The sequence below is a fragment of the Peribacillus sp. NPDC046944 genome, from assembly GCF_050272735.1.
Classification (GTDB): domain Bacteria; phylum Bacillota; class Bacilli; order Bacillales; family DSM-1321; genus Peribacillus.
Genome location: NZ_JBNNML010000002.1, coordinates 219832 through 277502 on the forward strand (window position 1 = coordinate 219832; position 57671 = coordinate 277502).

General features: G+C 42.8%; 52 protein-coding genes, 2 rRNA genes, 1 pseudogene and 1 riboswitch. Of the genes and pseudogenes, 47 read left to right on the forward strand and 8 right to left on the reverse strand.

The features are described 5' to 3' along the window. Window positions 1-77: 77 nt before the first annotated feature. From ACQKIC_RS04060 to purD, 15 genes are all read left to right on the forward strand, one after another. A 23S ribosomal RNA gene (locus tag ACQKIC_RS04060) occupies window positions 78-3011 on the forward strand. A 64-nt stretch (window positions 3012-3075) separates the two neighbouring features. Further along, a 5S ribosomal RNA gene (rrf, locus tag ACQKIC_RS04065) occupies window positions 3076-3191 on the forward strand. Window positions 3192-3452: 261 nt separating this feature from the next. Then, window positions 3453-3653 (forward strand): NETI motif-containing protein, encoded by a 201-nt coding sequence (locus ACQKIC_RS04070; RefSeq protein WP_402958642.1) that lies wholly within the window; start codon window positions 3453-3455, stop codon window positions 3651-3653. A 74-nt stretch (window positions 3654-3727) separates the two neighbouring features. Continuing rightward, window positions 3728-3829, forward strand: a riboswitch (purine riboswitch). Window positions 3830-3962: 133 nt separating this feature from the next. Further along, window positions 3963-4451 (forward strand): 5-(carboxyamino)imidazole ribonucleotide mutase, encoded by a 489-nt coding sequence (purE, locus tag ACQKIC_RS04075; protein ID WP_402989380.1) that lies wholly within the window; start codon window positions 3963-3965, stop codon window positions 4449-4451. Beyond that, entirely contained in the window at window positions 4435-5592 is a 1158-nt protein-coding gene (gene purK, locus ACQKIC_RS04080; protein ID WP_427591658.1) for a 5-(carboxyamino)imidazole ribonucleotide synthase, read from the forward strand. The genes purE and purK overlap by 17 nt, the downstream gene beginning before the upstream one ends. Next, complete coding sequence (purB, locus tag ACQKIC_RS04085; RefSeq protein ID WP_427591657.1) at window positions 5589-6881, forward strand: adenylosuccinate lyase; 1293 nt, start codon at window positions 5589-5591, stop codon at window positions 6879-6881. The genes purK and purB overlap by 4 nt, the downstream gene beginning before the upstream one ends. Before the next feature lie 101 nt (window positions 6882-6982). Continuing rightward, on the forward strand, window positions 6983-7702 hold the full coding sequence (gene purC / locus ACQKIC_RS04090) for a phosphoribosylaminoimidazolesuccinocarboxamide synthase (protein ID WP_402958634.1): 720 nt from the start codon (window positions 6983-6985) through the stop codon (window positions 7700-7702). Then, the gene (gene purS, locus ACQKIC_RS04095) at window positions 7695-7949 is read left to right on the forward strand and encodes a phosphoribosylformylglycinamidine synthase subunit PurS (RefSeq protein WP_402872285.1); all 255 of its coding nucleotides are present in this window, start codon (window positions 7695-7697) and stop codon (window positions 7947-7949) included. Before purC ends, purS begins: the two co-directional genes overlap by 8 nt. Beyond that, window positions 7946-8632, forward strand: a complete 687-nt coding sequence (purQ, locus tag ACQKIC_RS04100) for a phosphoribosylformylglycinamidine synthase subunit PurQ (protein ID WP_402872282.1) — start codon at window positions 7946-7948, stop codon at window positions 8630-8632. The genes purS and purQ overlap by 4 nt, the downstream gene beginning before the upstream one ends. Next, window positions 8616-10838, forward strand: a complete 2223-nt coding sequence (gene purL, locus ACQKIC_RS04105) for a phosphoribosylformylglycinamidine synthase subunit PurL (protein WP_427591656.1) — start codon at window positions 8616-8618, stop codon at window positions 10836-10838. Before purQ ends, purL begins: the two co-directional genes overlap by 17 nt. Next, entirely contained in the window at window positions 10823-12238 is a 1416-nt protein-coding gene (gene purF, locus ACQKIC_RS04110; protein WP_402872278.1) for an amidophosphoribosyltransferase, read from the forward strand. The genes purL and purF overlap by 16 nt, the downstream gene beginning before the upstream one ends. Window positions 12239-12282: 44 nt before the next feature. Beyond that, window positions 12283-13311: a phosphoribosylformylglycinamidine cyclo-ligase gene (gene purM, locus ACQKIC_RS04115; protein ID WP_427591655.1), complete on the forward strand. Its 1029-nt coding sequence runs from the start codon at window positions 12283-12285 to the stop codon at window positions 13309-13311. Further along, complete coding sequence (gene purN / locus ACQKIC_RS04120; RefSeq protein WP_427591654.1) at window positions 13308-13886, forward strand: phosphoribosylglycinamide formyltransferase; 579 nt, start codon at window positions 13308-13310, stop codon at window positions 13884-13886. The genes purM and purN overlap by 4 nt, the downstream gene beginning before the upstream one ends. Window positions 13887-13904: 18 nt before the next feature. Continuing rightward, window positions 13905-15440: a bifunctional phosphoribosylaminoimidazolecarboxamide formyltransferase/IMP cyclohydrolase gene (gene purH, locus ACQKIC_RS04125; RefSeq protein ID WP_402958627.1), complete on the forward strand. Its 1536-nt coding sequence runs from the start codon at window positions 13905-13907 to the stop codon at window positions 15438-15440. Window positions 15441-15459: 19 nt separating this feature from the next. Then, window positions 15460-16719 (forward strand): phosphoribosylamine--glycine ligase, encoded by a 1260-nt coding sequence (gene purD, locus ACQKIC_RS04130; RefSeq protein WP_402958624.1) that lies wholly within the window; start codon window positions 15460-15462, stop codon window positions 16717-16719. Window positions 16720-16779: 60 nt separating this feature from the next. On the opposite strand, the gene ACQKIC_RS04135 is transcribed toward purD, so the two are convergent. Continuing rightward, window positions 16780-17037, reverse strand: a complete 258-nt coding sequence (locus ACQKIC_RS04135) for a YgaP-like transmembrane domain (protein ID WP_402872266.1) — start codon at window positions 17035-17037, stop codon at window positions 16780-16782. 142 nt (window positions 17038-17179) lie between these two features. Here ACQKIC_RS04135 and ACQKIC_RS04140 point away from each other — a divergent pair, with 142 nt between their 5' ends. The 18 genes from ACQKIC_RS04140 to ACQKIC_RS04225 all read left to right on the forward strand — a co-directional run bounded on the left by ACQKIC_RS04140 (window position 17180) and on the right by ACQKIC_RS04225 (window position 37742). Beyond that, window positions 17180-18925, forward strand: coding sequence for an adenine deaminase C-terminal domain-containing protein (locus tag ACQKIC_RS04140; RefSeq protein WP_402989351.1), 1746 nt, complete (start codon window positions 17180-17182; stop codon window positions 18923-18925). Between the two features lie 56 nt (window positions 18926-18981). Continuing rightward, window positions 18982-20010 (forward strand): DUF3048 domain-containing protein, encoded by a 1029-nt coding sequence (locus ACQKIC_RS04145; protein ID WP_402958620.1) that lies wholly within the window; start codon window positions 18982-18984, stop codon window positions 20008-20010. A 12-nt stretch (window positions 20011-20022) separates the two neighbouring features. Then, window positions 20023-20337 carry a YerC/YecD family TrpR-related protein gene (locus ACQKIC_RS04150; protein ID WP_402958616.1) on the forward strand — a complete coding sequence of 105 codons (315 nt, stop codon included), beginning with the start codon at window positions 20023-20025 and terminating at the stop codon, window positions 20335-20337. 232 nt (window positions 20338-20569) lie between these two features. After that, window positions 20570-21253, forward strand: a complete 684-nt coding sequence (locus tag ACQKIC_RS04155) for a heptaprenylglyceryl phosphate synthase (protein ID WP_402872255.1) — start codon at window positions 20570-20572, stop codon at window positions 21251-21253. 66 nt (window positions 21254-21319) lie between these two features. Next, window positions 21320-23569 (forward strand): DNA helicase PcrA, encoded by a 2250-nt coding sequence (pcrA, locus tag ACQKIC_RS04160; protein WP_402872252.1) that lies wholly within the window; start codon window positions 21320-21322, stop codon window positions 23567-23569. Window positions 23570-23669: 100 nt separating this feature from the next. Next, window positions 23670-25676, forward strand: coding sequence for an NAD-dependent DNA ligase LigA (ligA, locus tag ACQKIC_RS04165; protein WP_402958614.1), 2007 nt, complete (start codon window positions 23670-23672; stop codon window positions 25674-25676). A 12-nt stretch (window positions 25677-25688) separates the two neighbouring features. Next, window positions 25689-26858, forward strand: coding sequence for a CamS family sex pheromone protein (locus ACQKIC_RS04170; RefSeq protein WP_402872244.1), 1170 nt, complete (start codon window positions 25689-25691; stop codon window positions 26856-26858). 278 nt (window positions 26859-27136) lie between these two features. Beyond that, complete coding sequence (gatC, locus tag ACQKIC_RS04175) at window positions 27137-27427, forward strand: Asp-tRNA(Asn)/Glu-tRNA(Gln) amidotransferase subunit GatC (RefSeq protein ID WP_402872241.1); 291 nt, start codon at window positions 27137-27139, stop codon at window positions 27425-27427. Between the two features lie 12 nt (window positions 27428-27439). Then, window positions 27440-28900 carry an Asp-tRNA(Asn)/Glu-tRNA(Gln) amidotransferase subunit GatA gene (gene gatA, locus ACQKIC_RS04180; protein WP_402872237.1) on the forward strand — a complete coding sequence of 487 codons (1461 nt, stop codon included), beginning with the start codon at window positions 27440-27442 and terminating at the stop codon, window positions 28898-28900. A 12-nt stretch (window positions 28901-28912) separates the two neighbouring features. Next, window positions 28913-30340: an Asp-tRNA(Asn)/Glu-tRNA(Gln) amidotransferase subunit GatB gene (gene gatB / locus ACQKIC_RS04185; protein ID WP_402872234.1), complete on the forward strand. Its 1428-nt coding sequence runs from the start codon at window positions 28913-28915 to the stop codon at window positions 30338-30340. 146 nt (window positions 30341-30486) lie between these two features. Then, window positions 30487-31029 (forward strand): sigma-70 family RNA polymerase sigma factor, encoded by a 543-nt coding sequence (locus tag ACQKIC_RS04190; RefSeq protein WP_427591653.1) that lies wholly within the window; start codon window positions 30487-30489, stop codon window positions 31027-31029. Further along, window positions 31026-31490, forward strand: a complete 465-nt coding sequence (locus ACQKIC_RS04195) for a hypothetical protein (RefSeq protein WP_403124313.1) — start codon at window positions 31026-31028, stop codon at window positions 31488-31490. Before ACQKIC_RS04190 ends, ACQKIC_RS04195 begins: the two co-directional genes overlap by 4 nt. After that, on the forward strand, window positions 31483-32556 hold the full coding sequence (locus tag ACQKIC_RS04200; protein WP_407407813.1) for an NINE protein: 1074 nt from the start codon (window positions 31483-31485) through the stop codon (window positions 32554-32556). Before ACQKIC_RS04195 ends, ACQKIC_RS04200 begins: the two co-directional genes overlap by 8 nt. Then, entirely contained in the window at window positions 32553-33476 is a 924-nt protein-coding gene (locus ACQKIC_RS04205; RefSeq protein ID WP_402958608.1) for a LiaF transmembrane domain-containing protein, read from the forward strand. The genes ACQKIC_RS04200 and ACQKIC_RS04205 overlap by 4 nt, the downstream gene beginning before the upstream one ends. Window positions 33477-33656: 180 nt before the next feature. Further along, window positions 33657-34571, forward strand: a complete 915-nt coding sequence (locus tag ACQKIC_RS04210; protein ID WP_402872220.1) for a diacylglycerol kinase — start codon at window positions 33657-33659, stop codon at window positions 34569-34571. Window positions 34572-34635: 64 nt separating this feature from the next. Further along, complete coding sequence (locus ACQKIC_RS04215) at window positions 34636-35211, forward strand: GNAT family N-acetyltransferase (protein ID WP_402872217.1); 576 nt, start codon at window positions 34636-34638, stop codon at window positions 35209-35211. Between the two features lie 446 nt (window positions 35212-35657). After that, window positions 35658-37028, forward strand: coding sequence for a 23S rRNA (uracil(1939)-C(5))-methyltransferase RlmD (gene rlmD, locus ACQKIC_RS04220; RefSeq protein WP_427591652.1), 1371 nt, complete (start codon window positions 35658-35660; stop codon window positions 37026-37028). A 165-nt stretch (window positions 37029-37193) separates the two neighbouring features. Further along, window positions 37194-37742 (forward strand): YitT family protein, encoded by a 549-nt coding sequence (locus ACQKIC_RS04225; RefSeq protein ID WP_402872211.1) that lies wholly within the window; start codon window positions 37194-37196, stop codon window positions 37740-37742. A gap of 26 nt (window positions 37743-37768) precedes the next feature. Here ACQKIC_RS04225 and ACQKIC_RS04230 read toward each other — a convergent pair whose 3' ends face one another. From ACQKIC_RS04230 to ACQKIC_RS04245, 4 genes are all read right to left on the reverse strand, one after another. Next, a complete protein-coding gene (locus ACQKIC_RS04230) occupies window positions 37769-38629 on the reverse strand; it encodes a DUF421 domain-containing protein (protein WP_402872208.1) in 861 nt (286 codons plus the stop codon). 29 nt (window positions 38630-38658) lie between these two features. Further along, window positions 38659-38865: a DUF1657 domain-containing protein gene (locus tag ACQKIC_RS04235; protein WP_402872205.1), complete on the reverse strand. Its 207-nt coding sequence runs from the start codon at window positions 38863-38865 to the stop codon at window positions 38659-38661. 66 nt (window positions 38866-38931) lie between these two features. Then, window positions 38932-39951, reverse strand: a complete 1020-nt coding sequence (gene spoVAD / locus ACQKIC_RS04240) for a stage V sporulation protein AD (RefSeq protein WP_402872202.1) — start codon at window positions 39949-39951, stop codon at window positions 38932-38934. Between the two features lie 116 nt (window positions 39952-40067). Continuing rightward, window positions 40068-40271 carry a DUF1657 domain-containing protein gene (locus ACQKIC_RS04245; protein ID WP_402872198.1) on the reverse strand — a complete coding sequence of 68 codons (204 nt, stop codon included), beginning with the start codon at window positions 40269-40271 and terminating at the stop codon, window positions 40068-40070. Between the two features lie 234 nt (window positions 40272-40505). On the opposite strand from ACQKIC_RS04245, the gene ACQKIC_RS04250 reads away from it, so the two are divergent. From ACQKIC_RS04250 to ACQKIC_RS04285, 8 genes and pseudogenes are all read left to right on the forward strand, one after another. Further along, entirely contained in the window at window positions 40506-42197 is a 1692-nt protein-coding gene (locus ACQKIC_RS04250) for a methyl-accepting chemotaxis protein (RefSeq protein ID WP_427591651.1), read from the forward strand. A gap of 140 nt (window positions 42198-42337) precedes the next feature. Then, entirely contained in the window at window positions 42338-43048 is a 711-nt protein-coding gene (locus ACQKIC_RS04255; RefSeq protein WP_427591650.1) for a GDSL-type esterase/lipase family protein, read from the forward strand. 172 nt (window positions 43049-43220) lie between these two features. Then, on the forward strand, window positions 43221-43448 hold the full coding sequence (locus ACQKIC_RS04260; RefSeq protein WP_402989338.1) for a hypothetical protein: 228 nt from the start codon (window positions 43221-43223) through the stop codon (window positions 43446-43448). Between the two features lie 332 nt (window positions 43449-43780). Beyond that, window positions 43781-45658 carry a zinc-ribbon domain-containing protein gene (locus ACQKIC_RS04265; protein ID WP_402958588.1) on the forward strand — a complete coding sequence of 626 codons (1878 nt, stop codon included), beginning with the start codon at window positions 43781-43783 and terminating at the stop codon, window positions 45656-45658. 16 nt (window positions 45659-45674) lie between these two features. Beyond that, a complete protein-coding gene (locus ACQKIC_RS04270) occupies window positions 45675-46892 on the forward strand; it encodes an ABC transporter permease (protein ID WP_427591649.1) in 1218 nt (405 codons plus the stop codon). Beyond that, on the forward strand, window positions 46892-48043 hold the full coding sequence (locus ACQKIC_RS04275) for an ABC transporter permease (RefSeq protein WP_427591648.1): 1152 nt from the start codon (window positions 46892-46894) through the stop codon (window positions 48041-48043). The genes ACQKIC_RS04270 and ACQKIC_RS04275 overlap by 1 nt, the downstream gene beginning before the upstream one ends. Continuing rightward, complete coding sequence (locus ACQKIC_RS04280; protein WP_402872178.1) at window positions 48040-48783, forward strand: ABC transporter ATP-binding protein; 744 nt, start codon at window positions 48040-48042, stop codon at window positions 48781-48783. The genes ACQKIC_RS04275 and ACQKIC_RS04280 overlap by 4 nt, the downstream gene beginning before the upstream one ends. Window positions 48784-48876: 93 nt before the next feature. Next, window positions 48877-49334: pseudogene (locus ACQKIC_RS04285) on the forward strand (DUF6933 domain-containing protein). A 78-nt stretch (window positions 49335-49412) separates the two neighbouring features. Here the strand turns inward: ACQKIC_RS04285 and ACQKIC_RS04290 are convergent. After that, window positions 49413-49730, reverse strand: a complete 318-nt coding sequence (locus tag ACQKIC_RS04290; protein ID WP_427591647.1) for a hypothetical protein — start codon at window positions 49728-49730, stop codon at window positions 49413-49415. Window positions 49731-49960: 230 nt separating this feature from the next. Between ACQKIC_RS04290 and ACQKIC_RS04295 the strand changes: the two genes are divergently transcribed. The 6 genes from ACQKIC_RS04295 (at window position 49961) to ACQKIC_RS04320 (ending at window position 55154) form a co-directional block, all read left to right on the forward strand. Continuing rightward, window positions 49961-50614: a 5-bromo-4-chloroindolyl phosphate hydrolysis family protein gene (locus ACQKIC_RS04295; RefSeq protein ID WP_403124354.1), complete on the forward strand. Its 654-nt coding sequence runs from the start codon at window positions 49961-49963 to the stop codon at window positions 50612-50614. Further along, the gene (locus ACQKIC_RS04300) at window positions 50611-51783 is read left to right on the forward strand and encodes a toxic anion resistance protein (protein WP_402958577.1); all 1173 of its coding nucleotides are present in this window, start codon (window positions 50611-50613) and stop codon (window positions 51781-51783) included. The genes ACQKIC_RS04295 and ACQKIC_RS04300 overlap by 4 nt, the downstream gene beginning before the upstream one ends. Before the next feature lie 13 nt (window positions 51784-51796). Further along, window positions 51797-52366 carry a nitroreductase family protein gene (locus ACQKIC_RS04305; RefSeq protein ID WP_402958575.1) on the forward strand — a complete coding sequence of 190 codons (570 nt, stop codon included), beginning with the start codon at window positions 51797-51799 and terminating at the stop codon, window positions 52364-52366. A gap of 205 nt (window positions 52367-52571) precedes the next feature. Beyond that, on the forward strand, window positions 52572-53192 hold the full coding sequence (locus ACQKIC_RS04310) for an AmiS/UreI family transporter (RefSeq protein WP_427591646.1): 621 nt from the start codon (window positions 52572-52574) through the stop codon (window positions 53190-53192). A 181-nt stretch (window positions 53193-53373) separates the two neighbouring features. Then, the gene (locus tag ACQKIC_RS04315) at window positions 53374-53880 is read left to right on the forward strand and encodes an SEC-C metal-binding domain-containing protein (protein ID WP_402872160.1); all 507 of its coding nucleotides are present in this window, start codon (window positions 53374-53376) and stop codon (window positions 53878-53880) included. 296 nt (window positions 53881-54176) lie between these two features. Continuing rightward, complete coding sequence (locus ACQKIC_RS04320; RefSeq protein ID WP_402958571.1) at window positions 54177-55154, forward strand: S8 family peptidase; 978 nt, start codon at window positions 54177-54179, stop codon at window positions 55152-55154. Window positions 55155-55200: 46 nt separating this feature from the next. Here ACQKIC_RS04320 and ACQKIC_RS04325 read toward each other — a convergent pair whose 3' ends face one another. Both ACQKIC_RS04325 and ACQKIC_RS04330 read right to left on the reverse strand, forming a co-directional pair. Next, complete coding sequence (locus ACQKIC_RS04325) at window positions 55201-55863, reverse strand: YcnI family protein (RefSeq protein ID WP_427591645.1); 663 nt, start codon at window positions 55861-55863, stop codon at window positions 55201-55203. A gap of 20 nt (window positions 55864-55883) precedes the next feature. Next, the gene (locus ACQKIC_RS04330; protein WP_427591644.1) at window positions 55884-57512 is read right to left on the reverse strand and encodes a copper resistance protein CopC; all 1629 of its coding nucleotides are present in this window, start codon (window positions 57510-57512) and stop codon (window positions 55884-55886) included. Window positions 57513-57671: the final 159 nt, after the last annotated feature.

Below are 57671 nucleotides of genomic sequence, written 5' to 3' on the forward strand. Positions count from 1 at the left end.
TACATTGTTCCTTGAAAACTAGATAATAGATAGAAGGCAATTAATTTTTTTCAAAGCATCAGTAAGATCTTTTTAACGGTTAAGTTAGAAAGGGCGCACGGTGGATGCCTTGGCACTAGGAGCCGATGAAGGACGGGACTAACACCGATATGCTTCGGGGAGCTGTAAGTAAGCTTTGATCCGGAGATTTCCGAATGGGGAAACCCACTGTTCGTAATGGAACAGTATCTCTACCTGAATACATAGGGTATTGAAGGCAGACCCGGGGAACTGAAACATCTAAGTACCCGGAGGAAGAGAAAGCAATAGCGATTTCCTGAGTAGCGGCGAGCGAAACGGAATGTAGCCCAAACCAAGAGGCTTGCCTCTTGGGGTTGTAGGACACTCAATATGGAGTTACAAAGGAACGGGGTAAATGAAGTGACCTGGAAAGGTCCGTCAAAGAAGGTAAAAACCCTGTAGTTGAAACTTCGTTCCCTCCTGAGTGGATCCTGAGTACGGCGGGACACGAGAAATCCCGTCGGAAGCAGGGAGGACCATCTCCCAAGGCTAAATACTACCTAGTGACCGATAGTGAACCAGTACCGTGAGGGAAAGGTGAAAAGCACCCCGGAAGGGGAGTGAAATAGATCCTGAAACCGTGTGCCTACAAGTAGTCAAAGCCCGTTAATGGGTAATGGCGTGCCTTTTGTAGAATGAACCGGCGAGTTACGATTTCATGCGAGGTTAAGTTGATAAGACGGAGCCGCAGCGAAAGCGAGTCTGAATAGGGCGAATGAGTATGAGGTCGTAGACCCGAAACCAGGTGATCTACCCATGTCCAGGGTGAAGTTCAGGTAACACTGAATGGAGGCCCGAACCCACGCACGTTGAAAAGTGCGGGGATGAGGTGTGGGTAGCGGAGAAATTCCAATCGAACCTGGAGATAGCTGGTTCTCTCCGAAATAGCTTTAGGGCTAGCCTCAAGATGAGAGTATTGGAGGTAGAGCACTGATTGGACTAGGGGCCCCCAACGGGTTACCGAATTCAGTCAAACTCCGAATGCCAAATACTTATTCTTGGGAGTCAGACTGCGAGTGATAAGATCCGTAGTCGAAAGGGAAACAGCCCAGACCACCAGCTAAGGTCCCAAAGTATACGTTAAGTGGAAAAGGATGTGGAGTTGCTTAGACAACCAGGATGTTGGCTCAGAAGCAGCCACCATTTAAAGAGTGCGTAATAGCTCACTGGTCGAGTGACTCCGCGCCGAAAATGTACCGGGGCTAAACGTATCACCGAAGCTGTGGATTGACACCGTATGGTGTCGATGGTAGGAGAGCGTTCTAAGGGCGTTGAAGTCAGACCGTAAGGACTGGTGGAGCGCTTAGAAGTGAGAATGCCGGTATGAGTAGCGAAAGAAGGGTGAGAATCCCTTCCACCGAATGCCTAAGGTTTCCTGAGGAAGGCTCGTCCGCTCAGGGTTAGTCGGGACCTAAGCCGAGGCCGAAAGGCGTAGGCGATGGACAACAGGTTGATATTCCTGTACCACCTATACATCGTTTGAACGATGGGGGGACGCAGAAGGATAGGGTAAGCGCGCTGTTGGATATGCGCGTCCAAGCAGTTAGGCCGGAAACGAGGCAAATCCCGTTTCCATTAAGGCGGAGCTGTGATGGCGAGGGAAATATAGTACCGAAGTTCCTGATTCCACACTGCCAAGAAAAGCCTCTAGTGAGATGTAAGGTGCCCGTACCGCAAACCGACACAGGTAGGCGAGGAGAGAATCCTAAGGTGTGCGAGAGAACTCTCGTTAAGGAACTCGGCAAAATGACCCCGTAACTTCGGGAGAAGGGGTGCTTTTTAGGGTGAATAGCCCAGAAAAGCCGCAGTGAATAGGCCCAGGCGACTGTTTAGCAAAAACACAGGTCTCTGCGAAGCCGCAAGGCGAAGTATAGGGGCTGACACCTGCCCGGTGCTGGAAGGTTAAGGGGAGAGGTTAGCGCAAGCGAAGCTTTGAACCGAAGCCCCAGTAAACGGCGGCCGTAACTATAACGGTCCTAAGGTAGCGAAATTCCTTGTCGGGTAAGTTCCGACCCGCACGAAAGGTGTAACGATCTGGGCACTGTCTCAACGAGAGACTCGGTGAAATTATAGTACCTGTGAAGATGCAGGTTACCCGCGACAGGACGGAAAGACCCCGTGGAGCTTTACTGCAGCCTGATATTGAATTTTGTTACAGCTTGTACAGGATAGGTAGGAGCCTGAGAAGCCGGAGCGCTAGCTTCGGTGGAGGCGTTGGTGGGATACTACCCTGGCTGTATTGAAATTCTAACCCGCGCCCCTTATCGGGGTGGGAGACAGTGTCAGGTGGGCAGTTTGACTGGGGCGGTCGCCTCCTAAAGAGTAACGGAGGCGCCCAAAGGTTCCCTCAGAATGGTTGGAAATCATTCGCAGAGTGTAAAGGCACAAGGGAGCTTGACTGCGAGACCTACAAGTCGAGCAGGGACGAAAGTCGGGCTTAGTGATCCGGTGGTTCCGCATGGAAGGGCCATCGCTCAACGGATAAAAGCTACCCCGGGGATAACAGGCTTATCTCCCCCAAGAGTCCACATCGACGGGGAGGTTTGGCACCTCGATGTCGGCTCATCGCATCCTGGGGCTGTAGTCGGTCCCAAGGGTTGGGCTGTTCGCCCATTAAAGCGGTACGCGAGCTGGGTTCAGAACGTCGTGAGACAGTTCGGTCCCTATCCGTCGCGGGCGCAGGAAATTTGAGAGGAGCTGTCCTTAGTACGAGAGGACCGGGATGGACGCACCGCTGGTGTACCAGTTGTCTTGCCAAAGGCATAGCTGGGTAGCTACGTGCGGAAGGGATAAGTGCTGAAAGCATCTAAGCATGAAGCCCCCCTCAAGATGAGATTTCCCATGGCGCAAGCTAGTAAGATCCCTGAAAGATGATCAGGTTGATAGGTCAGAGGTGGAAGCGTGGCGACATGTGGAGCTGACTGATACTAATAGATCGAGGACTTAACCAACGCTTTAAAAAGATGAACACCTTCTGATATTATCTAGTTTTGAAGGAACAACGTTCCTGATATGTTTGGTGGCGATAGCGAAGAGGTCACACCCGTTCCCATTCCGAACACGGCAGTTAAGCTCTTCAGCGCCGATGGTAGTTGGGGGTTTCCCCCTGTGAGAGTAGGACGCCGCCAAGCCATTTCAAAGGTCAGCCATTAGGCTGGCCTTTTTTTGTTTTCAGACTGGTACCATTAAAATAAAATGAAATCATTCACTGTTGCTAGGACAGGACAAGTTAGATATTGAAAACAGCTTTCCGTCGATCTTTGATTAAAATCCCTGGATAAGCTGTTCAACCTATCTGAAAGAATTTATAATTAGAAAAATAGGCAAGCTGTTTAATAAGGGTGGAACAAAAATATTCATGAAAATAGTGAATGCAGGAAAGGAACGATTCTGTGAGTAAAAAGGGTAAAGAAAAGTTTGAAGTTAGAGAAGGAGAAAGCATTGATGAATGTCTTGATCGAATAAAGGCTGCAGGGTACTTTCCAGTGAGGAGAACGGAAGAACCCATTTTTGAGGAAAGAATCACGAATGGAATGGCTCATTATGAACCAATTAACAGGAAAATTGTATTTGAAGCAAAGTTATTGGAGTAAAACACGAACGATCATTAAGTATTCTATAAAAATATTCGATTTTATCTTGACAATGAAAATGCGTGACGGTAAGATGGATGTATATTAATACCTCTCATATAATCCTGGGGATATGGCCCAAAAGTTTCTACCTGATGACCGTAAATCATCGGACTATGAGAAAAGTAGCTGACTTATTCGGAAACTATCGAAGTCTTTTTTGTGAAGACTTTTTTCCGGGCAGATTGCTTTCTCTATGAGGAAGAAGTCTGCCCGTTTTTTTTTTTGAAAATTATAGATGATAGAATGGAAAGTGGGAGGGACAGTATTATGAAGTCGCAGGTCGGGGTCATTATGGGTAGCGTCTCGGATTGGGAAACGATGAAGTATGCTTGTGAATCATTGGAACAGCTTGAAATCCCCTATGAAAAAAGAGTCGTTTCGGCCCACCGCACACCAGACTTATTGTTTGAATATGCAGAGAGTGCAAGAGAGCGCGGGATTAAGGTGATAATAGCAGGTGCAGGTGGAGCTGCTCACCTACCCGGTATGACGGCAGCTAAAACAATAGTACCTGTGATTGGGGTGCCAATCCAATCCAAGGCTTTAAACGGTATGGATTCATTATTATCGATCGTTCAAATGCCAGGCGGGGTACCGGTTGCCACGGTTGCTATCGGAAAGGCAGGGGCGATTAACGCAGGTTTGCTTGCGGCGCAGATATTGGCTGCTTTCGATTCAGAAATCGCCGATAGATTAGAGGTTCTCCGAGACGAAACTAGGGAAAAGGTGTTATTGAGCAGTGAACAACTTAAATAAGGTCATTTTACCGGGTCAGACGATTGGAATTATTGGCGGTGGACAGTTAGGCAGGATGATGGCCTTAGCGGCTAAGGCAGCAGGCTTTAAGATAGCTGTTCTTGAACCAACGACTAATGGTCCTTGTGCTCAAGTGGCAGATATAGAGATCCTTGGGGCTTATGATGACATAGATGCATTGAAAAGGCTGGCAAATGTCAGTGACGTCATTACCTATGAGTTCGAAAATATCAGTTCCAAGGCTCTAGATTGGTTGAAACGGCATGCCTATCTTCCTCAGGGGTCGGAATTATTAAAACAAACACAGGATCGGCTTACTGAAAAGAAAGCCATAGCAGGTGCTGGAGCAACGGTTGCCCCGTACCAGGAAATTCAGGATGTTTCGGAAATTTACCTACATATAGAAGAATTAGGGTACCCAAGTGTGTTAAAAACGACCCGTGGCGGTTATGATGGAAAAGGGCAGTTAGTCATAAATGAGGAAGCTGATATTAAAAAGGCTGAATCCCTGCTCCAAACAGGTGTATGTGTATTAGAAGCTTGGATACCTTTCGTTAAGGAAATCTCGGTTGTCGTGACGCGTAAAGCGAATGGTGAAACAAGTCATTTTCCGGTAGCAGAAAATATTCATATTGAAAATATACTGCATAAAAGCATCGTTCCCGCTCGCATCAGTCAGAGTGCTGAAGAAAAGGCCATTGTGGAGGCTCGACAGCTTGCCGAGAAACTAGAACTGGTCGGTACATTGGCCGTGGAGATGTTTTTAACGGCAAAGGATGAAATCATCATCAATGAGCTTGCACCAAGACCACACAATTCGGGTCATTATACATTGGAAGCATGTGCAACATCCCAATTTGAACAGCATATCCGTGCTGTCTGTAATTGGCCCCTCGGAAATACCTCCTTGTTGCAACCGGTGGTCATGGTCAACGTCCTAGGTGAACACTTGGAGCCATTACTTCATGAAATTCCGGAGCTTACGGATTGGAAGATTCATCTTTACGGTAAAAGAGAGGCCAAGATAAAACGGAAAATGGGGCATGTTAACATTTTACGTCCAACACTCGAGGAAGCCCTTTTAGAAAGTGATCGAAGCAAAATTTGGAATCAACAGGTTGAAACGGAGGAAGCAAAATGATTGAACGTTATACCCGCCCTGAAATGGGGAACATTTGGACAGAGAAAAACCGCTTTAATGCATGGTTGGAAGTAGAAATCTTGGCATGTGAAGCATGGTCGGAACTTGGTGTCATACCGAAAGAAGACGTGAAGCTCCTTCGTGAAAATGCATCATTCGATGTAGAGCGCATCAATGAAATTGAAAAAGATACTCGCCATGATGTTGTGGCCTTCACACGTGCAGTTTCCGAAACATTAGGTGAAGAACGTAAATGGGTGCATTATGGCCTGACTTCAACGGATGTAGTTGATACGGCACTTTCTTATGTGATTAAACAAGCGAATGATATTCTTTCAAAGGATTTAAATAATTTTGTCGAGATCTTGAAAAACAAAGCGAAAGAACATAAATATACCGTCCAAATGGGACGTACACATGGTGTGCATGCGGAACCGACCACTTTCGGCTTGAAGCTTGCCCTTTGGTACCAAGAAATGAAACGGAATGTGGAACGTTTTGATGCTGCTCGAAAAAACATCGAGGTAGGTAAAATCTCCGGTGCTGTTGGTACATATGCAAACATCGACCCGTTCGTTGAACAATTCGTCTGTGAAAAGCTGGGTCTTGAAGCTGATCCCATTTCAACGCAAACCTTGCAACGTGATCGCCATGCACACTATATGAGTACCTTGGCGTTAATTGCAACTTCCATCGAAAAATTCGCTGTGGAAATCAGAGGGTTACAAAAAAGCGAAACGCGCGAAGTGGAAGAATTCTTTGCAAAAGGACAAAAAGGATCATCGGCAATGCCTCATAAACGGAATCCTATCGGTTCTGAGAACATGACAGGAATGGCCCGGGTCATCCGTGGATACATGATGACAGCGTATGAGAATGTAGCTTTATGGCACGAACGTGATATCTCCCACTCTTCTGCTGAACGAATCATCTTGCCGGATGCAACGATTGCTTTGAATTATATGTTGAACCGCTTCAGTAATATCGTGAAAAATCTTACTGTTTATCCTGAGAACATGAAGCGTAACATGGATCGTACGCTTGGATTAATCTTCTCTCAACGCGTGTTGCTTGCCCTTATTGACAAGGGTCTTGTCCGTGAAGAGGCGTATGATACGGTTCAGCCCCATGCGATGGAAGCCTGGGAGCAGCAAGTCCCATTCAGGAGTCTGATCAACAAGGATGATAAAATCACAAGCCTGCTTACTAAAGAAGAACTTGATGACTGTTTCGACCCTACCCATCATTTGAAAAACGTAGATGTGATCTTTGATCGCCTAGGCTTATAAAACAAGGCTGCAAACGTGAATCCCAGTCGGGTGAAGCGTTTGCTCCTTACCTAATGATAAAATAAAAATTCATAATATTCACAATTCGGAGGTCTTAACAGATGGAAAAGCGAGAATTGCTGTATGAAGGGAAAGCGAAACAGATTTATGCAACGGACAACAGTGAAATAGTATGGGTGGAATACAAAGATTCAGCAACGGCTTTCAATGGCGAGAAGAAGTCAGAAATCGCTGGTAAAGGCCAGTTGAATAATCAAATTACTAGTTTACTATTTTCAAAGCTTGCCGAACAAAACATTCCTTCTCATTTTATAGAAAAGCTTTCCGAGCGGGAGCAACTGGTTAAAAAGGTCTCCATCATACCTCTTGAAGTGGTCGTTAGAAACACGGCTGCCGGTAGCTTCTCTAAACGCACTGGCATGGAAGAAGGCCACCCACTAAAGAAAACGCTCGTTGAATTTTATTATAAAGACGACGCACTCGGCGATCCCCTGTTGACGGAAGACCATATTGAAGAATTGGAACTTGCCAGCAAGGAAGATGTAGCTATCTTAAAGGAAAAGGCACGGGAAATCAGTAAGGTCCTATCAACCATCTTCCAAGAGATGGGCATTAACTTGATTGATTTTAAACTGGAGTTTGGCAAGACATCGGATGGGGAAATCCTATTGGCTGATGAAATTTCACCGGATACTTGTCGCCTTTGGGATGCAGTGACAAATGAAAAACTGGACAAAGACGTATTCCGCCGTGATTTAGGTAGTTTAACAGATGCATATGGAAAAATTCTAGCAAAGTTGGAGGGTACTCAACATGTATAAGGTTAAGGTATATATCACACTACGAGAAAGTGTACTGGATCCACAGGGGACAGCGGTTCAACAATCCCTTCATAGTTTGACATATAACGAAGTAAGCGATGTTCGTGTCGGGAAATACATTGAACTGACGATTGAAGACACCGACCGTGATTTAGATCAACTGGTGAAGGAAATGTGTGAAAAGCTATTAGCCAATACAGTCATTGAAGCGTACCGTTATGACGTGGAGGAGGTTGTCACCCAATGAAATTTGCTGTGATCGTTTTCCCTGGCTCCAATTGTGATGTCGACATGTACCATGCGATACAGGATGCGCTTGGGGAGGAAGTGGAGTATGTATGGCATTCCACGGATAATCTAGACAAATTTGACGGAATCCTGCTTCCAGGCGGATTCTCTTATGGCGACTACCTACGTTCAGGAGCGATTGCCCGTTTTTCCAATGTGATGGCAGAAGTCGTAAAAGCGGCTCAAGCAGGAAAACCGGTTCTTGGCGTCTGCAATGGTTTTCAAATTTTGCTTGAAGCAGGGCTGTTACCGGGAGCGATGCGACGTAATGATGGTCTGAAATTCATCTGTCGTAATGTAGAGCTGAATGTTCAAAATAATGAATCAATGTTTACCACGGGATATTCATTAAACGAATCAATCACCATTCCAGTGGCCCATGGTGAAGGAAACTATTACTGTGATAAAGACACACTTGAGGAATTAAAACAAAATAACCGCATTCTGTTCACTTATAAGGGTGAAAATCCCAACGGTAGCCTAGAACAAATCGCGGGAATCACCAATGCACAAGGTAATGTCCTCGGAATGATGCCTCATCCCGAACGTGCTGTTGACTCACTGCTTGGCAGTAAAGACGGCTTAAAGATCTTTCAATCCATCGTGAAAAACTGGAGGGAATCACATGTTGTTACAGCTTGAACCAAGTCCGGATAAAATTAAATCGGAGCGTTTATACGCAAGTATGGGGCTATCCGATGAAGAATTCGCCATGGTGGAGAAAATCTTAGGCAGACTGCCGAATTATACGGAAACGGGTTTGTTTTCCGTCATGTGGTCAGAGCATTGTTCCTACAAAAATTCAAAACCCATCTTAAGAAAATTCCCGATTACGGGGGAAAAAGTATTACAAGGTCCTGGGGAAGGCGCAGGAATCGTCGATATCGGTGATAATCAGGCCGTCGTTTTCAAGATTGAAAGCCATAACCATCCATCGGCCATTGAGCCATATCAAGGAGCAGCTACAGGCGTTGGGGGCATTATCCGTGATGTCTTCTCCATGGGAGCCCGACCTATCGCCATGTTAAATTCGCTGCGCTTCGGCGAATTGGATAACGAACGCGTGAAATATTTATTCAAAGAAGTGGTTGCAGGAATTGCTGGATATGGGAACTGCATTGGGATTCCCACTGTCGGCGGTGAAATTCAATTCGATCCTTCCTATGAGGGAAATCCATTAGTCAATGCCATGTGCGTCGGGTTAATTGATCATAAGGACATCAAGAAAGGTCAAGCTCATGGTGTCGGGAATACGGTCATGTACGTGGGTGCCAAAACTGGCCGTGATGGCATTCATGGAGCTACATTTGCATCGGAAGAACTTTCAGAGTCTTCAGAAGAGAAAAGACCAGCCGTGCAAGTTGGCGATCCATTCATGGAGAAATTACTGTTAGAAGCTTGCCTTGAACTCATCCATAATGATGCGCTTGTCGGCATTCAGGATATGGGCGCAGCGGGGCTTACTAGCTCTTCGGCTGAGATGGCGAGTAAAGCTGGATCAGGGATTAAAATGAACCTTGATTTAGTGCCTCAACGTGAAACAGGCATGACTGCGTATGAAATGATGCTGTCTGAGTCACAAGAACGGATGTTAATCGTCGTTACTAAAGGACGGGAACAGGAAATCGTTGATTTGTTTACGAAATATGACCTGGAAGCAGTTGCTGTTGGTGAAGTAACGGATGATAAAAACTTAACACTTTCCCATCAAGGTGAAATCGTTGCGGAAGTTCCAGTTGATGCATTGGCTGAAGAAGCACCAATCTATCACAAGCCATCTGCTGAACCACAGTATTTCCGCGACTTCCAAAGCATGACGGCAAAAGTGCCGGTTATCAAGGATTATAAGGGTACTCTTATAGCATTATTACAACAGCCTACCATTTCAAGCAAGGAATGGGTTTACGACCAATATGATTATATGGTTCGTACGAATACAGTGGTATCACCTGGTTCCGACGCTGCAGTGGTACGTGTGCGAGGAACGAATAAAGCTCTTGCAATGACAACGGATTGTAACTCCCGCTATATTTACCTCGACCCCGAGACAGGCGGTAAGATTGCTGTAGCTGAGGCGGCCCGTAACATTGTCTGTTCGGGTGGAGAACCTTTGGCGATTACAGATTGCTTGAATTTTGGAAACCCAGAAAAACCAGAGATATTTTGGCAACTGGAAAAAGCCGCTGATGGCATGAGCGAAGCATGTCGCAGCTTAAGTACGCCTGTCATTGGTGGAAATGTATCGCTTTATAATGAAACGAATGGCGAGGCCATTTATCCAACTCCAGTAGTTGGGATGGTTGGTCTTGTACATGACCTTCAACATATCACGACCCAAACGTTCAAACATGAATCCGACTTGATATATGTGGTCGGGGAAGCGAAAGCTGAATTTGGTGGCAGTGAACTTCAAAAAATGGTAGAAGGAAAAATCTTTGGACCTGCACCGGAATTGGACTTACATGTTGAACAAAAACGGCAAGCACAAATTCTTGAAGCCATTCGAGCAGGGCATATCGCCTCCGCACATGATCTTTCAGAGGGTGGTTTGGCTGTTGCCTTAAGTGAATCTCTATTCGGTCCGACTACACTCGGCGCCAACGTTAAGGTTTCCGGCGAATTGGTATCCGGGTTATTCAGTGAAACGCAATCCCGATTCTTACTATCCGTTAGTCCAGAAAACCAAGCGGCATTTGAATCCATTGTTGAAGATGCAATCCTTATAGGGGAAGTAACGAATGATTCAAAAATAATCGTGACGGATGATGGCGATAATCTGGTATTTGAAGTGAATGTTGAGGAATTACAATCAGCTTGGAAAGGGGCCATTCCATGCTTGCTGAAATAAGAAGTCTTAATGAGGAATGTGGTGTAGTAGGAGTCTGGGGACATCAAGATGCAGCACAGCTTGCCTATTACGGACTGCATAGCTTACAGCATCGGGGCCAAGAGGGAGCAGGCATTGTCGTGACGGACGGTAATCAAATGTCCATCACGAAAGGGGAAGGTCTTGTAACGGAAATCTTCACGGCAGAAAAAATGCAGGCACTTTCCGGTACAGGGAAGTCAGCGATAGGTCATGTCCGTTATACGACAGCAGGAGGCGGTGGATATCAAAACGTCCAGCCTTTCTTGTTCAATTCACATACAGGGGGGCTGGCTCTTGCCCATAATGGGAATATCGTCAATGCCAGCCAGTTAAAAGCACAGTTAGAGGGACAAGGGAGCATTTTTCAAACGACGTCGGATACGGAAGTCCTTGCACATTTGATTAAACGCTCCGGTTATTCTGATATAAGGGATTCTGTGAAAAATAGCTTAAGTATGCTGAAGGGTGCCTACGCATTTGTTATCATGACAGAAAACCAAATGATTTTAGCGCGGGATCCACATGGTTTCCGTCCACTTTCCCTCGGAAAGATAGGAGATGCGTATTACGCCGCTTCTGAAACATGTGCTCTTGATATCGTTGGGGCGGAATTCATCCGTGATATCGAACCAGGCGAGCTTGTCGTCATCAATGATGAAGGAATCTATTCAGAGTACTTTTCCCTTTCCAGTCAACAAGCCATGTGTACGATGGAATATGTGTATTTTTCCCGTCCGGATAGCAATATTGATGGGATTAATGTACATACAGCCAGGAAAAACCTTGGTAAGCAAATGGCTCAGGAAGCGAAAATCGAAGCGGATGTTGTCACGGGTGTTCCGGATTCAAGCATATCGGCGGCCATTGGTTATGCCGAAGCTGCGGGCATCCCTTATGAAATGGGCTTAATTAAGAACCGTTATGTCGGACGGACATTTATTCAACCGTCGCAAAGCCTTCGCGAACAGGGTGTGAAGATGAAGTTATCACCGGTACGAGGCGTCGTTGAAGGGAAACGCGTGATCATGGTGGACGATTCGATCGTACGTGGTACGACCAGCAGAAGGATTGTCCGCATGCTGAAAGATGCAGGGGCGAAAGAGGTCCATGTTGTGATCAGTTCGCCTCCAATTAAAAATCCATGTTTTTACGGTATTGATACATCGAAAAAAGATGAACTGATTGCCAGCTCCAAATCGGTGGAGGAAATACGGGAAATCATTGAAGCCGATTCATTAACCTTCTTAAGTGTGGAAGGCATGGTCGAAGCGATTGGACGTCCGTTTGCTGGAGAAACACGCGGTTCATGTCTAGCATGCTTCACGGGAAATTATCCAACGGAAATTTTCGATTATGAACGGGAAAAAATTAAATGCTAAAAAGGCATCGATAAGAACGAGTGGTTTTCGGAGGGGGATTTCAAATGGCTAATGCATATAAGCAGGCTGGCGTCGATATTGAAGCGGGCTACGAAGCGGTAAATCGGATGAAGAAACATGTAAAACGGACATTTCGTCCTGAAGTAATGAACGGATTGGGTGGTTTCGGAGGCATGTTCGATTTGTCTTCGTTACACCTTAAAGAGCCTGTCCTTATCTCAGGAACGGATGGAGTCGGGACGAAGCTTTTACTCGCGTTCATGATGGATAAACATGATACAATTGGAATAGATTGTGTAGCGATGTGCGTCAATGATGTGGTCGTACAGGGGGCTGCGCCGTTGTACTTTTTAGATTATATAGCTTGCGGCAAAGCTGATCCCGAGAGAATTGAAATGATCGTTAAAGGGATTGCGGACGGATGTGAGCAAGCGGGTTGTGCTTTAATCGGTGGGGAAACAGCTGAAATGCCAGGGATGTACGAAATCGAAGAATATGACGTGGCTGGGTTCACTGTTGGGGCGGTTGAAAAATCACGCTTAATTACGGGTGAGGGCATATCCAATGGTGATGTTGTCATCGGTCTTGCTTCAAGCGGGATCCATAGCAATGGCTATTCACTTGTCCGTAAAATCCTTCTTGAAGATGCAGGAATGGATTTACAGGAACTCGTGCCGGAGTTCGGTTGCAAATTGGGTGAAGAATTGTTGAAACCGACAAAAATCTATGTCCAGTCGATATTGTCGACACTTGAAAAGTTTGAAGTGAAGGGACTAGCACATATTACAGGTGGCGGGTTCATCGAAAATATTCCGCGTATCCTTCCCGAAAACTGCGGTGTTGAAATTGAGTTGGGCAGCTGGACGATTCCCCCAGTATTCTCGTACCTTGAGGAAAAAGGAAATCTTGTTCAGAAGGAAATGTTCAATATATTCAATATGGGCATCGGGATGACGGCCGTCGTGAAAAAATCGGATGCTCCTGCGATCATTGCGCATCTACAGTCTTGTGGTGAACAGGCTTCTGTCATAGGAACGATTATTGAGGGTGAAGGAGTGTCTTTTAAGCGATGAGGCGCCTTGCTGTCTTTGCATCGGGTAATGGAAGCAACTTTCAAGCAATCGCTGATGCAATAAAAGAGGGAAATCTAGAAGCGGATATATGCCTTGTTGTTTGTGACCGTGAGGATGCTTACGTAATTGAGAGGGCTAGAATGGAGAACATTCCGGTATTCTCATTCTCAGCAAAACAGTACGAAAATAAGGCGGGATATGAACGGGAGATACTGGATGAACTTCATGTCCATGGCGTAGAATTCATTATTCTTGCTGGTTATATGCGGTTAATAGGATCGACGTTATTAGGGGAATATTCACACAGGATTGTGAATATTCACCCTTCTCTTTTGCCTTGCTTTCCAGGTAAGGATGCTATTGGCCAGGCTTTTAAGGCTGAAGTGAAGGAAACCGGGGTCACGATTCATTATGTCGATGAGGGAATGGATACAGGACCGATTATTGCTCAACAGGCGGTCCCCATTCTTAACGGAGATACAAAAGACATCCTCCAAAAAAGAATTCAGGAATTGGAACATGATCTGTATCCAAAAACTTTGCAACAGCTATGCCAAGAGAAACAACATACATAATGGAGGGAACAACATACCATGAAGAAACGTGCGTTAATTAGTGTATCGGATAAAACAGGTATCGTAGAATTTGCCAAAGGGTTGAAAGAGGCCGGGTTTGAAATCATTTCAACGGGCGGTACGAGTAAAACATTACAGGATAATGGCGTGGATGTTATCGGTATCAGTGAAATCACTGGTTTCCCGGAAATTCTGGACGGCCGCGTTAAAACGTTACACCCGAATGTCCATGCAGCAGTCTTAGCCAAGCATGGAGATGAAGGGCATAAAGCTCAACTAGCAGAGCATCATATTGAACCGATTCAGTTGGTCTGTGTGAACCTTTATCCTTTCCAATCGACGATATCGAAACCGGATGTGACGGTGGAAGATGCGATTGAGAACATCGATATCGGAGGACCGACCATGCTACGTTCGTCTGCGAAAAACCACGAGTATGTGACAGTTATCGTCGATAGCGAGGATTATGCAACGGTATTGGCTGAGCTAAAAGAAAACGGAGATGTCTCAAAAACGACGAATCGTCGTCTGGCAGCTAAAGTCTTCCGTCATACAGCGGCATACGATGCCGTGATTTCAGAATATATGACTGAGCTTGCCGAAGAAGAGAATCCAGAATCACTTACTGTTACTTATGAATTGAAACAGTCGCTTCGTTATGGGGAAAATCCTCATCAAAAAGCAGCGTTCTATAAAAAACCGCTTGGATCTACCTTCTCGATTGCGGAAGCAAAACAACTGCACGGAAAAGAGCTTTCATACAATAACATCAATGATGCAGACGCAGCCCTTCAAATCGTTAAGGAATTCAAAGAACCGGCAGCCGTGGCCGTCAAGCATATGAATCCTTGTGGAGTCGGTGTTGGTGATACGATTCTGGAAGCATTCGATAAAGCGTATGAAGCGGATTCCACTTCGATTTTTGGTGGCATCATCGCCTTGAACCGTGAAGTGGATAAAGCGACTGCGGAAAAGCTTCACGAAATTTTCCTTGAAATCATCATCGCTCCAGGATTCTCTAAGGAAGCATTGGATGTATTGACAAGTAAGAAGAACCTTCGTCTATTAACGGTTAATTTCCAGGCTGCTAAAAAACCGGAACGTAAATTGACTTCAATTGAAGGTGGTTTACTCGTGCAAGAACGTGATGCTTTCGGTTTGAAGGATGCAGAAGTAAAAGTGGCAACAAAACGCGAACCGACCGCAGAAGAGTGGAAAGCTCTTGAACTTGGTTGGAAAATCGTGAAACATGTCAAATCGAATGCCATCGTTATTTGTAATGATCAGATGACATTGGGCGTGGGTGCAGGGCAAATGAACCGTGTCGGCGCAGCAAAAATAGCTCTAGAACAAGCTGGTGAAAGAGTAGCGGGAAGTGCTTTGGCATCGGATGCTTTCTTCCCTATGGACGATACCGTGGAGGCGGCGGCAAAAGCAGGCGTAACGGCAATCATCCAGCCAGGTGGATCGAAGAAAGACCAAGATTCAATTGATAAAGCCGATGAATATGGAATAGCAATGGTATTCACAGGAGTTCGCCACTTTAAACATTAATCGAAGATGAGGTGCGGTAATGAATGTACTAGTGATTGGCCGTGGAGGCAGGGAGCACGCTATCGCCCGTAAACTGTTTGAAAGCAAACGGGTTAAGAAAGTCTTCGTGGCGCCAGGGAATCCCGGCATGGCAGATGTTGCCGAACTTATATCAATCGAGGAAACCAAACATCAAGAATTGGTCGCTTTCGCAAAAGAAAATGCGATTGCTTTGACGGTGATTGGACCGGAAACGCCTTTACTTAATGGGTTGGCTGATGACTTTGAGAAAGAAAACTTGCAGGTGTTCGGACCAAACAGCCGGGCTGCGGTCATTGAAGGAAGTAAATCATTTGCTAAGAATTTAATGAGGGATTATCATATTCCAACAGCAGAATATGAGACGTTTTCTGATTATGAGCAGGCAAAGGCATATATCGAAAAAGTGGGCGCTCCCATTGTCATCAAGGCGGATGGTCTGGCTGCGGGCAAAGGCGTAGTAGTCGCCATGACGATGCAGGAAGCAATGGAAGCCATTCATGATATGCTAGTCGGTGCAAAGTTCGGGGAAGCTTCAGCAAAGGTTGTCATCGAGGAATACCTGGATGGCGAGGAGTTTTCATTGATGGCCTTCGTGAACGGGGATAAAGTATATCCAATGGTTATCGCACAGGATCATAAACGTGCCTACAATGGTGATAAAGGACCGAATACTGGTGGAATGGGTGCGTACTCCCCCGTCCCTCAAATATCCGATAGTATGGTGCAAGCAGCGGTAGATGCTATTCTGCAACCGACGGTTCATGCGATGATTTCAGAAAATCGCCGATTTTCAGGCATATTATATGCCGGGTTAATTGCAACGGAAAAGGGTACAAAAGTGATTGAATTCAATGCCCGTTTTGGGGATCCGGAAACTCAAGTAGTATTGCCCCGCTTAAAGACGGATTTCGTCGATACTCTTGAAGCGGTCCTTGCAGGGGAAGATTTAGATCTTGAATGGCATGATGAAGCGGTTCTTGGTGTAGTCGTGGCTGCAGAAGGCTATCCTGGAGCATACACGAAGGGGTCGGTAATCAAAGGGTTGGATAGGATTCAGCCGGACACCCATATTTACCATGCCGGGACGGCCAAAAACGACCAGGGAGATCTTGTTTCCAATGGAGGCAGGGTATTGCTTGTTGCGGCTAAAGGAAACGACCTTGCGTCTGCCCAAAGACAAGTCTATAAAGAAGTAGAACATATTGAAAAAGAAGGCCTGTTTTGGCGTACGGATATTGGATATCGAGCCATAGAATAGGTTCCTTGACCATAAAAAGAAGCTGGCTCAAATATCGAGTCAGCTTCTTTTAAAATGAAATCAATACGAATCAGATTGGTCATCCCTGTTCTGCTTATCCTTCATCATGGCTTGGCCATTTTCCATTACATCGACAACGGGGCAATAGCGCAATATGCCTTCGCCTATTTTCATGGCAGCAAGGATGACCACCATTAAGTAGGATTGATTTTTCCATGGTTTTTTAACCATTTTCGCTGTGGCCCAGGTAAGAAAGGTAAAGCCACAGGTAATCCGCATAAGCGCATTGACTATGCTGATATTTTGTTTGAATTTCATGATAAGTTCATCCTTTCACAAAAATTTCACAGTATTCTGGTTAACTTTACTGTGTTAATGAAATAAATATGTTACTATAAGATAAAATTGGATTGAATTGGGATTTCAATTCCTTTGTCTTACAATTCATGGAGGGATGTTTATGCTGGAACAACGTTATAGATGGAAAAATAAACATCTACGGGAACATATAGATGTGCTGGATGGAAAGAGGTCACCACACATTCTTTTGAAAAATGCTACATATTTAAACCAGGCTTTACGAAAATGGGTGAAAGCAAATATATGGATTTATGACGATCGCATTATCTATGTCGGTACAAACCTTCCTGAAAATATAGACCGCTGTGAAATGGTTGATTGTTCAGATCAGTACCTGGTCCCGGGATATATTGAGCCGCATTCACACCCTTCTCAATTATATAATCCCCTGTCTTTCTCACGCTATGCATCCCATTTTGGGACAACGACACTTATCAATGATAACCTGCCATTCCTTTTGCAATTAGGAAAAAAGAAAGCGTTTTCTCTTTTGAAGGAGCTACGTAACATCCCTGTTACGATGTATTGGTGGAGCCGTTTTGATGGACAAACGGAGTTGATCGATGAAGATACCGTATTTTCTCATGGAGCGGTTAAATCCTGGCTTGAGCATGATGCCGTTTTACAGGGCGGTGAACTGACGGGGTGGCCTAAGCTTCTTGATGGCGATGACATGATGCTGCATTGGATTCAGGAGGCCAAGCGGATGAGGAAGAAGATAGAGGGTCACTTTCCTGGTGCTTCTGAGAAAACACTTGCCAAGATGACACTATTTGGAGCCGATTGTGACCATGAGGCCATGACAGGTGATGAGGTGATGGAGCGCTTACTTCAAGGCTATTTCGTTTCATTAAGGCATTCATCCATCCGTCCGGATCTCCCAAACATATTGCAGGAAATTCATGAACTGGGTATCGATCAATATGATAAGTTCTTTTATACAACGGATGGTTCACCACCGTCTTTTTATGAAAAGGGATTCATAGATTGCTTGATTAAAATAGCAATCGAACAGGGTGTACCAGTCATTGACGCCTATAATATGGCCACTATCAATATCGCACGCTATTATAATATTGAATATCTCCATGGCAATATTGCTACGGGCAGAGTCGCCAATATCAATTTTCTGTCTGATATTGAGGAGCCCGCCCCGGTTTCTGTCATGGCTAAAGGGAAATGGGTGAAGCGGGATGGGAAAATCATTCCGGATTCACAAGAAATCAACTGGAGCGATTTTGACTTTAAACCGTTGGAAATGGACTGGGACCTTAGTTTGAAGGAAGATTTCGAATTCTCGATGCCGTTCGGAATAGAGCTGGTCAATAACGTGATCACCAAACCATATTCCCTTTCAAACGATGTGGGATATGAAGAGCTTACCTTTCAAGATGATGAGTGTTTCTTCATGCTCATCGATAAGGAAGGGAAATGGCGGATCAATACGATACTGAAGGGGTTTGCCGATAAGTTATGCGGTTTTGCAGCCACCTATACGAATACCGGGGATATCATTTTGATTGGGAAACGTAAGAAGGATATGCACCTGGCCTTCAACCGGCTGAAGGAAATCGGCGGCGGTATTGTTTTGACAGAGCAAGGAGAAGTGATTCATGAGGTGCCATTAACATTAAAAGGGATAATGTCCAATAAGGAAGTTCCTGAATTAATTATAGAAGAAAATGAATTGAAAAGATTGTTGCGTGAACGGGGTTATCGCTTCGCTGATCCCGTATATACCCTATCCTTTTTTTCTACGACCCATTTACCGTATATCAGGGTTACCCAGCGTGGGGTATATGATGTAATGAATAAAAATATACTCTTCCCTACTATAATGCGTTAAAATATAAAAGAACGCAGCAAACGACACGGTTGAGTAATCAGGAGCGTGAAAAGTGTATGAAAAAGTTTCTTTTCATCATGATAGCGATGTTACTTTTAGTAGGCTGTTCAGCGAAGGATAAGACAGAGGAAGACCAGCAAGACGAATCTGTCATGAAAGATACAGATGGTTCTTCAGGTGTTTTTCCGCTAACGGGAATAAGCACAGATGGAGAGAAGAAGCGTAGGGCCGTAGCGGTGATGATCAATAATCACCCACAGGCGCGTCCCCAATCGGGTCTTTCTGAAGCGGACATCGTTTATGAATTGCTGGCGGAGGGTGACATTACAAGGTTGTTAGCCGTTTTCCAGAGTGAGACCCCAGATCAAATCGGTCCGATTAGAAGTGCGAGAGATTATTATATCGAACTTGCCAAAGGCTTGGACTGTCTCTATGTATGCCACGGTAATAGCCCGGAGGCAAAGACGATGCTTGACAAAGGTTATGTTGATAACTTGAATGGCTTATATTATGATGGTACTCTATTTCAGCGGACTACAGACCGAAAAGCCCCACATAACTCCTACACCTCTTTTGAAAATATTGAAAAAGGTGCAAAGGAAAAAGGCTATGAGTTGACTGGTGCCCCCGAACCGTTTGCATTCTTGACGGAGGAAGAGGCAAAAGGTCTGCAAGGAGATGCAGCTTTGAACATCGATGTCGTCTATGGAGATGCAACATCCAATGTTCATTATGAGTATGAAAAAGCAGAAGAAAAATACACACGTTATTCGAATGGTGAGCAAACGGTTGAGTATCAATCTAAGAAACCTGTCCTGTTAGATAATATATTCATCATTGAGGCTGCTCATCAGGTGGTTGACGATAAAGGACGCCGAAAGATTGATTTGAAAAGCGGCGGAAAAGGTTACCTACTTCAAAAGGGGAAAATCAATGAAGTAGAATGGGTGAATAAAGATGACCGGATTATACCCGTGATTAATGGGAAAGAAGTAGGGTTGGTGACAGGCAAGACCTGGGTCAACGTAATTCCGAACCAACCAGGTATAGATAAGAACGTGTCATTTGATGCCCAAGAAAATTAAGGGGGAGTATGTATGCAAATTGATAAGTTAAGAGGGAAAGCGACAGATCAATTGTTTAAGTCGATTCTTTCTTTGCGCGATTTAGACGAGTGCTATCGCTTTTTTGATGATTTATGCACCGTCAATGAAATATCATCTTTGGCACAACGTCTTGAAGTGGCCCGCATGCTTGAGGAAGGTAAAACTTATCATAAGATTGAAACGGAAACCGGAGCCAGCACGGCTACGATATCCAGGGTCAAACGTTGCTTGAACTACGGGAACGACGCTTATTCCATGGCCATCAATCGCATTAAAGAAGATGTAGAGGAACCAACTGAAACGTAATGGGACGTTTCTTATAATGGATGAATCGAAAAAAACCGAGGAACTCGTTTTCTTGGTTTTTTATTTTGAGTTTATCCAGGTGGTCGGCAGCTTTTTTAGAGGAGTTGCCACGATAGAGTGGGTTTTCGATTCGTAGGTTTTTTTTGGAAAATTTTTTATCAGCACTTCTCTTTTTTTATGAAAAATCTTAATGCTATAATGGTTTAATGGGAAGTGTGAATGGAGGATTATTATGTACGATTTTCGCGAGTGGAAACATGTTTTCAAACTCGATCCAAATAAAGAAATAAGCGATGAAGCATTGGAAAAGGTTTGTGAATCTGGAACAGATGCCATTATGGTCGGCGGCACGGACGGAGTCACGCTTGAGAATGTGCTTCATTTAATGGCAAGGGTCAGGCGCTATACCGTTCCGTGCGTGATGGAGATTTCGTCAGTGGAAACGGTGACGCCTGGGTTCGATTTATATTTTATCCCAAGTGTGTTGAATAGCACCGATCCTGATTGGATGATGAAATTGCATCAGCAGGCGGTCAAGGAATACGGATATTTAATGAATTGGGACGAGATTTTTGTCGAGGGATATTGTATCCTCAACCCTGATTGCAAGGTGGCTCAATTGACGAATGCCAACACTGAATTGGATATGGATGATGTGGGTGCCTATGCGATGATGGCCGAAAAGATGTTCAATCTCCCTATTTTTTATCTGGAGTATAGCGGTATATATGGAGATGTCCGGATGCTGGAGGCCGCTAAAGAGAGCATGGAGAATAGCGTGCTATTCTATGGAGGCGGCATTAAATCAGTCGAACAGGCTAAAGAAATGGCCAAGTTTGCGGATGTAATCGTAGTTGGAAATGTAATTTATGAAGACTTGAAGGCGGCACTTGCAACGGTTGCCGCTGTTAAATAAAACGTTCATGGAATTAATGAAGTGTAGTATAATAAAAGAACAAATGTTCGTACAGGCGGTGTAATGATGCAATATTTAGCGGAAAAATTACTAACGGGTTTGAATGAACAACAACAAAAAGCAGTAAAAGCAACGGATGGCCCACTATTGATCATGGCTGGTGCAGGTAGTGGAAAGACCCGTGTTCTAACACATAGGATCGCATACTTGATGGTGGAGAAAGAAATCGCGCCTTGGAATATCCTCGCCATCACGTTTACCAACAAAGCGGCCCGAGAAATGAAAGAAAGAATCCGGGCGATTCTAGGTGGCGCATCCGAGGACATTTGGATTTCGACGTTTCACTCCATGTGTGTCCGGATTTTACGAAGAGATATCGACCGGATGGGTTTCAACCGGAACTTCTCCATTTTAGACACGACAGATCAGCAATCAGTCGTTAAGCAAATCCTGAAAGACCGCAATTTGGATCCAAAGAAATATGATTATCGGGCTATCCTTGGAAGTATCAGCTCGGCGAAAAATGAATTGGTCGGTCCGGAAGAATACCAAAAAACCGCATCGGACTTTTTCACAAAAATCACGGCGGATGTCTATACGGAATATCAAAAAAGGTTACGGAAAAACTCAGCACTTGATTTTGATGATTTGATCATGATGACGATCCAATTATTCCAGATTGTTCCGGAAGTTTTGGAATACTATCAACGCAAGTTTCAATATATCCATGTCGATGAGTATCAAGATACCAACCGTGCCCAATATATGCTTGTTAAACTACTTGCTTCACGTTTTCGTAATCTATGCGTTGTAGGGGATTCGGATCAGTCGATCTATCGGTGGCGCGGTGCGGATATAGCCAATATCCTTTCTTTTGAAAAGGATTACCCGAATGCGACGATGATTTTCCTTGAACAGAATTACCGTTCAACGAAAAAGATCCTTGAAGCGGCCAATAAGGTCATTGATAATAACCAAAACCGTAAGCCGAAGAATCTATGGACAGAGAACGTAGCGGGTAATAAGTTATCTTATTTCAGGGCAGACAATGAGCAAGGTGAAGCACAATTCGTAGCAGGGAAAATAAATGAATTAACGCTAAAAGGCGAAAGAAAGTATTCTGATATAGCTATCCTATATCGGACAAACGCACAGTCCCGGGTAATGGAGGAAGTGCTGCTTAAGTCAAACATCAACTATGCCATCGTCGGCGGCACCAAGTTCTATGATCGTAAAGAGATCAAGGACCTGCTTGCTTATCTGCGGCTCATCGCCAATCCTGACGATGATATTAGCCTGCGCCGTGTAATCAATGTTCCAAAACGCGGCATTGGCGCAACATCGATGGATAAGGTGGCGGATTACGCCAATCAATATGATATTTCCATTTATAAAGCGCTCGAGTCGATAGAAATGATCGGGATTAGCGGGAAGGCGACGAAAGCAGCCCGTGAATTCCATACATTGATTACGAATTATACGAATCAGCAGGAATTTTTGTCCGTTACGGAATTGGTAGAAGAAGTCATCGAAAAAACGGGATACCGTGAAATGTTAAGGGCTGAAAAAACGATTGAATCACAAAGCCGCCTAGAAAATATTGATGAGTTTCTATCCGTGACGAAAGCATTTGAAAGTAATAGTGAAGATAAATCATTAGTGGGCTTTTTAACGGATTTGGCGTTGGTGGCCGATATCGATAAACTAGATGAAAACCCTGAAGACGCTAACGATGCGGTAACGCTGATGACGCTCCATTCTGCGAAGGGCCTCGAATATCCGGTCGTCTTTTTACTTGGGCTTGAAGAAGGGGTATTCCCACATAGCCGCTCCCTCATGGATGAGGAAGAGATGGAAGAAGAACGCCGTCTTGCCTACGTGGGCATTACAAGGGCTGAAAACGAATTGTTTTTAAGCAATGCCCAAATGCGGACACTTTACGGACGCACGAACATGAATCCAGTGTCCCGTTTCATTTCGGAAATCCCGGCAGAACTTCTGGAAGATTTAAAACCGAAACCCGCTCCCAAGTCTAAGCAAACTTCATTCAGTTCTTCGGCGAGGACAGGTTCTACTGCACCTACCCATGCTAGAAAAACACCTAGCTTCGGACGTGCTGTTTCTGCCCCATCTGCAACAGGCGGTGAAGAAATAGGCTGGGCTGTCGGTGATAAGGCTTCCCATAAAAAATGGGGTGTCGGAACGGTAGTCAGTGTAAAAGGGGAAGGCGAAGGAAAAGAATTGGATATCGCATTTCCTAGTCCGACCGGAATCAAGCGTTTGTTGGCGAAGTTTGCACCAATCGAAAAAGTTTAAGCTATGAATATACGCCTACTGGCAAAGGATAAAGTTACCTGCATGTACATCGCCTTCTCATATAGAAGGCGACCGGGTTTCTTTAGAAAGGATTGAATGTATGGATATACAAGCTGCAAAGAAAAGTGTCCTTGAATTACAAACACTATTAAATCAATACAGTTATGAATACTATGTGCTGGATCAACCTTCTGTGCCGGATGCCGAATATGACCGACTTTTACGTGATCTCATCGAGCTTGAGGAAAAATTCCCCGAGTTGAAGACTCCTGATTCTCCGACGCAGCGTGTCGGCGGGGCCATCCTGGATATGTTTGAAAAAGTGGAGCACACAACACCCATGCTTAGCTTGGGCAATGCCTTCAATGAAGATGATCTACGTGATTTTGATAGAAAGGTCCGTCAGGCCGTTGGGGAGAATTATTCCTATGTATGTGAGTTGAAAATCGATGGATTGGCCGTCACTCTTCAATATGAAAATGGTTACTTCATAAAAGGGGCGACCCGGGGGGATGGAACGATTGGTGAAGATATCACCGAGAACCTGAAAACAATCAAATCCATTCCATTGAAGATAAGGAAACCAATCGGAATCGAAGTCCGTGGAGAGGCATTCATGCCGAAGAGATCCTTTGAAGGGTTGAATGCGGCGAAAGAAGAACGTGGGGAAGAACCGTTTGCGAATCCTCGTAATGCAGCAGCTGGTTCTTTAAGGCAGCTTGATCCCAAGCTTGCGGCAAAGCGGAATCTGGACATTTTTCTTTACGCCATTGCCGATTTAGGAGAAACTGGGGTTGGTTCCCATGGTGAAGCGCTGGATTTACTGGACGAACTAGGATTTAAGACGAATAAAGAACGAAAGACCTGTTCGAATATAGATGAGGTACTCGCCTATATCGAAAATTGGACAGAACAGCGTCCAAACTTGGCGTATGATATCGATGGGATTGTCGTAAAAGTCGATTCACTTGAACAACAGGATGAATTGGGATTCACGGCCAAAAGCCCAAGATGGGCAATCGCCTACAAGTTCCCGGCAGAAGAAGTGGTCACGACGCTAAGGTCCATTGAACTGAATGTTGGTCGTACGGGTGTTTTGACGCCAACGGCTGTATTGGATCCTGTCAGAGTCGCGGGCTCTACCGTACAACGGGCTTCACTACATAATGAAGATCTAATCCGGGAGAAAGATATTCGGATTGGAGACCAAGTGGTCGTAAAAAAGGCAGGCGATATTATACCAGAGGTCGTCAATGTACTAGTGGAACGCCGTACAGGTGAAGAAGTAGAATTCCAGATGCCGACTGAATGCCCTGAATGTGAAAGTGAGCTTGTGAGACTTGAAGGGGAAGTGGCCCTGCGTTGCATCAACCCTAAATGTCCCGCTCAGATTCGTGAAGGGTTAATTCACTTTGTATCACGCACTGCCATGAATATCGACAGTATGGGTGAAAAGGTCATCAGCCAGCTTTTCAAGGAAGAACTGATACACGATGTAGCCGATATATATAAACTTACGTATGATCAAGTCATTGAATTGGAACGGATGGGGGAAAAATCCGTCAATAAGTTGCTTCAAGCGATAGAGGCATCTAAAAGCAATTCACTTGAAAAGTTGTTATTCGGTCTTGGTATCCGACATGTCGGTTCGAAAGCCGCGAAGACGCTAGCACGGGAGTTCGGCACCATGGATGCCCTGAGCAAGGCAAGCCGCGAACAGTTAACGGGAATCAACGAAATTGGTGAAAAAATGGCCGATTCAGTCGTTGCGTATTTTGAGCAAGAAGAAGTTCATGCGTTGCTAGAGGAGTTGAAATCAGCGGGTGTGAATCTGGCCTATAAAGGGGTTAGAGCCATTCCAGTGGAAGAAATCGATTCTATATTTGCAGGGAAAACGGTTGTTTTGACCGGGAAACTACATCAGCTTACACGCAATGAAGCAAAAGAGAAATTAGAAGCACTGGGTGCCAATGTCGCTGGAAGTGTCAGCAAGAAGACTGATTTGGTTGTGGCAGGCGAAGATGCTGGATCAAAGCTTGAAAAGGCAGAGAGCTTAGGTGTCCTAGTGTGGGATGAAGAGAGACTAATCGAGGAATTTACTAAATAAGAGGTGTAGGCTATGAGGAAACACTCCATTTTGGGAATGCTTCTTATCCTACTGCTTGCTGGTTGTGCACCAAGTTTCGATGATGAGCAAGAGGTAGTGAAAGATTCCAAGGACAAAGAGGAGACAGCAATCATTCCGAAATACAAAATTTCGGATGAATATTATCAAACGATTCTTCCATTTGAGCCATCAAAGGCCCGCGGTTTGGTTGTATCGAATTTAAACACTCGATACGATATAGAAGAATTTGAAAACGGACTTATGCGATTGGCGCAAAATCAGTTTAATCCAGACGATTATTTGTTCCAAGAAGGACAAATGCTTGACAGTTCGACGATTTCATCTTGGCTGAACAGAAAATACACAAAAAGCCAGTTGAAAGAAAAAGACTTGAAAGCCAGTGAGAATCTAGGCTTGAACCCTGTAGATACAGGTAAGGGCGACATTGATAAACGGAATGAAGAAAACCCAATCTATCTAGCTCATATTCTGGAACATAATTACTTGACGAAAACGGAAGATAATAAAGTCAGCCTTGGCGGTGTCGTCATCGGCCTTGCCTTGAATTCGGTTCATTATTATCAAAAAGAAGCATACGGTGCCACGTATGAAACCAAAATAGATAGTAAGGAACTGAAAAGAGAAGGAGAACAAATCGCGGAAGAAGTCCTGAAACGATTACGTAAAACGGAAAAATTAAAGAATGTGCCGATTACGATTGCCCTTTTCGAACAGAACGAGAAATCTTCCGTCGTCCCTGGGAATTTCATATCCTATACGAATATCGAAAAAAGCTCTAATGAAATCAAGAAATGGAACAGTGTAGATGAAAAATACTACCTATTCCCTTCGACAAAAGCAGAAAAAAAATATAGGGACGACGTCAACACCTTCACCAATTTCAAAGAGGATGTCGAAGAGTATTTCCCTAACTTCAATGGCGTAATAGGCCGGGCCTTTTATATGGACAACCAATTACAGAAGTTGAACATCGACATACCCATTCAATTCTATGGGAATTCCGAAGCTATCGGCTTCACTCAATATGTAGCGGGTCTCGTGATGGAACGTTTTCCAAAGTATATTTCCGTGCAAGTATCAATTACTTCGGTCAACGGACCAGAAGCACTCATCGTCCGTCAGGCAAATCAAGACGAACCGACTGTGCATATATACGAATAAAGGAAAAGGAGGAGATGGAGCCTGATATGGCCCCATCTTCTTTCATGATTAGTAAGGGGTTCTGGAGAGATACGAGGTATCTTGGAATTCCGCCAGGGAATTTCCGACAGCATTCTCATATTTCCCGGAAAATACTTCTTTTTCCTTTGAAAATTTTGAAATTCGACATTGCAACTCTTGTTGCTTTACTGTGTAATAGTTTGATATGATTTAAACGATGATTTTCTGGAGAAAAGCGACTAGATTCAGTGGCTTTGGATATTTTGGAGGTGAAGAGAATGTCACGTATAACTATGGACCAAGTTAAGCACGTTGCCCATTTGGCACGTTTGGCAATTACGGAAGAAGAAGCAGAAAAATTCCAACATCAGCTTGATCAAATGATTTCATTTGCTGAACAGTTGAATGAACTTGATACAGACCAGGTAAAACCGACTTCTCACGTTTTGGATATGAAAAATGTAATGCGTGAAGATGTAGCGAAACCAGGACTACCGGTGGAAGAAGTAGTCAAGAATGCACCAGATAGCAAAGATGGTTATATCCGCGTACCATCTATAATGGAATAAGGAGGGACAATGATGTCGTTGTTCGAACAAAAGGTTTCCGAGCTTCATGAACGTTTACATAATAAAGAAATCAGTGTTACTGATCTTGTTAACGAATCGTATGAACGGATCGGACAGGTAGAAGACAAGGTGCAGGCATTTTTGACATTAGATGAAGAAAACGCCCGCAACCAAGCAAAAAAAATGGATGACCAATTAGCTAAAGGCGAGAGTCAAGGCGTCTTGTTCGGTATGCCGATTGGTGTAAAAGATAATATTGTCACAAAAAATTTACGGACTACATGTGCAAGTAAAATATTGGAGGACTTCAACCCAATATATGATGCGACTGCCGTTCAAAAATTACAAAGTGCTGAAACAGTGACGATTGGTAAGTTGAACATGGATGAATTCGCGATGGGATCTTCAAATGAGAATTCAGCTTATAAGGCGACTCGCAATCCATGGAATACGGATTATGTACCAGGTGGGTCTTCAGGCGGTTCAGCTGCCTCTGTCGCTGCTGGTGAAGTCCTGTTCTCATTAGGTTCGGATACAGGTGGTTCGATTCGCCAACCAGCTGCTTATTGCGGAGTCGTTGGCTTAAAACCTACATATGGACGGGTATCCCGTTTTGGGCTTGTGGCATTTGCTTCTTCATTAGACCAAATTGGTCCGATTACAAGAACGGTTGAAGATAATGCATATTTACTTGAAGCGATTTCTGGTGTCGATCCAATGGATTCCACATCGGCTAACGTGGATGTGCCAAGTTTTGTGAATTCATTAACAGGCGATGTTAAAGGATTGAAAATTGCCGTGCCAAAGGAATATCTTGGTGAAGGCGTTGGGGAAGAGGCACGCAACTCCGTGCTTGAAGCCTTAAAAGTATTAGAAGGACTTGGAGCAGAATGGGAAGAGGTTTCATTGCCGCATTCTAAATACGCTCTAGCGGCCTACTACCTGCTTTCTTCATCTGAAGCGTCTGCCAACCTTTCTCGTTTTGACGGGGTTCGTTATGGCCACCGTACGGATAATGCCGAAACGCTAATCGAAATGTACAAGCAAACACGTGCGGAAGGTTTCGGTGATGAAGTTAAACGCCGTATCATGCTTGGAACGTTCTCCTTAAGCTCCGGCTATTATGATGCTTATTATAAAAAAGCTCAAAAAGTCCGTACATTAATCAAAAAAGACTTTGAAGATGTATTCGAAAAATATGATGTCATCGTGGGACCAACCACGCCTACACCAGCATTCAAAATCGGTGAGAAAGTCGATGATCCATTAACGATGTATGCGAATGATATTTTGACGATTCCAGTCAACCTTGCGGGTGTACCAGGCATTTCGGTACCATGCGGATTCGCGGCTAACGGTCTACCACTTGGTCTACAAATGATCGGGAAACATTTTGATGAAAGCACGATTTATCGCGCAGCTCACGCTTTTGAGCAAGCAACAGATTTTCATAAACAATTTCCTAAGCTGTAAGGGGTGAAATAAATGGACTTTGAAACGGTAATTGGTCTAGAAGTACACGTAGAATTAAAGACAGATTCAAAAATTTTCTCAAGCAGCCCGAATCATTTCGGTGCTTCTCCAAATAGCAATACGACTGTCATTGATCTTGGTTATCCTGGGGTGCTGCCAGTCGTCAATAAAAAGGCTGTTGATTTTGCAATGAAGGCAGCCATCGCGCTGAATTGTGAAATCGCAGAGATTACGAAATTCGACCGTAAAAATTATTTTTATCCAGATAATCCGAAAGCCTATCAAATTTCACAATTTGATCAACCAATCGGGGAACATGGATGGATTGAAATCGAAGTCGGCGGAAAGAAAAAGAAAATCGGCATTACCCGTATCCATATGGAAGAAGATGCAGGGAAACTTACGCATAAAGGCAACCATTCTCTATGTGACTATAACCGCCAAGGTACACCACTTGTTGAAATCGTATCCGAGCCGGATATCACGTCTCCAGAAGAGGCCTATGCTTATCTTGAAAAGTTGAAATCCATCATACAATACACGGGTGTTAGTGATTGTAAAATGGAAGAAGGCTCACTTCGTTGTGACGCCAACATCTCCTTGAAACCGGTTGGTCAAAAGGAATTCGGTACGAAAACGGAACTGAAGAACTTGAACTCGTTCAACTTCGTTCGTAAAGGACTTGAGCATGAAGAAATCCGCCAAGCCGAAATATTGAATGAAGGTGGCGTCATTGAACAAGAAACACGCCGTTTCGATGAAGCTACAGGTAGAACGGTTCTGATGCGTGTCAAAGAGGGATCTGATGATTATCGTTACTTCCCGGAACCAGACTTATTGACGATCCATATCGATGAGGAATGGAAAGCACGCATTGCTGCGGAAATTCCTGAACTGCCGGATGCACGGAAAAAGCGGTATGCTGAAGAGTTTGGCTTACCGGAGTATGATGCGGCTGTTCTTACCGTAACAAAAGAAATGGCTGATTTCTTTGAAGCATCGGTTGCAGCAGGTGCGGATGCAAAACTGGCGTCAAACTGGATCATGGGTGAAGTTTCTGCATTCTTGAATGCTGAAGGAAAAGAACTTCACGATGTGGCATTGACTGCCGAGTCATTGGCAGGCATGATCAAACTTATCAAAGATGGCACAATTTCTTCTAAAATCGCGAAAAAGGTATTCAAGGAATTGATTGAAAACGGCGGTGACGCTGAAGCTATCGTTAAGGAAAAAGGACTTGTCCAGATTTCTGACGAAGGTGCGTTAAAGACAGCTGTTGAGGAAGCCTTGAATAATAACCCTCAATCGATTGAAGACTTTAAAGCGGGTAAACAAAAAGCTATTGGATTCCTTGTCGGACAAATCATGAAAGCGACAAAAGGACAAGCCAATCCACAACTTGTAAATAAAATCTTGATTGAAGAAATCAATAAACGCTAATCGATGGCCGTATCACTTCCGGGTGGTACGGTTTTCTCATGGAGAATAGTACATGCAGAAAAAAATTTATTTAGGAGTTATCTGTAGGGATAACTCCTTTTTGTCTCGTCTATAACATGAAAGCTTAAATGAAAGGGGGGAGAGAAGTGACAGATGCGTTAGTGGAGAAGGTAAGAAGTGGGAATGATCATGCTTTCCGCATTTTGATTGAAACGTATAAAGAATCGGTTTTCAGGACGGTTTATTCCGTCCTGCACAATCAAAAGGATGCTGAAGATGCCACACAGGAAGTCTTCATCAAAATCTACACTTCTCTTCCCCAATATCAAAATCAAGGGTTCAAAACGTGGTTGACGCGAATAGCCGTCAATCATGCGATAGACTTGAAGAGGAAACGAGACCGGAAAAAGGAAGTATCGCATGAGGAACAGCCATCAGAGGGGCATCTAGGTTTATCCGAAGATGTTGAGGCACTATTCTTCCAGAATGAAAGAAGAAAACTGGTGCTACAAAAACTTGATGACCTTCCAGCTGGATACCGTGAAGTGGTGCACGACTTTTACATAAAGGAAAAAACTTATCAACAAATTGCCGAGGAACAGCAAATCCAAGTGAAATCGGTTGAAGTAAAGCTTTACCGGGCAAGAAATTGGATGAAAAAACATTGGAAAGAGGAGGATTTTTCATGAAACATGTTTCTGTAACAGAGTGGACTGCGTATATCGCAGATGAAATCCCGGATGCTCTAAAAGTAGAATATGAAAATCATCTGTACTCCTGTGACGATTGTTTAACGCATTATATGGAAGCGCTAGAAAGAGAAGAAAGTGTTCGGCCTAACGAGGAACTGGATATCGCGGATAGCGTGATGAACACGATTGCAGCACTCAAAACCGTGCCATCCGCAGAGGATGAAACAAAGAACACCCGTTCAATGAGGACCATTACAAAACACTATTTGATTGCGGCAGGCTTTACTGTGTTACTGATGGCGAGTGGAGCCTTTCACTCTTTGACTAAATACGTCGATAACGTGGAGTCTGGGGCTATAAAAGAAACGCCGCCGGTAACAGACGGACTGATTGATAAAACATTTAACTGGATGGATGATATCGAAAAGAAAAATAAGGAGGGGTTTAAATATGAATAAAAGTCCGGTGTTAGCCTTTATATTGTCGTTTTTCCCCGGGGCCGGCCATTTCTACTTGGGCAGGATCTTCAAAGGGCTATTTTATTTTTTGGCTACGGTAGGATTAGGGGCTATAGGGATCCTACTAGCCGTAGTTAGTCAAGATGATGGTTTCCTTGCTATTTCGATTTTGGGAGTCTTCGTGTACCTCATCAGCATTTTTGATTTGGTGGTTACTTCTTTAAGAGGGGCAAACAATAAATCAGGCTCGGAAGGCAGTAGCATGGTTCAGCCTGAGGCCGAAAGGTTCTATGTGATCGTCTTGTCATTCGTACCGGGCCTGGGCCATTTTCAGCTCGGTCTCATGAATCGCGGGCTCACGTTTTTGATTGGGTTCCTGGGGCTCGGCGTTATGGTGATTTTCATAACGGCAATGACCCATATAGATGGCTTGTTAATATTCATGGCTCTTTTACCGGTGATTTGGGTGTACAGCTTTTTTGATGGCATCCAACAGCTGAACAAAAAGCAAAAAGGGGAAGAGCTGGTTGACCGGTCGGTTTTAGAAGATTTGGAAGAGAGAAGGGAATCCGGCAAGAAGAGTAAATCGGTTGCCACATTATTCTCCGTATTCCCAGGTGCAGGCCACTTATATTTAGGCTTACAAAAACGTGGAATCCAATTAATGGCAGGTTTCTTATTCGCCATCTATATCCTGGATTTACTTCGATTGGGGTTTTTCTTCTTTCTCATTCCAATCATCTGGTTTTATAGCTTTTTTGATGGCTTGCAAAAAGCATCCAAAATGGATGAAGGACCACTGGTGGACACGCCAATCATTACAGGCATTGCCCATCAACAAAAGTGGTTCGGCTATGGTTTGGTGGCTATAGGCGTTTATTTCTTCGCGAGCAATATCATAGTACCCGCAGCAGCCCCATATTTACAGCAATGGCTAGGTGATAACTTTGAGTATTGGTTTAGGGATTATTTTCAAAAAGGGATTGTATGTGTCCTATTAATAGGCGGCGGAATCAAATTGCTGTCTGGAAGTAAGAAAGAGAAAGTTAGGGGGGAAACAAAATGAGAACATGGAGAGTTGGGACGGTGTCAATGGGTGTGGCCCTAATCGGGTTAGGCGTACTTTTGTTGCTTTCACAGATTTCAGATATGAGTTTGACGACGATCCTTTTATCCTGGTGGCCGCTTCTTTTCATCATTTTAGGAGGCGAGATCCTCTTTTATATCTATTATTCAAGGAAAGAGAGTTCTTTCGTGAAATATGATTTTATTAGTATCATTTTTGTAGGACTGCTTGGAATGTTGGGGATTGCTTTACTTTTGCTAACATCAAGCGGCGTGATGGAACAGGTGACGGCAGCGGTGAAAAGCGAGGAAAAAACCGTCGATTTGCCTGGCTTCAATGAAAAAGCCGGGAAAGAAATTCAGCGGGTCGTATTGGATCCGGGATACTACCCTCTAACGGTTGAAGGAGGGAGCAATGAGAATGTTTCCATTTTTGGCACGTACGATGAACGTGTAATGGAAGATAGTGAGTCACTATTAAAAGAGGCTGAAGACTATCTAATGGTGGAAAGGAAAGGCGATACACTTTATATCAGTTTGAAAGATCTTCCCGTTCAAAATGGACTGCTGGGTGGAGATAGGATGAACCTTGAAGCAACGCTCATCATACCTGCCGACCTGGCTTTGGAAGTCGAGGGAAAAGACACAGACCTCACTTTAAAGCCGAGAGAACTAGTTAACGATTGGAATGTAGATGATGCAGGTTCTCTTACTGTCTATCTACAGGAAAAAAGCGATATAACGATACAGGCATTTGGAGTCGAAGAGCTGGAAGGGCCAAAAGATAGCTGGAAATCTGTCAGCGTGAAGACGGAAGATGATGAAGATAGCGACGTAAAGAATGGTACGTTGAAATTTGGCAAAGGACGTCATACCTTGACGATTTCAGATTCTTATAACGTGAACGTTCGGTATCATTAATTAAGACTAGATACTAGAATAAATTCATAAAAAGCTATATAATTTCTCTGATAAGATAGCAGATATGAATAAATAAGGATGGGCCAGCTTACGGTCCTTTTTTTTGAGGGAAATTGCTTTTCGTGAAGTGAAGGATTATTATGTAACTTATGGAATCAATACGTATAAGGATGATGGGAAATGAAAAGAGCGAGGTTAATTTATAACCCGACATCAGGACGGGAAGCCATCAAGAAAAGTTTACCAGCGGTGCTCGCCAAGCTAGAGGCAGCTGGATACGAGGCTTCGACACATGCAACTACCGGTGCTGGTGATGCAACGAACGCTGCCAAAATTGCCATCGAACGCGGATATGATATCGTTATCGCAGCGGGCGGAGATGGTACAATCTATGAGGTGGTAAACGGGCTTGCCGATGCAGAAAAACGCCCGAAATTAGGAATCATTCCGACGGGAACGACGAATGATTTTGCACGGGCATTGCATTTACCGAAATCCATTGAGGGCGCAGCCGATATCATTGCCAATGGGCATACGATGCCGATTGATATTGGAAAGATGAATGAGAAGTACTTCATCAATATTGCAGGCGGAGGACGATTGACCGAATTAACTTACGATGTACCAATCAAGCTCAAAACAATGCTGGGACAGCTGGCCTACTATATTAAAGGAATCGAGATGTTGCCTTCCATCAAACCGACGGAAGTGTCGATAGAATATGATGGAAAGCTTTTTGAAGGCGAAATCATGTTGTTTTTAGTAGCTAACACGAACTCTGTCGGCGGTTTTGAAAAATTGGCACCAGATGCATCGCTCAATGATGGGATGTTCACGCTGCTAATATTGAAAAAAGCAAATCTTGCAGATATCGTCCGCATTGTTACGTTGGCCATGCGCGGAGAACATATCCATGATAGAAATGTCATCTATGTAAAAGCCAATAGAATCAAAATTACATCAAAAAAAGAAATGATGCTCAACCTAGATGGGGAATTCGGTGGTATGGCACCAGCTGAATTTGTTAACCAGTATCGTCATTTCGATGTTTTCATTCCACAAGGCATTTTGGCGGATGACCCGGAAAATAAATAATCAATAAAGGTCACTTCACATTGAGTGGCCTTTTCATTTTATTCTAGTAAGGAGATTGAGGAACGTGACTATCAGAAGAGCAACTAAAGAAGACGCAGAAAAGGCAGCAATATTAATACGTTTTGCCATCAAGGAAATAGCCGAAACACTTACCGGTGAAACGAAGGAAGAAAAAATACTTGCTGTTCTTGGGGATTTTTTCAGAAGCAGTGGAAACAGAATGAGTTATGAAAATACGTTGGTGTATGAACAGGATGGGCAAGTGGCTGGATTGATCATCGCCTATCATGGAAAAGATGCCGTGGCCTTGGATGAACCGATAGCGGAACGATTAAGAAGGAAAAAGAATGACCCAAGCATTAACATCGACAAAGAAGCGGAGATGGAAGACTTCTATTTGGATACAATAAGTGTGGATCCCGATTTTCGCGGCAAAGGTATTGGGACATCTTTAATTCATCAAATGGAAGCGTTCGGAGTAGAGAAGGGATATCCAAGTATTTCATTAATTGTTGAAGATGTTAATCCCGATGCAGGGCGTCTTTATAAACGATTAGGATACAAAAAGACGAAGATGATTAGAGTGAGTGACGGGGAATTTGCCTATATGGTCAAGGAACTAGAAAAAACCCCAGTATAAACTGGGGATCAGGCTTGCAGATGTAAGGATTGACCCTTCTATGTTTGCTGTCCATTCATGGCAGCCCAGTCGGCATATGCGCCGGAACCATTGCAGCCGGGACAGTCGTGGATATCTGAAAAATGATACTCCGTCGGTACAAAAGAGCTGTATCCCCGACCGTAACAATCTGGACAAAGGCCTTTTTCTTCCATGCTTGCTCGATGTTTTTCTAGCCTGTTTGAGTTCCAGTCTGATATGGAGCTGAATAAACCCATTTCTTCACCTCATTCACTTTTCCTTACTTTTCTCGATCCTGCGCCGTTTTATGCACAAAACGATGAATTAATCAGGAATTCTTTTTCTATATTTTTATGAGGAATAGCGTGAATTGGTGAGTCATTTTGTGGCAAGGCTATGTTTGTGGTAAAATACAGGTTAGCTTAAAAAAGAAAAGAGAAGATGATATGAAAACAACAACACCTGTTAATAAGAATGATATTATAGAGGTTTTATTCGAAGATTTAACGCACGAAGGTGCTGGAGTAGCTAAAGTTGATGGCTATCCGATCTTCGTTCAGAACGCGCTACCTGGTGAAAAAGCAAAAATTAAAGTCTTGAAGGCCAATAAAGGATATGGATTCGGACGTTTGATGGAAATTATCGAAAATAGTCCATATCGCGTGGAGATCCCTACTGAAGACTATAACAAGTATGGTGGCTGTCAACTGCAACATATGAGTTATGAAGGTCAATTGGAGTTTAAGGAAAAACAAGTGCGTGACGTGATGACCCGCATTGGAAAACTTGAGGATGCGACGGTTTATCCGGTTATTGGGATGGAAGATCCTACCCATTACCGTAATAAAGCGCAAGTGCCTGTCGGGGAGAAAGATGGCAAGCTGATTGCAGGGTTCTTTAAACCACGTACACATGAAATTGTGGAAACAAAAGAAAGCATCATTCAGAATGAAGTGATTAGCGAAGCTGTTCAGGTTGTGAAGGAAGTCTTTAGTCATCTGGGAATTCCTGCTTACAATGAGCAAACACATAAAGGTGTTTTGCGTCACATCATGGCTCGTTATGCTAAACAAACGGGTGAGCTAATGATCGTGCTTGTTACACGGACCAGGAGTATCCCATTCATCGAAACCATCATGAAGGAAATCACTGACCGACTTCCACAGGTGAAATCAATCGTTCAAAACGTGAATACGAAGAAGACGAATGTCATTTTGGGAGAAAAAATGTTCGTGCTTTGGGGTAACGAAGTAATCTATGACATGATTGGCGACGTGAAATTTGCGATTTCGGCTAAATCCTTCTACCAAATCAACCCGGACCAAACGAAAGTCCTTTATGATAAGGCGCTGGAGTATGCTGGATTAACGGGAGAAGAAACCGTGATTGATGCCTATTGTGGCATTGGTACTATTTCCTTATTCCTGGCCCAAAAAGCGAAAAAGGTCATCGGCGTGGAAGTGGTGGAAGAAGCAATAGAAGACGCACGCCGCAATGCAGAACTGAATGAGATTACGAATGCCGAATTCGTTGTTGGTGATGCAGGAAACGTGATTGCTGAATACTATCAAAAAGGTAATACAGCAGACGTCATCGTCATGGACCCACCGCGCAAGGGCTGTGAAGAAACGCTTCTAAATACCATCATTGAGATGAAACCGAAGAAAGTCGTTTACGTATCTTGCAACCCAGGAACATTAGCCCGGGACCTTCACATTTTGGAAGAAGGCGGATATAAAGCTGTTTATGTCCAACCTGTTGATATGTTCCCGATGACAACGCATGTTGAAAATGTTGTGTTATTAGAGTTAAAGTGAATGTGAATAATTGTCTTTAATAGAAAATGAATGCCGAAGCAGGATCCAATAAGGGTCCTGCTTTTTGATTTTTTTTCATTTACCCATTCTTGTCTTTACGATTGGGACATATATTAAGGAATATCGAATAGGGGGCAAGGTGGTTTTATCAATTTTCAAAAAGTAGTGGCAGTGATTGTTGGTAGCTTTTTGATTGGTGTTGGGATAAATGGATTCTTGGTCCCTTATCACCTGATAGATGGTGGGATTATCGGGATCGCTCTCGTTCTACATTACTTCTTTGACTTTCAGACAGGGCTTTCGATGTTGGTTCTTAGCATCCCTTTATTTACATATGCCTGGTGTTATGAGCGTTCCCTTTTCTATAGCAGCATCCATGGGTTACTATTGACTTCTCTTTTCATGGATTGGTTAAGCCCATTAAAAAGGGAATTTGCGGTTTCTATTTTCACCAGTTCATTGGTTGGTGGGGTAATTATCGGGGTGGGGATAGGGCTTATGCTCAGATATGAAACAAGCAGTGGAGGAACGGATTTATTGGCAAAATTCATTGCCAAATCCTCCTCCATGGATATTGCATTAATCATTATCATCATAGATACCGCCATCATCTCAGCCGGTTTATTTATTTTAGGAATAGAGATTTTTCTGTTTTCATGTCTGACTATTGTCATTATCGGTGTGATTACATCCATCATGGAAGTACGAAAATGAATGCTCTTACGCCTAAAGAAATATAATTAATTTTTCAAAATGAAGGCTACCTCATCGATGGCTTTTTGCAGTTTCTCACTATTTTTACTATACATCGCTTTGGCATCTTTTGATTCAGTAGAGAGGGCAAACACCTCTAAGTCTGCTTGGCACTTTTTTAAAGTCGCGAGCATTAGAGGTCTTTCTTGAGGAGAAGGGACCTTAAGTTTATCGTCATATAGGTCAACCGTTAATTCGCCATTTGAATTTGCTGCTCCAAGAAAGACATTTTCAAGGAGCACTCCTAATTTATCTAATTCAGTGTTGAGCCAGTTACGATTTAGCCCAATGGTGGACAGAGGTTCATCCATGATTTTCCCATCCATGATGACCATCTGTGATTCCTTAACTGAAGCAACTCTCATGTTTAAATCTTTCGGTGTGATTGGTTTATTTTCTTTCTTTAACAGTACGGAAAAATCACCATTTGCCTCTAATAAAGCAAACTCAACTGTGGATATATCAAAGACGTCCTTACTTCTGAGTAACCATAGTAATTCATCAGTTGTATACTTTTCTTTTTTTAAATTGTCTTCCATGATTTTTCCGTCTTTAATAAACACCGTCGCTTTCCCTTCCACCAAATCACGGAAAATTTTACTTTTCATCGAAATCAGTCCAGCTAAGAAAGGTGCCAATGCAAAAACAAGAATGGAGAGGACACCGTGAACAATGTTTCCTTCTACCTTTGTGGCTAATTCCGCTCCGATGTTTCCGATTGTTATACCCGTGACGTATTCAAAAAATGAAAGCTGGGATATTTGTTTTTTTCCTAGCCATTTGGTAATTAAAAAAAGGACAACTAAAAAAAATAGGGATCGTAAAACAACCTGTAACCAATCAGGCATTATTTAGCACCTCCTGTAAATAAGGGGTCTTAAAATCCCTTATATTGTGGTTCTTCTTTCTCTAACTCTCCGACCCTCTTTTGAATATCTACCATCACTTCATTTACTTTCATCATCGTTTCATGTAAGATTCGCTTCGATTCTTCATCCTGAGTTCGGAGTGCGAGGCTAGATAGTCCAGCTTCCACGCTTCTAAGACTGGCAGCGCATTGTTTAACATCAGATGCTATTGTCATCCTGAAAACTCCTTATTCTTTTGGTTTATACTTAACCATTCCAATTTCACTGCTGAACCCAAACAATTATGGTTGTTGCTGGGCGTCATATTCAATCGAAACGGCATGGGCAATACATGGAATCGATTCATTTTGTTGAAAGGATAGAGGAGATAATAAGGCACCTGTAGCGACGACAAGCATCCGCTTGATTTCTCCTTTTTTCATGCGGTTTAATAGATGACCGTATACAACGGTTGCCGAACATCCGGGTCCGCTGGCTCCTGCCAATACTGGCTGGGTATCTCGATAAATCATTAACCCACAATCAACATACTGTTCTTCCTTGATTGGAGTACCGTGTTTTTTGAATATCTCAAGTGAGACCTCATGCCCGATTTTCCCGAGATCGCCCGTCACGATTAAATCATAATAAGAAGGATCGAGATTCCGTTCTCTCAGATGAGTTTCAATCGTATCAACAGCAGCTGGGGCCATAGCTCCCCCCATGTTAAAAGGGTCCATTAATCCCATATCAATGACACGCCCGATCGTTGCCGATGTGACCTGAGGGCCGTTACCGGAACTGCTTAATAAAGCGACTCCTGCACCTGTCACGGTCCATTGTGCAGTGGGCGGTTTTTGACCGCCGTATTCAGTTGGGTAACGAAATTGCTTTTCAACCGCGGCATTGTGACTAGAAGCACCAGTTAATAAATAATCCGCTCCTTTTGTGTTGATCAAGTAGGCACCAAGAGCGAGTCCTTCCATTGAGGTTGAGCATGCCCCGAATAAGCCAAGGTATGGTGTACCAAGCGTCCGGCATGCAAAACTTGTCGGTGTTATTTGATTGATGAGGTCACCCCCAAGGAAGAACTGTATCTGTTCTTTTTGTAGGCCAGCCTTTTCAATCGCTTTTGTATTTGCTTCTTCTAGAAGAACTTTATGAGCTTTTTCATAGGAATCCTGATTCAACCATAAGTCGGAATGAAGAGTATCGAAATCATCTGCTAACATTCCTTTTGCTTCAAATGGTCCACCGATGGTACCGGTGGAGAGTATGACAGGCTTTTGATCAAAGATCCATGTGCGATGCCCCGTCAGCATTATTAATCACCCCAATGTGTGAGAATTGATTTTTATAAGATTAAAGAAGACAGTCATTACAAGTCTTAGCAAGAAATATAAAGAGGTTGGTTGTCTCAACCAACCTCTTTATATTTTTATTGCTTATATTGTGGTTCTTCTTGTTCAATTTCATTAATACGTGGAGTAATGTTGTCAACAATCTCCTGTGCTTGTTGAGCAGCTTGCTGATAGAGTTGCTTCGCTTGTTCGTTGTCTGTTGAAAGGGCGAAAGTTTCGAAGCTAGCTTGAGCACTTTTTAGACCGGCTAAGGTTGTTTTTACATCACTGATTACTGTCATGGATGATACCTCCTGTTATTTACTTTCCTTTATATAATGGTAAAGGATCATTTTTAATATTCCTGTCATTTTTTTCTCTAGTTGAGTCGAGACGTAGGAAGACAGATGGAGATGCACATATATAAGAGACAACTGTAAGTAATTACCAACTAAAACTAACAGCATTCTCACCGATACAATCATTATCACGTACTCGCGTAATAGAAAAATGCAACTTAAGTAGGAGATGGAAAGATGAAGATGACTGTAAAGAAAAAATTACTATGGAGCTTTTGTGGAGTATTGTCTCTTTTAGCTATCATAACGGGGATTACATTTTATCAGTTCAACAGTGTAGACGATAGTTATTCAAGTGTTATAGAAGACCGTGTCAAAAAGATTTCTCTTTCGACAAAAATGGTCGATGCGATTCGCACGGAACAAATCGCCCTCCGAGGGTACTTGGTCAATGATACGGATAAATATTTATCAGCGTTCCAACAATCGAAGGATTCCTTCAAACAAGCTTTCGATACATATAGTGGGCTTAGTCTAGATCCAGAGGCAAAGAAGATTTTGGAGGAGCTAAATGGTTATGCTACCGAATATGAAACGCTGGCCGGACAGCTAATTGAATTAAAGGATCTTGATGATAAAAAAGGATACATCGACTTAATGAACAATCAAGGAGCTCCCCTTACAATGAAATTAAATGAGGTGAGTGAAGAGGCATTTAATTATCAACAGGCTGCCCTTTTAGAAAAAAGTGATGAATTGTCCCTTCAGGTTAACGGGGTGAAAAGGATTATTCTGATTATCAGCGTCCTAGCCATTATCACTGGGGTGGCGATTGCTTTAATCATAAACCGGAGTATCTCAAAACCTGTGCTGCTCGTTTCAGCTGCAGCAAAACAGATTGCAGCCGGAAATTTGACGATAGAAGATCTGAAAGTGAAGAATAGGGATGAAATCGGTGAATTGGCCAGCTCTTTTAATGAGATGAAAGGTAATTTACGAAGTTTGATTAAAACTGTGAATGTTGCAACGGATCAAGTTGCTGCTTCTTCGGAGGAACTGATGGCAAGCGCGGAACAAACCAATTCTGCGACAACACAGGTGGTAACGGCCATACAAGAAGTGGCCGGTGGTGCTGAAACTCAAAATAACTATGTTGAAGAGAGTTCAAACGGTGTCCAAATCATGGCCATCGGTACCAAGAAAGTTGCCTTAACGACTTCCGCTGTTACTGAATCGGCAATGGAGGCCGCAAAACAAGCCAATATTGGCAGTGAGTATCTTAACAAAGTGATTGAACAAATGAAATCCATATCAACGTCCACAAACGAATCAAATGAAGTGGTAAAAAAACTGAATGATCGTTCCAATGAAATTGGCAAGATCATTGAAGTGATCACAGGTATAGCCGACCAGACGAATCTCTTAGCCTTGAACGCGGCTATCGAATCAGCGAGAGCCGGTGAACATGGGAAAGGTTTTGCAGTCGTGGCTGATGAAGTCAAGAAATTGGCTGAACAATCTCGACAGTCAGCTAAGCAGATTGCTGACCTCATTCAGGATATTCAAGATGATACGGTACATGTGGTCAATACGATGAACTATGGAACCCAGGAAGTGACAGAGGGAATGAAACTTGTCGAGGAGACCGGGAAAACATTCGATTCCATCCTAGAATCGATAGAAACGGTAAGCTCCGAAATACAAGAGGCATCCGCTGTATCAGAGGAAATGGCAGCAAGTGTAGATCAAGTGAGCGCGGCCATTGAACAAGTAACCCGTATTGCTGAAGGATCCGTTACAAGTACGGCCGAAATTGCTTCGGCTTCAGAAGAACAGCTGGCTTCCATGGAAGAAGTAACCGCCTCTGCTTCATCACTGGCGAGAATGGCCGAGGAATTGAAAGAGAAGGTCGTTGCTTTCAAAATTTAAGCAAACAAGAGATGTCCGGGAAACCGGGCTTTTTTTGTGGCTTTTTGTCAAAAAGTTATCTCCTGTACAAGAAGGAATCTACCAGGGAAAAAAGAACTATTGTAGTGAGACAAATAACGGTTAGGAAAAGGGGAGATGAAATGAATAATAAGAGGAAAGCGGCAAGTATGTTATTAGCGGTGGCATTGGTGGCCACGCCATTTAGTGCAACGGCCAAACAGGCGAAAGTAGAGTATGTCGCTTTAGGGGATTCGTTGGCCGCTGGGCAAACACCCGATGGGGTCATCGATTATGGATATGCCGATTATATTGCGGATTCTTTTGTGAAGAATAAATATAAGCTGGCCGATTTCGATAATTTTGGTGTACCTGGGTATACCTCTGAAAAATTGAAGAATGATTTGGTTAAAAGTAGTAAGGTCAGAAAGGAAATTAAAGAAGCAACCCATATCACCATTGATATTGGTGCCAATGATCTCCTAGGCAAAATTAAAACAGACCCTTACAATGCGCAGGAAGCAATCGATACGGTCCGTGTAAATTTGCAAAGCATTCTCCGTACGATCGATAAACTGAACCCAAAGGCCAAGGTATATGTGATGGGTTATTATAATCCCTTCCCCTACTATCCGAAAGAGCAACAGGAACTTCTTTTGCCACTATTGAAAAGTCTAAATGAACAAATCAAAGCGGTAGCAAAGAAAAATGGGGATACCTACGTATCGACCGAGACTCAAATAGGGAAAAAATATAAAGAGTATCTTCCGAATAAACAAGATATCCATCTGAGTAAGTCCGGGTATAAGGTCGTGGCCAAAGAGTTTTGGAAAGGCATAACTAAAAAGAAGTAGAAGGTCATCCTTTCAAAGACGTTAAAGTCAACATGTTAGTATGTTGGCTTTTTTTGTGATGAAGAAGAGGATGGTCCCTTTTAAAATTTAATCAATCGTTTGATTAATGGGGGGGAACGGTAGTATGCTTGGGTTTCATGATGCCATGAAAGAAATAAGGAGTGAATGATCATTGGGAGCATGCAATCTTAACCATACCAGGCAAGATGTCAGGATGAAGCTTAATAGCCAACAGGATTTCTTGCCAAAAACGCTAGGCGAAGCTTTGAAGGAGTTGCTGGAAAAAGAGCAGACGCAAGAAATGCTTAATGAACTTTTCCATCTGCTAAAGAAATATGATTTATCTTCCAAAGAAGAGCAAGACGTAAGAAATGAAAAATTAGCCCAACTCATAAACTGAGTTAGGAGAAACGGGAGCGCTAAGGTGCTCCCGTTTTTTTAGGCTTGATATGGGTGGTTTACCCGAAAACGGCATTTACAGTAATAATGTCAGGTTGGATGTACATAGGATAAGGCGATGTGTCATTTACACCGAGCAATAGGAATAAGAAAAAATTGAGGTAAGGGGTGATACGTAAAACGAATGGGTACTCATGCCTATTATTCCTGTAGGATTTGTCTTTTTTTGTCGAAAACATAGAATTATAGAAATATGTTGTTTATGATGATAAAGGACTAACGTTTTAGTAGTTTATGGAGTCATAAGCAGGATAAGGGAGAGAGAAATGAAAAATGAAAAATTGTAAAACATGTGGTAAGCCGGTGGATGCGGATGCAAAATTTTGTCCTTCATGCGGTGCGGTACTTCCGGGGGAAGAACAGCTCACGGAAAAAGAAATAGCCGCTGCAGAAATGAGGCAGGAGCAAGCTGAGGAAAAGCCCTCTAAGAAGCGATTTAACAAAAGAACGCTAATCATTGCGGCAATCTTAACAATCATCCTTATTTCCAGTGCAGCTGCAGCCATTATTCTTCATAAATCCCCAAAAGAATTATATCTACTTTCTGAATATAAATCGTATCAATATGCAAAAGAGCAATGGGTGGATCAGCATGGTGATTCATTGGAATTCCAAGAGAAAACGATGCAGCAACCTTCCCGTTCGGAGATGACACTAAGTGGGGATGTCGACATGGATTCCTTAGGGAGCGATCCAGACTTCGAGATGGTCAAGGAACTATTGGGCCAGGCATCGATTTCCGCCAAAATGGATCAGGATCCCAAAACGAATCAGGGTCATTACACCGTCGCATTAAATATTGATAAGGAAAAAGCAATGGATGTGGAAATGGTCCAATCCAAGGACCAAGCCGGACTAAAGGTGCCCATGTTATATGATAAGTTCTTTTTCCTGAACTTTGATGAATATGGGGAGTTCATGCGGATGATGGATCCGTTATATGATGGACCGGAAACATTGGAAATATCAGACCTTGAATGGCAGGATTTGAAACTGACAGAGAAGGAACAGAAACATATACAAAAACGCTATGGATCTTTCCTGATGGATAATTTGGATGATGATCAATTCAAGGTTGAAAAAGGTGTGGAATATAAGCACGAAGGCGATGCCATGAAGGTAAGGAAAGTCACTCTGAAACTTTCTGCTTCTGAAACTAAAACATTCATAGACGACTTAATGGATGAAATGATTAAAGATACAGAGCTTCATAATATTCTAGTGAAACGGGCTCAAAAGGTGGCGGGTGCTGCTGCCTTAACCGAACAGGTAGATGAAGAGATGCAAGATACAAAGGCAATGAAACGCCAATTGGTTGACGGCTTGAAAGACGCTAAGGGTGAATTGAAGGATATCCGTTTTGCTGAAGGATTTACCTCCACTTTATTAATAGACAAGAAAGAGCGAATCATCGACCGTAAAGTAACGACATCAATAGGGGATAGCTCTGATCAAGTTAATGTGGTCATGAAAGGTAAAAACATTCCTTACGGGGATGATCAGGCATTCAAAGAATTCAGTATCAATTTAGCACCTGATAATGATCAGGATACAGAGGTAATGTTCAGTGTCACGAATGATGCTGCCGCAAAAAAAGAGAAGCGGACTGAAGATCTCAAGGCAGCCTTTATGTTTAAAGAGTTTGGTGATACCAATGAAATCAAGTTTACGATGAAGAGTGACATCAAAGAAGAAAAAGCTGGGAAACAGGATATCACCAGGACATTCAACCTGGACTTTGATGGTGCGGATTTCTCGGATATGCCGTCTGCATGGAAGGGAACGGTTGAACAGAAGAATGACCTGAACATAAAGGATGAGTATTCTAATTCAAAATTCAAGATGACAGTCGGACTAGAGGATGCTTCGGAATCGGGAAGCGTCACAATCAACCTGGATTCCAAGACGAAGCTGAAAGATAAAGTGGATATGCAGGACTTTAAGCTTGATTCTGGTCAGGGATTAAGTGTTGTCGACATTTCTCCTGATGAGATGTATGAAATCCAGCAAGAAGTAGGGACGAATCTTATGGAGCTCGGTATGAAATACGGGCTCATTTCTGAAGATATGTTCGATTACGATTATGGCGATGAAGCGAGTTATGATGGTTATTATGATTTTGAAGATGAAGATTCTGATGATGCATTTTAAGTAGGGTGAGTTTTATATGAGGAACATGTTTGTGTTTACTTCCTTTTATCTAAAGGTACTGTTGAAAAATAGGAAATCGGCCGCAGCATTGTGGCTGACTCCTATTTTCTTTTTATTGGGTGCGGGTGTGATTGGGAATCACTTTTTAAAAGAGGAGAGCCGAGTTCAAGCATTTCAGGTAGCTGTAATAAATGAAGACCCTACGGTAGAAACGAAGATGGTCATCCAGCAGCTTACGGATAGCCCGCATTTGAATGGGGTCATGACCACCGTTGATACCAGTCAACAAAAGGCATATGAACTCCTCCATAATAATAAGGTAGCGGCAGTTATTTACATTCCTAAGGGATTTAGCCGTGACGTAGCACGAGGCATCAATACACCCGTCAAAGTTACGGGAAACAGCCAAAGACCACTTCAATCCCAGCTTGTCCGTCATGTGATGGAAAGTGCGGCTGATTTTACTTCAGCTGCACAAGGCGGGATCAATACAATCGATTACTTCATGGAAGAGGCGGAGTTATCCGAGGGCATGCAGAAGAAACAATTCAAAAGGGATGTTCTTTCCTTCTCCCTCCATGTACTAAGTCGTGGGGAAATCTTTGATGAAAAAAAGCAAAAGAATCTTTTTCAGGAAAGTCTATTACATTATTATGCTATCTCTTTTTATATACTGCTTATCATGATATGGAGCTTTTTAGGGCTTCTATTACTGAAAAGAAATGAAAGTGCAGCCATAGAAAACCGTCTTTTGGGATTGGGTTTTTCTCATTTTCAATCCACCCTATCTAGAATGCTTGCGGCATATATCATGGTTTCGGTCAGTTCCATCCTGATTGCCCTTCTCTACTTATTATGGAATGGGATCTCTAAACCGACGGAGATAAGTATATGGATCGGCAGTACACTCGTGGCTGCTTTCGTATTTATAACCTTTTTTAGCTGGATGGAGGCGATGATACGGAATGAAAGATTTTATCAATTTGCCGGTATCGGCCTTATTCTTTTAGGGGCTGTCATTGGTGAGCATTTCATACCCGTCGTATATTTTCCGGATTGGTTACAAATCTTGAATTTATTTTCATTAAATGGATGGGTCCTCAAGTTCATGTTCGCAATGGTGCAGGAGGAAGCAGCCTATGCCCCTGTCGAAATTGGTTCTTGGCTCATCATTTCATCTCTGTGCAGTGTCTTCATCATAAAGGGGACTTTACAAATAAGGAGGAGTAGGTAATGGGAGTCATGATAGAGAAACTAAAGCATATGTTCAAGCCTATTACCCTCCTATTGTTTCTGCTACCGATCGTGGCCGCTGTTGGGGTGGGTTCGTTACTGGAGAAGCAACAAAAGGAATTGGTCATCCCGATGGCTATCGTAGATGAAGACCAAACGGATTTTTCGGGAAACCTCATCAAACAAATGGAGCTACAGCAACGCATCGTCGTGAAAGAGACCTCATTCGATGAGGCCGATACCCTTCTTTCCCGTAATGAGGTAGACAGTATATTCGTCTTAAAGAAAGGGTTTCAGGCGCATATATTAGATGACAAAAGAAAAGAGAGCATCGAGCTGTGGACTTCACCAACTTCCATAGCTTCGGGTATTGTTCGTGAAGTGGTAGCGAGTGAGGTTACGAAGGTGACAAGCTCCGTCAAAGCTGCCAATCGAGTGGAAAAGCTCTATCAACAAGAAAAAGGCATAAAGGCGGATGTGTGGAATGAGGCATTCGAATATACCAAAGATCAGTTGGATCCAAAACCGTTGATGACCATAAACTATGTCAGTGAAAATAGTATAGTGGGAACACAAAATAAAGATGTTCTATTTACTTCCTACCTAGGTGTTTGGAGTTTCTTCACCATGCTGTCCTGTTTCATTACATCGGATTGGGTCGTGAAGGAACGCTCCGTTTTATTTCCGAGAATAATGACGACGAATATAGGACTCGCCTCTTATTTAAGACAGACGTCGGGAGCCTATATTCTTTTTCATGTTCTTCAAGCTGCTTGCAGTTTAATGGTTTTAAGTTATTTTCAACTTATGGAAACTACACTTTTTCTATATCTTGGAATGGTTCTGTTCATCATTTTTACAACTTCCATCAGCATGTGGACGGCGAGTCGGATGCATCATCTCGGAAGCTATTATGTGGCCGGTTCATTAATGGCATTCATTCTGGCAATTGCGGGGGGGAGTTTTTTTCCGATTGGTGATATTTCCCCAACGTTTGAATTTATATCCCTTTGGCTTCCTCAGAAAATTCTATGGGTAACGGCCTACCCGTGGTATACGTCATTTAGCGAGATTGGATGGACCGTATTATTTTCGGGAGTTTGCATAGCTTTGCTTTGGAAAACGACAAATTGGGGGCTGAACGTCAGATGATTATCATTAATAATATCGTAAAGAGATACGGAGATAACTTGCTACTTGATGATGTGTCATTACAAATAGGAAAAGGAGAAATCTTTGGACTTTTGGGATCGAACGGGGCAGGGAAGTCAACACTCATTTCCATCCTTGCAACCGTATTACAGCCTTCTAGTGGCAACATCAGGATTAATGGGCTGGATTTAAAAAAGCAAACGAAGCAAGTTCGTCAACTCATTGGTTTTGTCCCACAGGATATCGCATTATGGGATGAGTTTACCGTCAAAGAAAATCTTCGTTTTTGGAGTAAGTTTGTAAAGGGAAAAGTAACGGAAGAACGTCTACTGGAGCTATGTGATGCCGTACAGCTTGAGGATAAGTGGGATGAAAGGGTATCGAGCCTCTCTGGAGGAATGAAGAGGAAACTGAACATTGCCGTTTCTCTGATTCACGATCCGGATATTCTCTTGATGGACGAACCAACTGTCGGGATTGACCTTCAATCCAAGCTTGAAATTAATCAATATGTAAAGAGATTGGCAGAGCAAGGGAAGACAATTGTATACATTACCCATGATATGAGTGAAATCGTGAAGTTATGTGACCGTATTGGTGTGTTGCAAAAAGGGGTCATGAAATTTACCGGGACTCTGAAGCAAGCGGCCGAGAGCTTCCGGGAAATGGGGTATTACAATATAGGGATAGAAGAAGTGGTGTATCGATTATTAAGGAAGACGGATGACACGGTTTCATAAAAGCTATACCCTGCGCTAATAGTCAGCTTTTCATCTATTAATCAAACGTTTGATTAATAGATTCGGAAATCAATTAAGGTAGGTGAGGGAAGCATGTTCCTAGTGGGAGCAACCCAAAAGGTTCTCAAAAATATAGATATAAAAGCAGTCAATTTTAAGGAAGGCGTGGAGGAGGGATTCTATAGATGGCATGTCAATTCATTTAAGGTTGGCAGATATACTTGTCTTACGATGATAAATGATCTGACCCTTTATAGTGTGACCATCGTGGGAGTAAAGAAGAAAGACTTTCTGAACTTCAAGGAATTATTGGTACAACATGTACGGGAAAGTTTACTCGCAGAAGAGATCAACCCTGAGTTAATTGATCCCTATTGAAAAATGGCAAAGAAATGATCATAACTAATACTAATAATCGTAGTACATTAGGTTGCTTGAAAGAGGTTATTCTAAACATACAGTATGATTACCCGTTGGGAAGGGACATAGTGGGAGTGGACACTCAAGAAATTAACCATTACTATAATCGATTCATCCATCTAAAACTATGAGGTTATCCAATAAACTTAATGAAAGAGCAACTAGAAAAAATGTAAACAGCAGGTGCAATGCCCTGCTGTTTTTATGCATTAGTCTCCAACGGTATAGTTAAATGGGATAATTTCGTCGTCCCATGGATGTTTAGTGATGTTGTTTTTTCGTTGCTGATTATTTTCAGTTAGCCTATTCGCAATCTGGTTTACATGGTCCACGGCAGCGTTTATGCGTGAGACATCGTGATGAACCTGACTGATTCTCTTCAGCTGTTGGCGTTCATTTTGACGTTCAAGTTCCAGAATTCTTCCTTCAATCGTTTGCGTTTGGGGGAGCTTGGCCTCGATATCCAGCTCTTGGAACTGGTGATTTCCGTTTTGTTGGGGCAACGGATAGAAACCGTGATGCTTCATTACTTCACTCTCCTTTAAAATCTGGATAGACAGATATCAATAGTCTATGTGGGAGTTAAGAAAGTGACAAAGTTTCTGATTTGAGGGAAAGAAATCATTTCAATAAATTTGCAGAAATCCTCCAGTTCCTATATCGTTTAGGTAAGGAAGAAATCTTTCTTCCGTTATGAAACTAAAGTAGCGATCATCCGTATATATAGAAAAGAGTGTAAGTCAGGAGGATAATACTAATGAATCGATTTCTTGCTGATGTTGTTCCTATGCTGGTTGCAGGCCCTATAGCTTTGTTAGTGGGATTGATCAGCCTATTTGCCTTAGATCAATCCTTCATGATTTCGGTGGTCTTTTCACTGGTCGGAGGGGGGCTCACTTACTGGTTGGGTTCACTTTATTTCACTTCACGATTTTTAAAAAAACATCAACTTACAAGGAAAGAATATCAATATATAAAGAAAAATATAGATGAAGCAAAGCCAAAAATCTGGCGGGTTCAAAAGGCACTTATTTCAGTGCGTCACCTTTCTTCCTTCAAACAGAGGAAGGATATGATTAAAATGATCAGGAAAATATATAGTCTGACTAAAAAAGAGCCGAAAAGGTTCTATAAAGCTGAATCGTTTTATTATTCTCATTTGGATTCCGCAACGGAGTTGGCAGAGAAATATGTTTTTCTGGCCCAGCAACCGAGAAAGAACAAGGAGCTTGAACTGTCATTGACCGAAACTAGAAAGACGTTGAAGGATCTTACTAAAACGATAGAAAAAGATTTATATAAAGTCCTTTCCGATGATATTGATACCCTCAATTTTGAATTGGATGTTGCAAAACAAGCCATTAAAACACGCAAAGAGTCACAAATAGAGGAAAGCAGGAGGCTAAAATGAATAATAAGGATTCTGATTTGTTGAATAATGCCAGTAGCTCTAATTTAATGGATGACCTTTTAGCCAATCCTTTTGCTGAGGTGAAGGAGCAAGAAACATTGTCCAAACAGGAAGCAAAGCCGATCAAACTCATCGATGTGATTCCGGAGGAGAATCGGGAGAAGGCCTATCAGCTTGCGAAACAGATCGACCCGACGAATCATCAGGCCATGATATCGTATGGAACACCGGCCCAATCAAAGCTACTGTCCTTTTCCAATTCGATGCTTGAGCATGTGCAAAAGAAGGATGTTGGTGAAGTAGGCGACATCATCAGTGATCTAATGAAGAAATTAAACGAATTGAGCCCGGATGAACTGAAGGCCGAAAAACCCTCGTTCTTCGCTAGAATGTTTGGCAAACTGTCAGGCTCGGTACAGGAAGCCCTTTCGAAGTACCAAAAAACAGGCGCTCAAATCGACCGAATCAGCGTCAAGCTTGATCGTAGCAAGAATGTACTCCTATCGGATATTGTAATCTTGGAAAAGCTCTATGAAACGAATAAGGAGTACTTCCAAGCGTTGAATGTCTATATCGCAGCAGGGGAAATCAAGCTTGAAGAGTTATATGAGCAAACCATTCCTGCGCTTAAGAAATCTGCTGAGATGAGCAATGACCAGATGAAGTTCCAGGAAGTCAACGATATGCGCCAATTTGCTGAACGACTCGATAAAAGGCTGTATGATCTGAAATTGAGCCGCGAAATCACAATTCAAAGCGCTCCGCAGATCAGGTTGATTCAAAATACGAATCAGGCACTTGTCGAGAAGATACAATCCTCCATCATGACGGCCATCCCACTTTGGAAGAACCAGGTCGCCATTGCATTGACTTTAATCAGACAGCGTCATGCCGTGGAGGCACAAAAGCAGGTATCCAAAACGACGAATGACCTGTTATTGAAGAATTCGGAGATGCTGAAAGTCAATACGATCGAAACCGCCAAGGAAAATGAGCGGGGGCTGGTAGACATTGAAACGCTTAAGAATACACAGGCCAATTTAATTTCCACTCTTGAAGAAACGCTTAGAATTCAAGAAGAAGGAAGACATAAACGACGTCATGCTGAGCAGGAACTTGCCGTGATGGAAAATGAATTGAAGCAGAAGCTTCTGGAGATAAAAGGATAAGGGGGAATCTACGATGGATGCTTTTGAAGCCATTAAAACGAGAAGAAGTATTGGGCTGGTCAAACAAGATCCTGTGCCCAAAGAAATCATCGAACAAATTATCGAATCCGGAACTTATGCACCTAATCACTTTAGAACGGAGCCTTGGCGGTTTTTCGTGCTGATGGGTGAAGGAAGAAACAAGCTTGGTCAGGTTTTTGAGGAAATCACTAAACTTGAAAATGTGGATGACACACCAGAGAGCCTAATAAGCAAAATGGAAAAAGCAAAGAAAAACCCACTGAGGGCGCCTGTCATCATTGCGGTAGGCATGGAACCTAGCGATAAGAAAAATGTCATGCTAACTGAAGAGTATGGTGCGGTCAACAGTGCTGTTCAGAACATGCTATTAACGGCACATTCGCTGGGGCTGGGTGCGGTATGGAGAACCGGTAAAATTGCCTATCATGATAAGGTGAGGGAATTTTTCGGTTTATCGGCCAAAGGGGAAATCTTGGCTTTTATCTATCTGGGGTATCCGGATATGGAGCCCAAACCAGCAAAAAAAACGCCAATCGACCAATTGACGACTTGGATCGTATGAACAAGAAGCGGAAACGCTTCTTTTTTTTTTTTCAATTAGATTTAAAACACAAACATATGGTATTATCAAAGTAGTGGTCAATTACTATATTAGAAAACTAAAAGATCGTAAAATAGCATGTTGAATGAAGTGATGCTTTTTTGTTTGTGCAGAGTTAATAAAGAGGAGGGACATAGAGAGTGAACACACGTTCATTCTTTTAAATATGGGAAATATTATATTACTTCTTGCAGGAGCGACTTTATTCCTAAATGGAAAAATGACGTTAGGAAAAGCCGATGCAAGAAATGTTGCGGTATTTAATTTATTTGTTGGCTCGTTTCAGGTGCTCGGTGCGTTTTATTTAATTATTGTTTCAGAACCTAGCAATGCAATGTCTTTAGGACATGCATCGATATTCTTGTTTGGTTTTACCTACTTGTACTTGGGAATAACCATTCTAAAAGGGATGGATGGAAGCGGTCTCGGGTACTTTTCACTATGGGTGTCCATTTTGTCCGTTGTGTACGCAACCGTAGAGTTTGTTCAATATGGTGACATGGTGAAGGGGTTGAACTGGGTATTATGGTCGTTCCTTTGGGGAATGTTCTATTTGACCAACTGTAAGAAGTTGCCTATTTCCGAATTCGTCGGGAAAATTTCGCTTGTACTATCATGGGTTACACTGACTATTCCATCATTATTGACCCTTACAGGTGTCTTTGATAACCCAACCATTTACAAAGCTTGGGCCATTGTATTGGTTGTATCTATTATCTACATCGGGTATCTGGGTTATTTATTATTTTACAAGAAAAAAGAAAAAACAAAAGCTATAGCAGCATAACTCATGGAGCAGTATCTCCGTTTGCCATAAACGGAGGTACTGCTCCTCTTTTATATATACCTTTTGTAGTTGAAGAATAGGGATACGCCTTTGTCTGCTTCGTTTCAAGTGACGGTTTAGGATTTAGGTTGTACAATAAATGAGGTTAATAAATTTTGATGAATTAGGATGTGTCTAATAGATGAGAACGATTGATCCATTTGAAATTATTGATGGAAAAGCGATTAAATATTTGGATGTCTTTGGCGTTGAAAACGGCATTGCATTAAAAAGTAAGTATGAAGATAAAACGTATTGGATTTATGATTACTATTGCATGCATCAGACTTGCGATTGCCAGGAAGTCTATCTAGAGTTCGTTGAGGAAAAGAAAGATAATAAGCAAGCGGGGCAACATTTTGGAATACGTGTTTCTTTCCATGATAATCAATTTGTTCTAGAGGATTATAATACTTCCAAACAAAAGGCAATGGATATCGCCGAAGATACATTGAAATATAGCAAAGATATAATGGAACTGTTTAAACAACGCTACGAAAAAATGAAGCAAAAGGGTACCCAGATCATTATGGAGAGTGCAAAAGCGGCGAAAATGCCTCATGTCCATACAGAACCTGTCATAGGTCGGAATGATCCTTGTCCTTGTGGTAGCGGGAAAAAATATAAAAAGTGCTGTGGCAGGGCTTAACTATATCGAAAAGGTGACTTCAATGGAAGTTGCCTTTTTTATTGAAAAAATGGGAAATTTAAGTGGTATTTAAAGAACGTATGTTCTATAATGAAAAAGTAAGTAAATGGCCAGTGAGAAATAAAGGTAGTTAAATAGTTGGAATTTTATGTAAAACTATTTTTTATTTTCAAAAATCTGGTATATATAAGTTGAAGAGATTCTTTTTTATCTCTTTAATGGTTAACGACAACCAGATGGGATAGGTCTCCCTCGCCGAGGATAGTCAAATTATTGACGAAGGAAGGGGTAATCAAATGTCGAAAGAAAAAAGATTAATTCCTTACAAAGTGTTAGAAATAATGGAAAAGGCCAATGAGAAAGTTCCTGAAGGTGTGGAGCTTATAAAGGCACCGGAAATATGGGAACAAGGCAATTATGGTGAAGGTGTAGTCATTGCGGTCATTGACACTGGTATAGATAAGGAACATCCCGATTTAAAAGAGAGAGTCATTGACGGAAGGGATTTTACTGAAACCGGGGATTACCATGATGATAATGGGCATGGAACCCATGTCAGTGGAACGATATTAGCGACCCTGAATGATGTGGGTGTAGTAGGTGTGGCACCGAAAGCGAGTATTCTAGCTTTGAAGGCTTTAAATGGAAAGGGACAGGGAGATATCAACTGGATCAATGGGGCATTGGAGTATGCAATCAATTGGAAAGGGCCGCAGGGTGAAAAGGTCTCCGTCATTTCACTTTCATTGGGAGGGCCCCCGGATGATAAGGAACATCAGCTCATACAAAAAGCGATACAGAATGATATTCTTGTCGTTTGTGCAGCTGGGAACGGTGGAGATGGCCGCCATGATACGGATGAGTTAGATTATCCAGGAGCTTATTCAGAAGTGGTGGAAGTGGGGGCGGTGGACTTAAGCCGGAACTTGGCAGATTTTTCGAATACGAATGACGAAATTGACTTAGTGGCACCGGGTGTCGATATTCTCTCCACATATCCAGGAAGCAAATATGCAAAGCTCAGTGGGACATCAATGGCTACACCACATGTGAGTGGAGCTGCAGCCCTCTTGAAAATCATCTCAGAAAAAGAATTCGGTCGTAAATTATCAGAGGCGGAACTATATGCCCAACTGGTAAAAAATACGGAAGATTTGGGGATAAGCAAGAAGGCACAAGGAAATGGAATGTTGAATTTATCGATGGTCACGCATAGTGCACAGAATGAAATGAGAAGAACCATTGAGGCAAGCAAGACCATGGTTGTAGAATAATAAGTAAAAGATGCCCCAAGTGATTTTGGGGCATCTTCTTAAATGATTACTTCTTATTTTTACGTGCGGCTATCGTAAGGGCAATAATCGAGATGATCAAAGATAAAAGGCCAAGTATGATGATCAGTGTTTGATCGTTATTCCCATCTTTGTCTGTGGACTCCTTCGATTTGTCTACAGAATCGGAATGAGAGTGATCACCTTCTTCGGCATGTTCATGGACTGATGAATCTTCATTGCTCTTGGAAGCTGCCGTAATTTCTGTTATGGAGTGTGGTAGGTCAGAACCTTCCTCTCCACTCCATTCGACAATCTCCCCATCGGCATAGTATTGAAATGCATCCCAAGCGATATCGGCCTCATCCTTTGGATTTTGGGCAACGAACGTGAATTGTTGGAACTGGCCTGCAGCAATGCCATCACCAGTCGCTTCCCAGGTTACTGTTTTCACATGTCCTTTTTTATCCTTTTCCGTTGTCACTTTCCAATCTGGGACTGGTTGGTAACTTGAAAAGGTGATGCCTTCAGGAACCTTTAAGGCAACCTTTGTGGTAGAAGATTCTTTTTCAACCGGAACTTTCAGTGTATAGGTTTCCCAAGCTTCAGGTGCTGAAGAGCTTGGGTTGACCGTAACATGGGCATTTGCAGATCCAGCAAAGAGGAATAGAGATGCCAATGCAGCGATAATAAGCTTTGTACCATTTTTCATGTTTATTTCTTCCCTTCTCATTATGAGTTTCCTACTACTATTACAAAATCCGCATCAATAGAGTGGAGTTCCTTCGTTAAACCATGAATCTTCACTTTCCATTTTCCTGACATGGTTATAAGCGACTTGGTTTTGAATATACCCTTTGCTTCTTCCTGAAGGTGCAATTTTACTTCCCCTGTGTCTTCATCTAAAGGCTCCATGACCACTGTAAGCTGTTCGATATCTGTATAAGGGATGCCCTCATTATTTATTAATTCCACTTGAATGAGGTTCTCACCGATTTCATTGGGGGTCACCGATAAAGTTACTTGATCATTATTTTCAGTCATTTCCGTTTTCTCTACAGGACCTGGAGAAGACTTGGCTGTCTGAACATTTGTTAAAAGAGCAGCAATAAGGAGAATGATGATTCCCAGGCTGAATTCTATTCCAGTACTGAGGCCCAGCTTCTTCGTTTTTCTTTTCCCACGGAGTAAATGAAATGCCCCAAACCCTAACATGATGGACATAAGTCCGATTTTCCCGAGTAATAATTGTCCGTATGTCGTATTTAGCAATGAATGAAGAGTTGGGACATGTTGAAAACTACTGTAAAGTCCGCTGACGATCAGGACAATCACAAAGAGAACGGCCCATGAGGAAAACTTCTGTATGATTGACCAATAAAACGTTTTTTTATCAACATCAGTCAGCTTCGGATTATAGGACTTTGGAAGAATTATCAGTATAGCCAATAAACCGCCTAGCCATAATGCCATGGACATTACATGGAGAAAATCCATAGATACAGCCAGGTATTGATGAGTTGTATCCATGGTATGTCCGATAAAGGCCTTGCAAACCATCAAGGCAGATATAAGGATAAAGGATGTTAGGAGAGAAACCTTGTTGAAGTAATTTCTCCATATAGCCAAAATTGCCACAAGTAAGGCAATTAGCAACACTATTTCTATCATCCAAATATTTCTGAATTGGGTGGACTGTAATACTTCTTTTAGGTAGATGCCATTGAAAGCATGCCACCAACCTACATCAGCGTCAATCGTAACTTTTAAAGGTAGACTCAATAGAATGGAAATCGCCAGTCCGGTATAAGATAGCCAGATATAGCGTCGGGCCCTATTGCTGATTTGATCAGGAGTAGGGCGTTTCACCAATGATAAATAAAAAAAGAGTGCACCAGTAAGAGCGGCAAAACAAAGATATTGAAGGCTTTGCAGGACTATTTGTGTTGTACTTGGAAAGCCTGCATGTTCTTCGCCGATCAGTTGATCGGATGGGATGTTGGATTCCCCATATTGAAAGGGAATTGTACCTTTGATGGGGTGACCATCACTAGAAACCACTCTCCATTTAATGATATAAACCCCTTCATCGAAAGAGCTTGACCATGTAGCTTCAAGAGTATTCCCTGAAACTTGGATATCTTGAAGTGGGATCTCCTTCCCCTCTTTGCTGTACATGGCAAGTGAGTGAAAGGAAGATTGTATAGTTTCACTGAATTGAATGCTGATCTTTTCAGGTATAGTATCCAAGCTCTCATTTGGGCTAGGATTCGAGCTCAAAATGGATGCATGGCCAAAGGCCGTTACCGGTAAGATAAACAAGGCAAGTAGACTGACGAACAGCCATATGTAATTCTTCATTTTGTTGTGCCAGCAACCTTTCTTAGTACTTCTATGAACTAGTATAAAATGAAAATGTGAAATAACAGTGAAAAAATGAAGAGAATCTCTCTACATTTTCTTGATCTATAAGCTAATTATTCTATTTCCTATTATGCATCATTAAGAAATAATTAAGCT

What these genes read in the sequence shown, in the direction of transcription:
- ACQKIC_RS04135 (WP_402872266.1), bottom strand. Translation starts at nt 17,037, where the DNA reads ATGAAATTCAAACAAAATATCAGCATAGTCAATGCGCTTATGCGGATT.
- ligA (WP_402958614.1), top strand. Translation starts at nt 23,670, where the DNA reads ATGGATATACAAGCTGCAAAGAAAAGTGTCCTTGAATTACAAACACTA.
- purQ (WP_402872282.1), top strand. Translation starts at nt 7,946, where the DNA reads ATGAAATTTGCTGTGATCGTTTTCCCTGGCTCCAATTGTGATGTCGAC.
- purL (WP_427591656.1), top strand. Translation starts at nt 8,616, where the DNA reads ATGTTGTTACAGCTTGAACCAAGTCCGGATAAAATTAAATCGGAGCGT.
- purM (WP_427591655.1), top strand. Translation starts at nt 12,283, where the DNA reads ATGGCTAATGCATATAAGCAGGCTGGCGTCGATATTGAAGCGGGCTAC.
- gatB (WP_402872234.1), top strand. Translation starts at nt 28,913, where the DNA reads ATGGACTTTGAAACGGTAATTGGTCTAGAAGTACACGTAGAATTAAAG.
- ACQKIC_RS04310 (WP_427591646.1), top strand. Translation starts at nt 52,572, where the DNA reads ATGGGAAATATTATATTACTTCTTGCAGGAGCGACTTTATTCCTAAAT.
- rlmD (WP_427591652.1), top strand. Translation starts at nt 35,658, where the DNA reads ATGAAAACAACAACACCTGTTAATAAGAATGATATTATAGAGGTTTTA.
- ACQKIC_RS04315 (WP_402872160.1), top strand. Translation starts at nt 53,374, where the DNA reads ATGAGAACGATTGATCCATTTGAAATTATTGATGGAAAAGCGATTAAA.
- ACQKIC_RS04145 (WP_402958620.1), top strand. Translation starts at nt 18,982, where the DNA reads ATGAAAAAGTTTCTTTTCATCATGATAGCGATGTTACTTTTAGTAGGC.
- gatA (WP_402872237.1), top strand. Translation starts at nt 27,440, where the DNA reads ATGTCGTTGTTCGAACAAAAGGTTTCCGAGCTTCATGAACGTTTACAT.
- ACQKIC_RS04265 (WP_402958588.1), top strand. Translation starts at nt 43,781, where the DNA reads ATGAAAAATTGTAAAACATGTGGTAAGCCGGTGGATGCGGATGCAAAA.
- purS (WP_402872285.1), top strand. Translation starts at nt 7,695, where the DNA reads ATGTATAAGGTTAAGGTATATATCACACTACGAGAAAGTGTACTGGAT.
- ACQKIC_RS04305 (WP_402958575.1), top strand. Translation starts at nt 51,797, where the DNA reads ATGGATGCTTTTGAAGCCATTAAAACGAGAAGAAGTATTGGGCTGGTC.
- ACQKIC_RS04195 (WP_403124313.1), top strand. Translation starts at nt 31,026, where the DNA reads ATGAAACATGTTTCTGTAACAGAGTGGACTGCGTATATCGCAGATGAA.
- ACQKIC_RS04295 (WP_403124354.1), top strand. Translation starts at nt 49,961, where the DNA reads ATGAATCGATTTCTTGCTGATGTTGTTCCTATGCTGGTTGCAGGCCCT.
- pcrA (WP_402872252.1), top strand. Translation starts at nt 21,320, where the DNA reads ATGCAATATTTAGCGGAAAAATTACTAACGGGTTTGAATGAACAACAA.
- ACQKIC_RS04290 (WP_427591647.1), bottom strand. Translation starts at nt 49,730, where the DNA reads ATGAAGCATCACGGTTTCTATCCGTTGCCCCAACAAAACGGAAATCAC.
- ACQKIC_RS04150 (WP_402958616.1), top strand. Translation starts at nt 20,023, where the DNA reads ATGCAAATTGATAAGTTAAGAGGGAAAGCGACAGATCAATTGTTTAAG.
- ACQKIC_RS04275 (WP_427591648.1), top strand. Translation starts at nt 46,892, where the DNA reads ATGGGAGTCATGATAGAGAAACTAAAGCATATGTTCAAGCCTATTACC.
- ACQKIC_RS04155 (WP_402872255.1), top strand. Translation starts at nt 20,570, where the DNA reads ATGTACGATTTTCGCGAGTGGAAACATGTTTTCAAACTCGATCCAAAT.
- ACQKIC_RS04280 (WP_402872178.1), top strand. Translation starts at nt 48,040, where the DNA reads ATGATTATCATTAATAATATCGTAAAGAGATACGGAGATAACTTGCTA.
- ACQKIC_RS04170 (WP_402872244.1), top strand. Translation starts at nt 25,689, where the DNA reads ATGAGGAAACACTCCATTTTGGGAATGCTTCTTATCCTACTGCTTGCT.
- ACQKIC_RS04320 (WP_402958571.1), top strand. Translation starts at nt 54,177, where the DNA reads ATGTCGAAAGAAAAAAGATTAATTCCTTACAAAGTGTTAGAAATAATG.
- purN (WP_427591654.1), top strand. Translation starts at nt 13,308, where the DNA reads ATGAGGCGCCTTGCTGTCTTTGCATCGGGTAATGGAAGCAACTTTCAA.
- purB (WP_427591657.1), top strand. Translation starts at nt 5,589, where the DNA reads ATGATTGAACGTTATACCCGCCCTGAAATGGGGAACATTTGGACAGAG.
- ACQKIC_RS04300 (WP_402958577.1), top strand. Translation starts at nt 50,611, where the DNA reads ATGAATAATAAGGATTCTGATTTGTTGAATAATGCCAGTAGCTCTAAT.
- ACQKIC_RS04230 (WP_402872208.1), bottom strand. Translation starts at nt 38,629, where the DNA reads ATGCCTGATTGGTTACAGGTTGTTTTACGATCCCTATTTTTTTTAGTT.
- purC (WP_402958634.1), top strand. Translation starts at nt 6,983, where the DNA reads ATGGAAAAGCGAGAATTGCTGTATGAAGGGAAAGCGAAACAGATTTAT.
- ACQKIC_RS04250 (WP_427591651.1), top strand. Translation starts at nt 40,506, where the DNA reads ATGAAGATGACTGTAAAGAAAAAATTACTATGGAGCTTTTGTGGAGTA.
- purE (WP_402989380.1), top strand. Translation starts at nt 3,963, where the DNA reads ATGAAGTCGCAGGTCGGGGTCATTATGGGTAGCGTCTCGGATTGGGAA.
- ACQKIC_RS04235 (WP_402872205.1), bottom strand. Translation starts at nt 38,865, where the DNA reads ATGACAATAGCATCTGATGTTAAACAATGCGCTGCCAGTCTTAGAAGC.
- gatC (WP_402872241.1), top strand. Translation starts at nt 27,137, where the DNA reads ATGTCACGTATAACTATGGACCAAGTTAAGCACGTTGCCCATTTGGCA.
- ACQKIC_RS04245 (WP_402872198.1), bottom strand. Translation starts at nt 40,271, where the DNA reads ATGACAGTAATCAGTGATGTAAAAACAACCTTAGCCGGTCTAAAAAGT.
- purD (WP_402958624.1), top strand. Translation starts at nt 15,460, where the DNA reads ATGAATGTACTAGTGATTGGCCGTGGAGGCAGGGAGCACGCTATCGCC.
- ACQKIC_RS04210 (WP_402872220.1), top strand. Translation starts at nt 33,657, where the DNA reads ATGAAAAGAGCGAGGTTAATTTATAACCCGACATCAGGACGGGAAGCC.
- purF (WP_402872278.1), top strand. Translation starts at nt 10,823, where the DNA reads ATGCTTGCTGAAATAAGAAGTCTTAATGAGGAATGTGGTGTAGTAGGA.
- ACQKIC_RS04325 (WP_427591645.1), bottom strand. Translation starts at nt 55,863, where the DNA reads ATGAAAAATGGTACAAAGCTTATTATCGCTGCATTGGCATCTCTATTC.
- ACQKIC_RS04140 (WP_402989351.1), top strand. Translation starts at nt 17,180, where the DNA reads ATGCTGGAACAACGTTATAGATGGAAAAATAAACATCTACGGGAACAT.
- ACQKIC_RS04330 (WP_427591644.1), bottom strand. Translation starts at nt 57,512, where the DNA reads ATGAAGAATTACATATGGCTGTTCGTCAGTCTACTTGCCTTGTTTATC.
- ACQKIC_RS04270 (WP_427591649.1), top strand. Translation starts at nt 45,675, where the DNA reads ATGAGGAACATGTTTGTGTTTACTTCCTTTTATCTAAAGGTACTGTTG.
- ACQKIC_RS04200 (WP_407407813.1), top strand. Translation starts at nt 31,483, where the DNA reads ATGAATAAAAGTCCGGTGTTAGCCTTTATATTGTCGTTTTTCCCCGGG.
- ACQKIC_RS04205 (WP_402958608.1), top strand. Translation starts at nt 32,553, where the DNA reads ATGAGAACATGGAGAGTTGGGACGGTGTCAATGGGTGTGGCCCTAATC.
- purH (WP_402958627.1), top strand. Translation starts at nt 13,905, where the DNA reads ATGAAGAAACGTGCGTTAATTAGTGTATCGGATAAAACAGGTATCGTA.
- spoVAD (WP_402872202.1), bottom strand. Translation starts at nt 39,951, where the DNA reads ATGCTGACGGGGCATCGCACATGGATCTTTGATCAAAAGCCTGTCATA.
- ACQKIC_RS04255 (WP_427591650.1), top strand. Translation starts at nt 42,338, where the DNA reads ATGAATAATAAGAGGAAAGCGGCAAGTATGTTATTAGCGGTGGCATTG.